We start from the raw sequence: 57,671 nt of genomic DNA on the forward strand, positions 1-57,671 counted from the left end.
AGGACCGCCCCCGTTCCGCAGGGAGCGAACGCCCGGCACGGGATGAATTCCGCCCCCGCCGCGAAGAAGGCTTCCGGCCACGCCGTGAAGACGGGTTCCGTAACCGCGAGGACCGCCCCCGTTCCGCCGCTGGTGCTCCGCGCAAACGCTACGACGCGTCCTGAACGTACGACAGAATAGCATGCAAATCATTGGCGGTCGCTTTCGTGGCAAGAAGCTCGTAGCTCCTGAAGGGACGGACGTTGTCCGTCCCACCGCCGCCCGTGCCCGTGAAGCTGTTTTCAACATCCTTCTCCATGGTCTGCACGAAGAAGGATTTACGCTGGCTGGTGCCACCGTCGCCGATCTGTTTTGTGGAACAGGTGCCTTAGGACTGGAGGCACTCTCACGCGGTGCAGAAAGTGCAACATTTGTTGACAGGGCACCACCCGCTCTGGCTGCGCTGAAACGTAATATACGGGCCCTGACCCTTGATCAGCAAACACAGGTCATCGCGGGCGATGTTCTGAGACTGCCAAGGGCTACAGCGCCTTTCTCTCTTATTCTTATGGATCCGCCTTATGCAGAAACCATTGCTGAAATGGTCCTGCAGAATCTGGCAACAAACGGGTGGATCAAGACCGGAAGCATCATTGTCGTGGAAACCGCAGCAAACACACACCATGCCTGTGTGCCGGATTTCCAGATCATTAAAGAGCGCCGTTACGGCAAGGCCATGACCCGATTTCTCCTGTACAGACCAGACTGAATAAAGCCACCTCACGCGACAACAGCGGAACCATGCAAACTGGAACGGACCAGATCAAGGAGCGTATCCGCAAGGTCGCCATCAAGGAAGGCTTTGACTGTGTTGGTTTTGCGCGCGCTGAACTGGATGAGAAAACACGCCGCAGGCTGTCGTCATGGCTGGCCCAAGGGTGCCACGGCACAATGGGCTGGATGGCCGAAACACAGTCACGCCGCGCGAATCCACGGACCCTGTGGCCAGAAGCCGCAACAGTTATCTCCCTTGGAACCAACTATGCCCCGGGCCACGATCCTCTCCGCGGCCTTATGCATCCCCGTCGGGGTTATATCAGTGTCTATGCTCGTAATCGTGACTATCATGATCTGATCAAGGGACGCCTGAAGCAGCTCGGAGCACGGATACAGCACATATGCGGCCAAGACATAAAGGTTTTTGCAGATACGGCACCCTTGATGGAAAAGCCATTGGCTGCCGCTGCGGGTCTGGGGTGGCAAGGCAAGCACACCAATATTGTATCGCGTCACTTTGGATCTTGGCTGTTCTTGGGGGAAATCCTGACCACTCTGGATCTGCCGCCTGACCCCCCTGCATCGGAACACTGTGGGCGATGTACGCGGTGCCTGGATATTTGCCCGACATCTGCATTTGACGCGGAAGGGAGGATTGATGCCCGCAAGTGCATATCGTATCTGACAATCGAGCACAAAGGCCCCATTCCTTACGCCTTGAGATCCCGCTTTGGCAATCGCATCTATGGCTGTGATGACTGTACGGCGGTATGCCCGTGGAACCGCTTCGCCCCGCCGACACCCCATGATGCCTTCAAGCCGCGCGTCGAACTGACAGCCCCCCGCTTGGCCGACCTGCTTGAACTGGATGACGTGGCTTTCCGTGCGCTATTCTCGGCGTCCCCCGTCAAACGAATCGGCCGGTCACGCTTCATTCGCAATGTTCTGATTGCAGCTGGAAACAGCGGTGATGCTGCCATAACAAAGAAAATCACGCCATACCTGAATGATCCGAATCCTGTTATTCGCGGCGCGGCCGTTTGGGCACTGTCACGCCTTCTGGACACGCGGGATTTTCACGACCTGGCAGGGACATACGGGAAGGATGAGAGTGATCCTTGCGTCAGGGAAGAATGGATGCTGGGGGAAGAATCATCCAGCACCCAGCCCTGAAAACAAAAGCCGGGAAGGTCCTGTTATGACCGCCCCGGCTTTTGTCGTTATATGCGTAAATCAAGCCCCGGAAGCTAAAGCACGTGCCAGATTGCACAGAGCTTCCTGATGACGCTCATTGTTTATAAGAGCGAAATTGCGGGCCAGTTCCAGACACATACGCTGACGCGGGTGAACTTCCTTGGACGTGCCCTGCCCCAGTTCCTCGTAGAAGTAACCCACTTCCACATCCAGAACCAAGGCAATCTCGCGCAGGCGACCAGCCGATATACGGTTAATGCCACGTTCATACTTATGAGCCTACTGATAGGTCACGCCAATCATATCAGCCATCTGTTGCTGGGAAAGCCCCAACTTGATCCTGCGGTCACGAATACGGGCACCAACGTGCCGGTCCGTATCTGTGGCACGGTTTGCAGGCTGATCACCACGGTCAGGAGAAGCGCTATAGTTCATTATTCCAGTTCCTTTCCACTCAACATGCGCTGTCGCCCGGGTTGTGGCCCCTCCAGACAGGGAAACCGGGCAGACCGGAGCAAGAACAGGTCGTCTCATGCGACCATTGCCTTTCTGCTCATCAACTTCAGGGATACGCGGTTTCCCCAATAGCCGCAAGCAATACTAGGGGATCCCCAATACCAAAACGTATAATTGCACCCACCCAATCAACGGGACGGCGAAATATTATTCGTACACATATTTATAAAATCGTCAACCTACAGGAAAGAAACAGCCTGTTTGCATGGAAAGATGCAGAACAATGCCCGGGCGCATACGACGGTAGAAAAACGATCGCCCATTACTGCCCAAAAGCGGTTTTCTCGACAGACACAGTTCATATCGGCAGTGACCGGAGAGAGAGGGGGGAAGAAATTTTCATTCCCCCACAGCACACACAACCTATTTCTTGAGAAAGGAATCAAGCTGGCTCTGCATCGCATCAAGCTTGGCTTTCAGATCCTCAATGGCTGTATCAGGACCACTGCCGTCTCCTGATTGATTCCGACTTGCTTCTTCACCATAAAAACGTCCGAACATTTTCAGGGCATTCTCAAACAAGGTCATATTCTGCTTGTTCAGCTCCTCGAACTGCTCCATCGGGAACATACCACCAAATGTATTCTTCATAATATCCCGCATGTTTTCACCATTACGGGTAAAGGACTGCATGCTTTGCTCCAGATAACGCGGCAGAATGCCTCCCAGACTGTCTCCATAGAAGCCGATGAGCTGACGCAGAAAACTGATCGGCAACAAGTTCTGTCCGCCCTTGTTTTCTTCCTCCACAATGATCTGGGTCAGAACAGAGCGGGTAATATCGTCGCCACTTTTCGCATCATAAACAACAAAATCGGTTCCTTCCTTGACCATACGTGACAGGTAATCCAGCGTTACGTAGCTTGACGTTGCTGTATTATAGAGTCTCCTGTTGGCATATTTCTTGATCGTTACGGGATCTTTCTGGGGTTCGGCCATCATGCTTTCCTTGCTTGCACAGTCCTGTCATTCTGATCATCCAGACTGCCCCCCGGACTGCTTTGCAGCAAGTAAAATGCTGCGCAGCATGCTTTGCAGCAAACCGGATAGTGTGGTGGCACAAACCAACACACATGCTATGGTTGCTCACATGACAAAAGAAAATCCTTCAAAAGACGCCGCTCCAACCTTGGCTGAATTAGCCAGCAAGACTCTTGATCTTTGGCAGGAGCAAATCTTCAGCACCAGCATGGACCCTGAAATGCTCGCCCTGACAGAACGTTTCCTGTCAGTTCTGGCTGGCCTGACACCCGAAAGACCGGACCCGGACAAACATGCCTCCACACCGCAGCATCCCGAACCAACAACCGGACCAAACGCTGCCACGTCCACCAGAACCCCGCCAAGGACCGCGCCCCCTGCTACTGCACCTGATGACGGAAGCCATGATACTGGGTGGATGTTGCAGCGTATCGCAAGCCTTGAGGAACGGGTCTCCCTATTGGAACGATCGGCTGCCCCCCGCAGCAAAACTGGATCAAAACGGATTCGCCCTAGCCCTTGAGGAAGAAGCCAGACGGCGTTACGCCACATTTCTTCAAGGCATCACACACTACCGTCAGTATCGTCTACCCAGACGACTGGCTCCTCCACCCCTGTTCTGGCAGGCCGGAACATCACGCCTGCACCAATTCTCGGAGCATGGCGTTCCGGTCCTCCTGATTCCCTCGCTTGTCAACCGGGCTGTCATTCTTGATCTGACAGGCAGTCGCAGTTTGGTTCGCTATATGGCGCGCCGCGGTATCAGACCATTCCTGATGGACTGGGATGCCCCTGGACCGGAAGAAATCCATTTCAGTCTCGCCGGTTATATTCAGCGCCGTCTGATACCCGCTGCTCAGGCAATCCACACAGAAAGCGGACAACCTCCCATCATTCTGGGCTATTGCATGGGGGGCCTGCTGGCACTAGCACTGGCCCTGTGCAGGCCGGATCTTTGTGCCGGCTACATCGGTCTGGCTACGCCATGGGACTTTCATGCCGGACTTGACAATGGAAGAGCTGCATTGCGCACCGTTGCCCCCCATCTTTCCACCTTGATTCACAAGACCGGTTTTATGGCAACAGACCTGATCCAGGCGCTGTTCTCCATGCTGGATCCAGGTACGGTTGGCAAGAAGTTCCGGGCATTTGCGAACATGCAACCACGATCCACACGGGCTAACATGTTTGTTGCTGTCGAAGACTGGCTGAACGATGGCGTACCCTTGGCCGGCCCGGTTGCGCAGGAATGTCTGATTGACTGGTACGTTCACAACAAACCGGCACGGAAACAATGGACCGTGGGGGGCACCTGTGTTGCACCTGATATGTTGAAAGCTCCTTCGCTGCTGGTCATTCCGACGCAAGACCGCATTGTCCCACCAGATTGCGCCCGCGCACTGGCCAAAGCCCTTCCAAATCCGCAAACACAGGAAGTGAACTTGGGGCATATCGGTATGGTAACAGGCCACACAGCACCTGATACCATGTATCGCCCCCTTGTGCAGTGGATTCATGGCGCAGCATCGCAAGACAGACGATAGACAGGAAATGCCCCTTAAAATAGAATAACAAGCTCACTAACGCCCAGAGATGGCGCGCATAGTTCCTGCGAGACGATAAACACATACACAAGGAAGCGTTCAATGCCCGATGTTGTGATTGTCAGCGCCACGCGTACGGCCATTGGCGCCTTTAACGGCAGCTTGTCCCCTCTGCAAGCCCCGGAACTTGGCTCTCTTGTTATTCGTGAAGCCCTGAAGCGGGTCAATCTTGAAGCCGACACGGTATCAGAAGTCATCATGGGACAGGTGCTGACAGGGGGGTCTGGACAGAACCCAGCCCGGCAATCGTCCATAAAAGCCGGCATACCCGAACATGTTCCATCCTGGACACTGAACATGGTGTGCGGGTCTGGACTGAGAGCAATTATACAGGGTGCCATGGCGATTATGGCAGATACTGCCGATATTGTAGTCGCCGGCGGTCAGGAAAGCATGAGCAACGCCCCTCATTGCGCATGGCTGAGATCGGGCATCAAGATGGGATCCACCGAGCTGGTGGACACCATGATTCGTGATGGCTTGTGGTGCGCTTTCAATAATTATCATATGGGTAACACAGCAGAAAATATTGCCAACCGCTGGGGCTTTACGCGCCAGGAGCAAGATGCGTTTGCCGTACATTCCCAACAGAAGGCCGAAGCCGCCCTGCGCAACGGGCGCTTCAAGGATGAAATTGTCCCCGTCAAAATCACAGGCAAAAAAGAAGAAAGTATTTTTGATCAGGATGAATATCCACGTGCCGGTACCACAATCGAGACACTGGCACGCCTGCGCCCTGCCTTCACAAAAGATGGGACTGTAACAGCAGGAAATGCCTCCGGCCTCAACGATGGTGCAGCCGCTGTTGTTCTTATGTCTGCGGACACCGCACACAAAAGAGGGCTAAAACCACTGGTGCGCATCAAATCTTTTGCCTCGGCTGGCGTTGATCCGGCCATCATGGGAACAGGTCCGATCCCGGCAACACGCAAAGCCCTGGAAAAGGCAGGATGGACACCGGATGACCTAGATCTGATAGAAGCCAACGAGGCCTTTGCCGCCCAGGCCATGAGCGTAAACCGGGAACTGGGCTGGAATACCGAAAAGGTCAACGTAAATGGCGGTGCCATCGCTCTTGGGCATCCCATCGGTGCATCCGGCGCCCGTGTCTTTGTCACCCTCGTACACGAAATGCAAAAACGGGAAGCGAAAAAGGGCCTGGCAACGCTCTGCATTGGCGGGGGAATGGGTGTTGCCTTGGCAGTAGAGAAAGCGTGAGCTAATCCCGTGCTTCACCTTCACCAGAGCCACCGGGTCTATTCGACAACCGGGGAAAACGGTTCGCATTGACTGAACTCTGCCAATAGCTTGGGCCTGAGAAAAGAATAATACAGGGAGGGAATATGCCATGTCCAAAAGCCGTGTCGCTGTTGTTACAGGGGGAACCCGCGGCATCGGGAGAGCCATTACGGTGGCCCTGAAAAATGCTGGCTACACAGTAGCCGCAACATATGCGGGCAATGACACGGCAGCGCATGAACTGGCCGCGGAAACCGGAATTCATGTCTACAAGTTTGATGTCGCCAACTTCCCGCTGTGCGAGCAAGCCGTAAACACAATTGTCGCAGAGCTGGGACCTATCGATATTCTGGTCAACAATGCGGGCATTACACGTGATGCCACACTGCATCGCATGACGTTCGAACAATGGAACGAGGTTATACAGGCCGATCTTGCATCATGTTTCAATATGTGCCGCTGCGTTATAGAAGGCATGCGGGAACGCAACTTTGGCCGCATCGTGAATATCGGCTCGATTAACGGGCAAGCCGGTCAGTATGGACAAGTTAACTATGCCGCGGCAAAATCAGGGATACATGGCTTCACAAAAGCCCTGGCCCAGGAAAGCGCGGCAAGAGGCATTACCGTTAATGCCATTGCCCCAGGCTATGTCGATACCGACATGGTCCGCGCCGTCCCTCCGGATGTTCTGAAGAAGATCATTGCCCGCATCCCGATCGGGCGCCTGGGACGGGCAGAAGATATTGCCCGAGGCGTTCTGTTTCTTGTTGCCGACAACGCAGACTTTATTACCGGATCAACCCTGTCCATCAATGGTGGCCAGCACATGTACTGAGCCGAGGCGCTACCTGCCAAGACTGGAATAATCAAGAGGCTGTCTTCGAGGCAGCCTCGATCCATGCGTTGAATTCCTTCTCGTGGGTGCGGATCCAGTGCTGGACATGCCGGTCGATATCCTCGGAAGACGATTCACCACTGCGCATCCGCATGTTCTGGGAAGAAATTTCAGCGGCATCAATGGCAACCTGACTGAAGAATCTCTCTGCAGCCGGGTTCTGTTCCAGCCAACGTTTATTGGCCAGAATCATCTGGGTGTTCACGGCAAACCCGGTATCAATTGCCCCGGGAGCAGGAGAAAGAGTCCGCTCGGTCGATCCACCACCAACTGTCAACCAGCGTGAGTCCTTCCCGGGCACAAGAACCGCCGAAACCCACAAAGGCGTCCATGCGTAGTACAGAATGGGCTTTCCCGCATTATACCGGGCAACAACATCCATCATCATCGTGAAGTAATCGCCTTGTTTCTGGACAATAGCGGCACCAAGGCCCTGCTCCGCTATATGACGCTTGATTTCCAAGGCGCATCCCCAGCCGACATTACAGCCGGTCAGATCGGATTTACCGTCGCCATCAATATCAAAAAGAGTAGCAATACGTGGATCCCTGAGCTGGGACAAATCCGTAATATTGTACTCTTCAGCAGTTTTACGATCGATCAGGTAACCCTGTATGGAATCTTTGACCAGATTGCCGGCACGCACAATGCTGCGCTCACCCCCGACGGCATCAAAGAAAGGCTGATGCAACGGATCCCAGTGATTGGCTGACCAATGTGCATGACCGTCGGCAACGGCCTTGTGCGCCTGCGGGTAGTTTGCCTCTGACACTGCGGGAACACGATACCCCAAGCGACGCAACCCTTCGGCAACGATACGAACCTGGAATTGCTCTTCGATCGTGGCAACGCCCGCCGGAATGGCCTCAAGCTCATGCCCCTCGGGATCAGCGGCAAAAGCCACCTGATGAACAAGGATACCTAGGACAGCAACAGCAGAACCCGACAAGCAGAACAAAGCCTTCAACATCTTTCGCCCCCCGAAAGGCACTCTGCCAAGCCAGACACCAAGCAGACAAACGACCCAGCTGCACACGAAAACCTAGCTGAATTACACCCGGCAGGAACGGGCAGCCTATACACGCCCCCGTAGAATTCCGAATAATCCATCCAAAAACGAAACCCTGCAAGATGTTCCTTCCCACCTCCAGAGGAGGATGGGGGCACAGAAACAAATCAATCAGAAAATCATGCTATCGGGCAAAGGAGTCAGGACCCCATGCTGTATAATGATAACGCGCATGAAAAGATCGACGCTAAAAAAGAGACACAAGCCATGCTTTAGCTTGACAAGCTCCCTCATTATAAAAATAAGTGATACATCATAAAGCTGTTCAAACGCAGGAATTGAGACATGGGCCGCCCAGCCCTCACAGGCACAACACCGAAGCAAGCAGGTACGGATTTCAGATCCGCGCCTATCTTTTCGGCTGTAGTGTCATCCTGTGACCTTGGGGTCAGGATGCCCGAACAGGAAGCATTCGCTGCCCTGCTGCACCTGCATTGCCCTGTTCATCGACACCCGTAGTCAACACGGGGGCCGCCCGCTTGATGCGGCCATGAACAAACAGCCTGAACCCCAAAATGGAACTCTGTACAATGCGCAAACTGGCACGTCGTGCCTTGGCTGGCCTTTCATGGGTCAACCTGGCGGTGATTTCCGGAATTGTTTCCTCCCTGTGTTTTCCAGCTTCAACCCGGGCTGACCGCCTGTCCGAAATAAGAGCCGCGGGCACAATCACGGTCGCAACCGAAATGCATTATGCCCCCTTTGACATGTTGGTTGACGGCCAGTACCAAGGCCTGTGCAAAGATCTTTTCGACGAGGTGGCCAAGGATCTTGGCGTCTCGGTACGCTATGTCGACCTCCCTTGGTCCAGCATTCTGCCCGGTCTGGATGCTGGCAAATTCGATTTTGTGAATGCCCCGGTCACAATAACGCCAGAGCGTGCGAAGCGTTATGCCTTCACCCTGCCTATCGGCGATGCGACCGTGTCTCTTTTGAAACAGGCAGGTAATGAAGCTATAAAAACACCCAACGATATTGTCGGCCTGACAGTCGGTGCCCAGAAAGGATCTGCCGAACTGGCACAGCTGAAAGCCCTGGGCACCCGCCTGGGTGGCGTCAGGATCCGGGAATATGTCAATATCGATGAGGCCTTGGCTGATCTTGGAACAGGCCGCATTCAGGCCGTTGCCAATGCTCTTCCGCTGCAGGCCTATGCCGCCAGACAACGCCCCGATCGCTTCGAAATGGTTCTGCCCCCCTTTGGCAAGCCTGGCCACTTCGCATGGCTGGGACGCCGGGACACTGATTCAGAAAGCCTGATTGAGGCGATCAACACCGCACTGCTGCGCATGCACGAAGATGGACGCCTGGATGCCATCAACACGCGCTGGCTGGGAGCGACTCCCCGCCTGCCCCGTGTCATGCCCCAGCCCTAGCGGCATAGACAGGATCTGCGATGGATACCTCTCTTCAGGTTATAAGCCGGAACATACCTTTTCTCCTCGATGCAACCGGGTACACGGCCACAGTATCAGGGGCCGGTATGATCATGGGCCTGGCGCTTGGCACGGTCCTCTGCATTGCCAAGGTTTCCGGCACCGCCACCTTGCAACGCACCGCTGGTCTTTATATCAGCCTGTTCCGGGGCATCCCTCTTCTGGTCCAAATTCTAGCCCTGTTCTATCTTCTGCCCCATATTGGCATAGATCTTCCGGCATTGGCCTGCGCTATTCTGAGCGTCGGGCTGTGTGCAGCCGCCTATAACGCCGAGATTATGCGCAGTGCCATCCAGTCCATACCGCATGGCCAAGTTGAAGCCGCCTATGCAACGGGCATGACACGCATCACCCTCTGGCGGCGTATCCTGTTGCCACAGGCTGTTCGCATCGGGTTGCCATCCCTGGTGAATGAGCTGGTTCTCCTGATCAAGGCATCATCCCTGGCATCGGTTATCGGCATCGCGGAGCTGACGCGCACAGCACAGAACATTGCCGGCCAAACATACCGCCACTTCGAGATCTATATAACGGCAGGTGCCCTGTACCTGCTTCTGAGCCTGATCATTGCAACAGCCGGGCGCCTGGCAGAAAAGCGGTTGCTGACCCCATACACCGGAAGAGGCTCCCGTGGACGCTGAACTGTTCCTTGCTTACGCCCCGGCTTTGGCATCTGGTCTTGGCGTCACGGCCCTGTGCTGGGTAATGGGATCAACAGGTGCCCTGCTCTTGGGCCTGACCGTTGCCTGTTCCGTTCAATGGGGAGGTGTCATGACCAGACGTCTCCTGACCAGCCTGATGGAAACAATCCGCGGGATCCCGCTGCTGATCCAGCTGTTCCTGCTGTACTATGGCCTGCCTGAACTCGGACTTGTTCTGGAGCCTCTGGAGGCTGGTGTGCTTGGCTTTGCCCTCTATGGCTCACCGTACTACGCCGAAGTCTTCCGTGCCGGGTTCCAGTCTGTACCCCGGGGACATATTGAAGCCGGTCGCTGCATCGCACTTTCCGAGGCAACAATCCTGCGGCGGATTATCCTGCCGCACATGCTGGTCGCGATTACTGCCCCGCTGACCAATATCACCATTATCCTGATCAAGGAAACGGCTGTTCTTTCTGTCATCACGGTGCCGGAACTGCTGTATGAAACCCAGAGCATGGCATCCGAGACCTTTCACTATGCAGAACCATTCCTGATCTTGGCCTTGTGCTATTGGGGGCTGGTGGAATTCACAGCCTGGCTGGGTCGGTGCCTCGAGAAACGTATGACCCGGCACATGGTCCGGCCAGGAGCAACAACGCGCGCATAACATTCCTGGCAACGTGGCTGCCGATTTCTACCAAGATCCGCGTCCCCTCTCACAAGCACATCACCTCCTGAGCGGTAAGGCAAAAAACTGACCACCTCGTGTTGAGACAGACGATAAAGTCTTGTTGCGCTATAATGGATAAATTTCAAAAAAACTTCAATTCCAGATTACGTTCTCTCCACTAGTATTCTCACCGTCGTGCTCAAACACTACGGGATATATTTTATGGCGCATTCATACCTTTGCTCCGATCGCACACACCCTCCTGAAGATCTTGGCGCCGATGACCGGATTTCCAATACATCAACAGGCCCCTCATTCCCGAATGTCTTGTCGGAACGCGCCGGCCAACCTGATGCAATCAGCACGGATCCCGTCAAGTTTGCAGGGGACAGAAGCCTGTTCGGAGGACCATCCCTGACCCGGCGGGCCTTGATGCAGGGAACATCCGTCATAGCCGCACTGGCTGTATCACCCGCATATGCCACGGCAACAGACCAAACAGGCCATGACAGTAGCCTAACATTCCCACCCCTGCCAAACATCCATGATGAAGACAGCCATGTGGCCAAAGGATATCACCTTCACACCCTGATCCGCTGGGGTGACCCTGTGGTGGCCGGAGCCCCCGCCTTCGATCCCGGGAACCAGTCAGCACAGGCACAGGCACTGCAATTTGGCTATAATAATGACTTTGTTGCCTTCATGCCCTTGCCAAAGGGAAGCCTGAACTCCGGGCATGGCCTGTTGTGCGTCAATCACGAATACACAATCCCACACCTTATGTTTCCCGGGATCACCAAGGAAAACGATCACACCCTGACACAGGACCAAGTCAATATCGAAATGGCCGCCCATGGGCATTCTGTGGTGGAGATAAAACGGACCGGTCACACATGGCACGTGGTACGGAACAGCCCCCTGAACCGCCGCCTGACAGCCCTAGATACCAAATTTCAGCTGACAGGCCCGGCTGCCGGGTCAGAACGCCTGAAGACCAGTACCGACCTGACAGGAACCTGTGTCATAGGCACAATCAACAACTGCGCAGGAGGGAAAACACCCTGGGGCACAATCCTTTTTGCGGAAGAAAATTTTGATGGCTATTTTGCCGGTCGCATCGAGAATACCGGAGAGGCTAGAAACTATGCCCGTCTGGGCGTAGGTAACGCAGAATATCTCTGGTCACGGTATCACAGCCGCTTTGATGTTGAGAAAGAACCCAATGAAGCCAACCGGTTTGGCTGGATTGTGGAGTTCGATCCCTATGACCCGTATTCCATTCCCAAGAAAAGGACAGCACTCGGGCGCTTCAAGCACGAAGGTGCAACAACCGTCCTGAACAAGGATGGCCGTGTTGTCGTCTATTCCGGCGATGACCAGCGATTTGAGTACATTTACCGTTTCGTGACAGCGCGTCCATACGATGCAACAGCAGCAGGCATGACAGATCTTCTTGATGAAGGCACACTCTCCGTCGCCCGATTCATGGCAGACGGCACCTTGGAATGGCTGCCCCTGGTTTTCGGGCAGGGAGCACTGATACCCGCCAATGACTTTCACAGCCAGGCCGATGTCCTGATCGAAACACGAAGGGCTGCAGATTTAGTGGGCGCAACTCCGATGGACCGTCCTGAAGATATAGAAACAAACCCCGTCACCGGCGTAGTTTATGCCGCTATGACCAACAACACAAAACGTACAGCCGATACCCTTGATGCTCCGAACCCACGCAACATGAATCGTCACGGACATATCCTGGAACTGATCCCACCGGGAACCGCGCCGGACAGAAACAAGGCCAAAGCCGATCACACAGCAAACCACTTTACATGGGATATCTTTCTTCTGGCTGGCAACCCGGACAAAGCCGAGGATCAGTCGCGCTACGGCCATGATGTGGGCAGAAGCGGATGGCTGTCGTGCCCCGATAATGTTGCCTTTGACAATCAGGGGCGCTTGTGGATCACAACAGATGGAGCGCCAAAAGCAGGAATTACAGACGGTGTATGGGCTTGCGATGTCAAGGGAGACGGCCGCGCCATAACCCGGCGTTTTTATGCCTGTCCCCGTGGAGCTGAGCTATGCGGGCCGGAGTTCACGCCTGACAATTCAAGCTACTTTGCATCTGTCCAGCACCCCGGGGATGAACCCGGAAGCACCTATGACACACCGTCAACACGCTGGCCGGATTTCCATGAATTCATGCCACCAAGACCATCCATACAAGTGATCCGCAAAATTGGCGGCGGACCCATTGGTTAACCCTGATGCCAAGATCATCCATAGAAAAGAATCCGGCACGGCTATGTGCCGCACACGGGGATACAGGCAAAGGCTACTCTCAATGGCAGTAGAGATGATTCGCGGTTTGTCCTCTCTGCAAAGAATCGAACCACTATGGAAAATATATCAACCCTTGATGATGATCATGCTTCCATAAATAGAAGATTGAGATACAATCCTCTTGTTACGTTTTGCTGATCGCGTACCCAGTGCGCCTTTTTTTGTGTTACCGGCATCACTGCCAAAATCGCTTTAGTCCTGCTGTCCTGGAACGTCATGACCCTGACACGCGAATTCTTTCTGCAACGCCGCCGATGCCCGAAGTTCTCCTTCGCGGCAGGCTTTGCTGTCAGGGTCCAGGATTTATAAAGCGTTCTTCCTGACGATCTGACCCCAACATTGAACCTCCGTCTGAAGGCTTGGAAAAGCGGCCAGACCGGGGCTGGGCGCATGTCTGAAAAGGTTGATCCACATGACCACACAACATGTCCAGATTGATAAAATCGCCTCTGTCACAAAAAATCTTGGGCTAAGGCATCAAGAGGAACTGACAAGCCAGCTTTCCTGTCGCATGGGTACAGTATTGGCAGCAGAGGTTCTGGAGGACAAAAAGCTCTACAACACGCTTGAACTACCCTCTGGCCGTATGTCTCTTCTGAAGAAAGGAGACATTATTGCCTGCGCACTGGGGCAACGTATGGCTCTCAAGGGGTTTGCCGGCCACCTGCCTGGCTCGCTCAAGGTCAATAATACCATTCACCTGCTCAACGCGGGCGGTGTAGCCGGGATCTGCACATCGGCCAATGTACAGGAAGTGGGCGAGCCCCTGAGAATCCGTGTTCTGGGCGGTATCATGCGGCACAACGCGCTGCTGAATATATCCGGCGGAACCGTGTTCACCCCCCTTGATATCATGAAAGCGGATACGCCTCTGATCATCACCACCGGCACATCGATGGACAGTGGAAAAACAACGGTCGCAGCGGAAATTATCAAAACCCTTACCCGCATCGGCATGAATCTGGCGGGAACAAAAGTAACCGGGGTGGGGTTGCAGCGTGATACCTACAAAATGCAGGACCATGGCGTAAAAGAGACAGTATCGTTCGTCGATTGCGGCATAACATCAACTGCCAACTTGGATGATACAACAGTCATCCGGATTGCCAAGGGTGCCATCGAATATCTGAGCCTCGGGAAACCCGATGCCATTGTTGTAGAATTCGGCGATGGGCTTCTGGGGCGCTATGGTGTCGCATCAATCCTGAAGGACGCGCAGATTCAGGCAAACATCCGCCTGCATATCGGCTGTGCCCGTGACCCTGCCGGAGCCATTATGCTGGCACGTGAATGTGCCGCCATGGGGGTTCCCCTTGATATCATCAGCGGCCCGGTAACAGATAACCAGGTTGGTCAGGATCTGATCCGTGAACATCTGCCCGGGATTCTGACCTACAACGCCTTCCACCCGCACAATGACTGGCTTGATCTTGTCATAAAACGCTGGTCCGCAGCAGCGTAAGAGTCAGCCATAACAGCTTGGGATTTCCAGTTATGAGCATTACAAAAATCAGGGCATCCATCGTTGGTATCACCGGCTATACAGGCGTGGAGCTTTTACGGATCTTGCTGGCACACCCCAATGTCAGGATTGCGCAGCTTGCCGCGCGCGTGGAACAAGAGACCCGTATTGGTGAGATCTTCCCTCACCTTGCACATCTGCCCCACATCATCACGCCTTGCCCAACCGATATACTGATTGCAGACAGCGACGTGGTCTTCATCTGCCTGCCACACAAGGCAGCGCAGGACATCGTGGCCGAACTGCACGGAAAGGCAAAAGTCATTGATCTTTCAGCTGATTACCGCCTGGATGATGCGGAACAGTACGAGAAATACTATGGCCCGCACAGGCATGCCCATCTGCTGAGGGAAGTCGTCTACGGCGTCCCAGAAATCAGCGGACACACGGCAATAGCCGACGCCTCGACCGTATCAAACCCCGGCTGTTTCGCTCTCCTGATGCAGCTTATGCTGCTGCCGTTCAAGGGGCACATTGCACACGCCGATCTTTTTGCCATAACCGGATCGAGTGGTGCCGGGAAAACGGCGTCAGATGCAACACATCACCCTGTCCGCAGCCATAACCTGAAGTCCTACAGCATCAATACGCACCGCCATATTGCAGAAATTGCACGCGGGGCAGGCATAACGGAAGCACAGCTGAACTTTGTGCCAAGCTCTGGCCCTTTTGTACGCGGTATTTTCGCACAAGGCTTCGTGACGTTGAACGACCGATCTACAGCCCCTGCCTCCCTCCTGCCAAACAAAGAAAAGCCCGGCCCCTACACAAAAGCACCGTTTATCCGCCTGCAAGAGACGGTAGAAGCAGCTCATGTCGTGGGATCAAATTACTGTGACCTCAGCTATCAGCTTGGCAACAAAGGACAGATCTTGATTCAGGGTGCGCTGGACAACGTTGTGAAAGGTGCCGGCGGCAACGCTGTGCAGAACATGAACATCATGTTCGGGCTGAATGAAACAACGGGGCTGGATACGCTTACGCCCATGTACCCGTAGTCACGACACACCAGCCGCACATGACATAAGGCAACGGCATGAAAAGGATGACAATGGTGACAACACTCAAGACAGGGACCGGGGACAAGACAACAGACAGGGCATTTGGCGCCGAGACTGATCTGCTGCCCGATGGACCGGACATCCGGAAATCAAATAAAACGAGGATGCCCCAGTTCTGCATCAATGCCTTCTACGAACGTAAATTCCGCGACACCCTGTTCGTTATAAAAGCCGGTGGGAGGGTTATAGAGGATGACGTCGCACGACATAACCTATTGGAAAACATACGGGATCTGACCCTGCATGGCGTCAGGGTTCTGCTGGTTTACGGTGGCGGCATTGCCATGGATACAGAGGCAGAAAAACGCGGCATCACCATAAACAAGCACCAAGGACGCCGCATCACAACGCCGGATGACCTGAAAGTCATGATCGATGTTCTGGGAGGACGCCTCTCGCTTGCAGTCTATCAGGCAATGGCCCAGGCCGGACTGGAAGGTATAAGCCTGAATGCAGTGCCACCAGACTGGATGAATGTAGAACTCCGTCCCAAGGTACCGGTTGATTTTGGTCTGGTAGGCGATATCAACACCGTATCTGCCCGTGCGCTGCAGCGCCTGTTCAAGGTAACACGTTTTGTAGCTTGCCCCTGCCTGGCCATGACAGAAGACTATCACCTTGTGAATATCAATGCCGACACAGTTGCCACGGCACTGGCGCTTGGGACACAGGCACAGAAGCTGATCTTCCTTTCTGATGTTGACGGTGTGCAGGTTCAGGGAGAAACCGCACTGATGATTATGGCAGAGGATATTCCAGGGTTGATTGCCAACGGCACAGCAACCGGCGGCATGAAAGTCAAGCTGGAGAACTGCCTGAAAGCCCTGCAGGGTGGGGTTCGCCGCATTCACCTGATTTCCGGACTGCGAAAAGACGCACTGAAAAAGGAAATCTACGAACCTGTCAGCCCCGGCACCATGCTGATCAGGGAATCCGAACGCATGCATTACCTAAATGAAATCGAGGCCCAGGCAGCCTTGGGCGGAGAGCTGATAGGGTAACAATGGCAGGCACAACACACGATATCATTGATCGCACCTTTGATCTCCTGGTCAGAACCTATGAACCCCAGCCCGTGGTGATGGATTACGGATGTGGCATCTATATCCATGATACCGAGGGAAAGAGGTATATCGACTGTGCTGCCGGCATAGCGGTCGCCTCCCTTGGACATGCGCATCCCGCTGTACTCAACGCCCTGCAAACGCAAGGCAGGCGGCTGATGGCTGTCCAGAATTCCTACGCAACACCGGAAAGACTGCAAGCAGCAGAGCTGATCGTCTCAACATCCTGCATTGATCGCGTATACTTCTGCAATTCAGGGACCGAAAGTGTGGAAGCAGCCCTGAAATGCGCCCGCAAGTGGGCCAGTGAGACAAAGGGCACCACCTGCAACGAAATCATCACATTCCGGAATTCATTCCACGGACGAACCTATGGTTCGGCCAGCGTAACGGAGAAATGCCACGCCCAACCGTTCTTTGGTCCCTATCTCCCCGGCATCAAATGGGCCACGTTCAATAATCTTGAGAGTGTAACCGCCCTGATATCGGACAAGACAGCCGCGATCCTTGTCGAACCCGTGCAGGGCGAAGGGGGGCTGACCGTGGCCGAGCCGGCATTTCTGCATGGACTGAGGGCGCTGTGCGATACGCATGATATTTGCCTGATCTTTGACGAGGTGCAGTCCGGCTTCGGAAGACTGGGTTTTCTGCATGCACATCAAGCCTTTCCCGATGAGGATGGCGTTATACCCGAACCGGATATCATCGCCTGGGCCAAGGGCATGGGTGGTGGATTCCCTGTCGGGGCCATGGGAGCAAGGGAATGGTTCGGACAAGCCCTTGCTCCCGGTACACATGGTTCCACCTATGGAGGAAATCCCCTCGCATGCGCTGTAGCCCATGCCGTCATTTCGGAAATACAAAAACCCGGTTTCCTGGAACAGGTCAGGGATGTTGGGAAAATTCTGCAGAACGGCCTGCACAGGCTACAAAGAAAAAGCGCCCTGATCAGCGATGTTCGGGGAAAGGGGCTGATGATCGGGATAGAAACCTCCATGGAGGTCAAATCACTGATCCATGCCCTGCGGTCCAACGGACTGATGACCACCCAAGCCGGAAAAAACACGGTGCGCATAACGCCACCACTGACCATGACCAACGACCAAGCACAGGATGTTCTGGAGATCATTGAGAAAACGCTGGGGGACCTTCAATGACGCCAAACACACCACGGCACTTCATAAACCTGTCAGAGATTCCGCCCGGCACACTGCGCGGTCTTATCCAGCATGCCCGTCAGCTGAAAGCTCTCAAACACCAGCCGCCTCAAATGTTTGCTGGTCTTTCTCTTGCCATGTTGTTTGACAAGCGATCAACACGCACACGCGTGTCCTTTGAAGTGGCGATGAAACAGCTTGGTGGCCACAGCGTCGTGATGAGCAAAGAGGAATCCCAGATAGGTGGTGCCGAGAGCATTGAAAGCACCGCCAAGGTCCTGTCCCGGTTTGTTGATGCCATCATGGTGCGCATGAGCAACCACGGCGCACTGGAAGAGCTGGCCCGCCATGCCACCATTCCGGTGATCAACGGCATGACAGATCGCTCACATCCCTGCCAGATTATCGCCTCTCTGATGACGATCGAGGAACATCTGGGCAGCATCAACGGGCGTAAACTTGCCTGGTTCGGGGATTACAACAACGTTGCCAGAACATATGTACTGGCAGCGCCCTTGTTCGGGTATGAGATGGTTGTCAGCGGGCCGGAAGAGGTTATGCCTCCATCTCCCGACTTTCCTTATGAGCCGGACCCGAAGAAGGCCGCCCATCATGCCGATGTCATGATCACCGATACGTGGGTGTCCATGGGACAGGAAGGTAAGGGCATTGAGCCGTTTTTGCCCTATCAGGTCAACAGCACCCTGATGTCACTGGCACGGCCCCACGCTATTTTCACGCACTGCCTGCCAATCCACGAGTGGGAAGAAGTATCCGAAGAGGTCGCAAAATCATCAGCATCTGTCATATACGATGAGGCAGAAAACCGCCTGCACGCCCAAAAAGCCGTTCTGGCATGGTGCCTGGAAGACGCAGGAGTCAAGATACCCCGACAGGAACACAGCAACATGGAGCGCAATCCATCATAACGATACCAAGAAAACGCATGAGACAAAATACATGATCTTTCCTCACAAGAAAGAATTTCATGTCAGATCATGATGTTATTGTGGTTGGGCAAGACATCAGGGAAAGGGGCTGTCCCCCTGCTTCATAGGATCGATGTCTGGATTATATGGCCACATCAGCCGCACAGATGGCATGCGCAAGAAGGCAATGCCTAGTCTTATCCCGCAGAAGTGTGGGACAACGCCGCTTCTCTTTTTGCAAGGTCTTATAAATCAATGCTTTATAGGGCGAATATGGCGGAGAGGGTGGGATTCGAACCCACGGTACCCTTGCGGGTACAACGGTTTTCGAGACCGCCCCGTTCGACCGCTCCGGCACCTCTCCACCTTGATCTGCTACCTTTGATTTATTGATAGCAGCTGCCCCGAAATTTCTAGTTTTTCTGCAAAAACCGCGGTCGTCGGAGGCGGCGGACCATATCGCGGGCAGCATCCTCTTGCAACCCCTGTTTTTATCAAGAATGACTTGAGAAGGCAGAGACAAGACCTCAAGAACTCATAACGAGAGCCCGAATCGCCGTAGAACAAGGGATCACAGCCCACAGGAAGACAAGTGTCCGCACCTGACGAGGTCCAAAACACGCGATCGGAAACCCGACGCCACCCATAATTACGGAGATATTTCAGGACCTGACAGAAAAGTCGGGGCAAACGGGGGGGTTTTTCAGCCTCCCCCATTGACAGTTGGGGTCGCGTGCGTATTATTGCGCCCTCTTTCAGCGGGTTGCCCAATGGTTTCCCGCCCCATGATTATAAAAAAGGTTGCAGCACCATGTTCGCAGTCATCAAGACCGGCGGCAAGCAGTACAAGGTCGCCAAGGATGACATCATCGCAGTTGAGAAAATCACTGCCGATGCGGGTTCATCCGTGAAGTTTGACCAGGTCCTGCTGGTCGGCGACAAGGTCGGCGCCCCCGTGGTGGACGGTGCCTCCGTCACCGCCGAGGTGCTGGAACAGTTCCGCGACGAGAAGGTGATCGTTTTCAAGAAAAAGCGTCGCCAGAACTATCGCCGCAAGAATGGTCACCGCCAGGCTCTGACCTTGGTGAAGATCACCGGCATCAGCGGCTGAGAACGCTGGTTCGGTCAGATAAGGGAGCAGAGAAATGGCTCATAAAAAGGCAGGCGGCTCTTCGCGTAACGGTCGCGATACAGAGGGCAAACGCCTTGGCGTGAAGAAGTTCGGTGGCGAGTCTGTCGTTCCGGGCAATATCATCATCCGTCAGCGCGGCACAAAATGGCACCCGGGTCAGGGTGTGGGCTTGGGTCGTGACTACACCATATTTGCCACTGTAGAAGGCAATGTGCAGTTTCGTCAGGGCTTCAAACGTCGGACCTACGTCTCTGTCGTTCCAGCTGCACAGGCTGCGGAATAAAACAGGAAACGGGAGAGATCCCTTTTCATTATCGGATACAGTCCCTGACAGACTGTAACGACCGACAGGGGAATGGAGTGTCCATTCCCCTTTTTGGCGTCCAAGCCGGGAGCCTGCATTGCAGGGGGTCAGCCCTCTGAAGCTTTTGTGCTTTTCCCGGCAGACAGGACGTTACACAGCATGAAAGACGGGCAGAAAACACATGAAGTTTCTGGACCAGGCCAAGATCTATATCAAATCCGGCGCCGGCGGAAACGGCTGTGTCAGTTTCCGGCGGGAAAAATTCATCGAATATGGCGGTCCCGACGGCGGTGATGGCGGCTGCGGGGGCGATGTCATCGTAGAGGCCGTCCAGAACCTGAATACCCTGATCGATTTTCGTTATCAGCAGCACTTCAAGGCTGAACGTGGAATTGGTGGGGCCGGGCGCAATATGACAGGTCGTGATGGGCACGATTGCGTCATCAAGGTTCCGGTCGGAACCCAGGTCCTGGATGCCGACCAGCAAACGGTTCTTGCCGACATGACAACGCCGGGACAACGCACAGTACTTCTGAGGGGCGGAAATGGTGGCTGGGGCAACGCGCGCTTCAAGTCATCAACAAACCAAGCACCCCGCCACGCCAATCCGGGGGAGCCCGCCAAAGAAGCCGAAGTGTGGCTGCGCCTGAAATTGATCGCCGATGTCGGGCTGGTTGGCCTTCCCAATGCCGGCAAGTCTACGTTCCTGGCTGCGGTTACACGGGCACGTCCCAAAATTGGCGACTATCCCTTTACAACCCTGCACCCCAATCTTGGCGTCGCCCAGATTGACGGGGATGAATACGTCATTGCCGATATTCCCGGCCTGATCGAGGGAGCCCACGAAGGTCATGGTCTGGGCGACCGTTTTCTGGGTCACGTTGAACGAACAGCAGTTCTCCTGCATCTGGTCGATGGAACCCAGGATGACCCTGCCCAAGCCTACCGTATCGTACGGACCGAACTGGAAGCTTATGGCGGGGGCCTAGCTGACAAACGTGAGATCATCGTCCTGAACAAGATTGATGCTCTGTTCCCGGAACTGGTCGAAGAGCAGAAGAAATTGGTCGAGGCAGAAGCGGGCAGAAGCGTCTACACGGTGTCAGGAGCCGCTGGACTCAATCTGTCTGATATCCTGCGCTTGCTGAACCGTTTTGTTCAGGAAGACCGGGCTGAGAATGGAAATGCTCCACGGGCAGCCCTGGACACCGGGGTCCGTCGCTATGAGAGGGGACCCATGCCACCCCTGCCCGATCGTCAAGATGAGTTTGATGAAGACGAAGGAGACTGGTACACGTCTCTTGACGAGAATGGAGAATGGAGTCCATGACGACACGGCGCGACCCTGACACGCAGCAACGGACCTTGCAGCAAGCACGGCGTATCGTTGTGAAGATTGGGTCGGCGCTTCTGGTTGATACGCGCAGTGGGACCATCCGCGGGGACTGGATGGCTTCGGTTGCGCAGGACATAAAGGCTCTGCGCGCGCATGGGGCAGAGGTCATCGTGGTGTCGTCCGGCGCTATTGCTGTCGGACGCAGCCACTTGTGCCTGACAGGTACACGGTTGAGACTGGCAGAAAAACAGGCCGCCGCCGCAACGGGGCAAATCCGCTTGGCCCATGCGTGGCAGGAAGCCATGGCTGAACACGGGATTACGGTTGCACAGATCCTGCTGACCTTGGGTGATTCCGAAGATCGCCGCCGCTATCTGAATGCACGCAATACACTGGATACCCTGATCCGGCTTGGAGCATTACCGGTTGTCAATGAAAACGATACCGTTGCCACCCAGGAAATACGCTTCGGCGACAACGACCGCCTGGCAGCCCGGGTTGCCGAAATGGTGGCAGCGGATACGCTGGTTCTCCTGTCCGATATTGATGGTCTCTATACAGCCGATCCTTCAACGAACCCCTCGGCACGCCTGATTCCCGAGGTTCGGGAATTGACACCTGATATTACGGCCGCAGCCGGGGGATCACGTCCCGGCGTCGGAACAGGTGGCATGGTCACAAAGCTTATGGCAGCCCGCATTGCCATGAATGCCGGTTGCGCCATGGTGATTGCCAGCGGCCATATCCTTCACCCATTGGCAGCGATTAATCAGCCGGGTCAGCGAACGTGGTTCCTGCCCTCAGGAACTGTACCACCGGCGCGCAAGAAATGGATTTCAGGTTCTATAGCCCCTATGGGATGCCTTGTCATTGATGCCGGGGCTGCGCAGGCCCTGCAGGACGGCGGATCACTCTTGCCGGCAGGCGTTACCCGTGTTGATGGAGAGTTCTCCCGCGGTGATACTGTTCGCATCATGGGCCCGGACGGGGCTGTTCTGGGCCATGGCCTGTCCAACTATACAACAACAGAAGCACGACAGATCATGGGTCGCCACAGCGCGGATATTGTCAATATTCTGGGCTGCCAGGGACGCAAAGAGCTGATACATCGTGATGACATGGTCATTGACCCGATACAGGGGGCACAAGGTGAACGCGACAAACAGTCTTTCCCTGGATGATATTGGACAAAAAGCGCGGCAGGCACAGTCCATTCTGGCAATAGCCCCGAGTGCTGCCCGTAACCTGGCATTAACAGAGGCTGCACAGGCCTTGCGGAGTGATCAGAACCTTATTCTGGATGCCAATGCACAAGACCGTTCGGCGGCACAGGCGGCAGGTATCACGCCATCTATGCTGGACCGCCTGAGTCTTGATGCTCATCGCATCGAGGCCATGGCCCGTAGCCTAGAAGATATTGCATCCCTGCCGGATCCTCTTGGGACTGTGCTGGCCCGCTGGGAACGCCCGAATGGCCTGCAAATTTCCCGTGTCCGTGTTCCTCTGGGAGTCATCGGGGTTATTTACGAAAGCCGCCCCAATGTAACGGCCGACGCCGGGGGGCTCTGCCTGAAGTCCGGAAATGCTGTCATTCTAAGGGGGGGATCGGAGAGCTTTCATTCATCACAGGCCATCTTGGGAAGCCTGCATACCGGACCCAAGAAAGCCGGCCTGCCGAAAGAATGTCTACAAATGATCCTGACAACGGATCGCGCTGCCGTGGGGGCGCTACTGCGCATGGATCGCTATGTGGATGTTATCATTCCACGCGGCGGACGGTCCCTGATTGAACGCATCACGGCCGAAAGCAGGATTCCTGTTCTGAAGCACCTGGACGGGATCTGCCACACGTACCTTCATGCTGCAGCCAATCCCGATATGGCCGTATCGGTCGTGCTGAATGCCAAGATGCGCCGTACCGGCATCTGCGGAGCAACAGAAACGCTTCTGGTTGATCGCACGGTTGCTCCAGCGATTTTGCCACGCGTGGCCGCAGCACTGGCAGAACGCGGATGCGTGCTGAAGGGCGATCCTGAGGCCTGTACCCTTGTGCCCTCCATGCAGCCCGCCCATGATGACGACTGGGACACGGAATACTTGGATGCGATCCTGTCAATCCGGATTGTGAGGGGGCCAGATGAGGCCATCCAGCACATCCAACGTCATTCCAGCCACCATACAGACGCCATCATCACCGAAGACGCTAGTGTTGCTGAACGCTTTCTCAACACAGTTGATTCCGCCATCGTCATGTGGAATGCATCAACCCAGTTTGCAGATGGCGGAGAATTTGGCATGGGGGCCGAAATTGGCATAGCGACCGGAAAACTGCATGCCCGGGGGCCGGTTGGGACAGAGCAACTGACAACATTCAAGTACCACGTGCGCGGTAACGGACAGTGTCGGGCATAGACCTGACATTTCCCGGCCCGGTACCCAGCCGGGGCGACCATCGCCGGCGGAAGATCGGGCTTCTGGGGGGATCTTTCAATCCAGCCCACGACGGACACCGTCATATCAGCCTGGAAGCGATTCGCCGGCTGGGCCTTGATGAGGTCTGGTGGCTGGTCTCGCCGCAAAACCCGCTGAAACCAAGGGCAGGCATGCTCCCCCTTCCGATCCGGATCGAAAAGGCACGCCACATGGCACGCCACCCGAGAATCCGGGTCAGCGGCCTTGAGAGCCATTTGCCCTCCCGCTTTACAGCCGATACCCTGCGTGCCCTGAAAACCCGATTCCCGGCCGCCCAATTTGTCTGGTTGATGGGAGCGGACAATATGCTACAGATACCGCACTGGTATCGTTGGTCTACAATCTTTTCCCTGGTCCCCGTTGCGATTCTGGACCGGGGTGAATATGCTGGAAGAGCCTTGGTTGGCACAGCCGCCCAGCGCTTCCTGCGGTTCCGTGTTGCGGCATCGCAGGTGAGTGATCTGGCAGGCAAGACACCACCGGCATGGGCTTTCCTGCGGATACGGCTCCACCCGGCCTCATCAACGGCAATACGGAGCCAGAGAAGGGAGCCTGAGGAACGGACCTGAAGGGCCGGACCCGGATATCAGAGACAAGACGGCTATGCCAGAGGAGAGAACCATTCATACGACCCCTGCACCACAGTCCCACAAAGATGGTCTTCCGGGCCTGATCGGCGACTGCCTCGACGCCAACAAGGCTGAGCACATCACGGTTATCGATATTCGCGACAAGACGTCAGCGGCCGACACCATGATCATTGCATCCGGACGTTCCCCACGTCATGTATCAGCCTTGGCGGGCCATGTTGTCGATATGCTCAGGGAACACGGCATCCGGGCAGCAACCGAAGGACGCGAAACCTGCGACTGGGTCCTGATCGATGCCGGTGATATCTTGGTCCATCTGTTCCGTCCCGAAGTCAGGGCATTCTATAATCTGGAAAGAATGTGGGGAGGCGGCAATGCACCTGTACCGGAAAGCATGGTGCATAGAAGCAGCGGAAACTGGGAAGTGACGGCGTGACCAAAGGCATCTCGCAATCGGGGGCGCAATAATGTCTTTTGTGATCGCAGCCGTAGGCCGGTCCCGCCCGGGGCCGGAACGAGCGCTGTATGACCACTACCTGTCACGCCTGCGCGAACCTGTGCTTTTAAGAGAAGTCGAAGAGAAAAGACCCCTCCCGGTGCCCGACCGCATGGCCCGGGAGGGAAAACTCCTGCTCTCCTGCGTCCCAACGGGATCAAAGGTTGTTGTTCTGGACGAGCGTGGGCACATGCAGAGCAGCAGAGACTTTGCCTCTGTATTGGAGCGGTGGCTGAGTGAAGGAACCTCAAGCATTTCCTTCCTCATCGGAGGTGCCGACGGCCACGACCCTGCCGTCAGAGACCGCGCCGACCTACTGCTGGGATTTGGCAGCATGACTTGGCCGCACATGCTGGTACGCGGTATGCTGGCCGAGCAGCTGTACCGGGCAAGGTGCATCATGGATGGCCACCCCTATCACCGGGACTAATCTCTCCTATTTCTCCTCGCGATGGTCGCAGACACGGGGCCGCTCCGCATTGTTACGCAGGACAGAGGCAAGCCCACCCCGGCTGATGCGGCCATCATGATCAAGGTCAAAAGCCTCGAGTCCATCGTCATAGGACATAAACTCATCCAACGCGAGCAGGCCGTCCTGGTTCAGGTCCATGGATCGATACATCCAGACATGATGCTTCTCACGCACAATCTCGTTCTTGGGATGGACCCACAGATGATCCAGGCTGCTCTGATATCCCTGCATCCACTCAGCTCGGTCAAGAAAACCGCTCCGATCTCCATCAAGCTGATGAAATCTTGAGTTACGCACCGCCGATCGCTCATCGCGCGTAATCACCCCGTCATGATTCTGGTCAAAGACCTGCAGGATAGCCTCCGCCCGGTCCTCATAGGGAGAGGGTAGCGCTTGGAAAGAAAGTAATGAAAAACAAGATAAAAATGATCCAATAAAAAAGGCCAGATTCCGTACCCTCATCATGGAAACTCCTTTACAGGGGTTAACAACATGAAATAGAACGTTATCATACGAACATGACACCCATATAATGGAATAATATTCGTAGACACTCCGTTATGCATAAATTATATTTCATGCGACCATGTACAAGACATCGAAAATAATAGCGCCAGCCATATGCGCTGTTCTCTTGGCTGCGCCTCCTGTCCACTCACGGTCCTATAGCCACGAGCAAGCCCGAAATGCTCTGGAGGCTGGAGAAATTGCCTCTCTCCGTGATGTTGTGACAACGTGCGAAGCTGATTTCTCCGGCCGTATTGTGCAAGCCGATCTTTCAAGGGATCTCAGTGGGTGGGTTTACACTCTTAAGATGCTTACTCCAAACGGAAGTATTTTGAAGGTGCGCTACGATGCCCTCACCAGAGTGCTGGTCAGTGCACGCGGTCACGATCTTGTCCGCTGGTATCGGGGGGAACCCGCTGCACTTGCAGAAGTGGCATCTCCCGGATCCATACGGTCACGCGTGAGAGAGGAGCCACCCTCACACCCCACGACAATGGGGCATATACCACGTGCGGTGCCATGGCATCACAAACTACTGCAATGGCTGGAACCCGACATGGACGAACCTCCACCACCGTCTTCACTGGAACCAGATCTTCCTCTTCCACCAGAGGACAGGACAAACCAGTAGCGCCGCATTAAAGAACGCCACAATATCCAGAAAGAGCTCGTTTATGCGTCTTCTTGTTATCGAAGATGAATCAGCATTGCAGTCTCAGCTGCTCCAGACCCTGCGGGGCTATGGCTATGCCGTGGATGTATCTGCGGACGGGGAAGATGGCCATTTTCTGGGGGAAAGTATCCCCTTTGATGCCATAGTCCTTGACTTGGGACTACCCGGCATTGATGGACTGAGCATCCTGAAGAAATGGCGGGAATCAGGGATCAATACACCTGTGCTGATTCTGACCGCCCGCTCCAGCTGGCAGGAAAAGGTTGATGGCATTGATGCCGGAGCCGACGACTATCTCGCAAAGCCATTTCGCATGGAAGAACTTCTGGCCCGTATCCGCGCATTGATCCGTCGCTCCAACGGCCATTCCTCCAATGAGCTGTTATGTCAGCCCGTTCAACTGGACACACGAACCGGACGCGTTATGGTCCATGATAAGCTTATCCCCCTGACAAGCCACGAATATCGGGTTCTAAGCTACCTGATGCATCATCAGGGCCGAATCATTTCGCGTAGCGAATTGACGGAGCATCTTTATGCCCAGGACTTTGACCGTGACTCCAACACAATAGAAGTGTTCATCGGGCGACTGAGACGCAAACTGGGTTGCGACATCATCCAGACTGTCCGCGGCCTTGGCTACCAAGTCTTGCCAGAGGATACAATCCAGAGAACAGGATCCTGACCTCTGTGACCAAAACACCTGCACAGAATCGAAACCCATCTTTACGGGTACGCCTTCTCGTTGGAGCCGCACTCTGGGTCAGCATGGCCTTGGCCATTGCGGGCTTCGGCCTGCAAGCCCTGTTCGAGAACTTTGTGCAGGGCCAGATGGTCAGCCGCCTGTCTGTCATTCTTGATCATATCGCCGCCAACATCGACATCGGTACCGACGGTCAGATTACCCTGCTGTCCCGGCCGGCAAATCCGCTCTTTCAACGCCCTCTTTCAGGGCTCTACTGGCAAGTAGAATACGGAAACAAGGTCATTTTGCGATCCCGTTCACTCTGGGATGAGCAAATGGACCTTCCCTACGCGGCAAGCCCCCTTGATGGGTCAATACAGGTTGAATATGCCGGTGGTCCAGGACAGTCCAAGATCCTGGCCGTCACGCGGTTTATAACACTGCCGGAAACACATCGTCTGTTTCGCATTGTTGCGGGAACAGACGAACGCAGCCTAGAGCGTCTCTTCACCAGATTCTGCCGTATTATCACGATTGCCCTTGGTCTTCTGGCCATTGGCATTATGGCTGCCGTCTGGGGACAAATAACATTCGGCCTAGCACCCTTCCGGCACCTGCGGCAATCCTTGGCCGATATCCGCAGCGGAAGAAACAATACCTTGGAAGGGCGCTGGCCAGTTGAAGTTGTACCCTTGGTCGAAGATCTGAATGCGCTTCTCCTTCACCATGACAAGATGGTAAGAAACGCACGCACCCATGCTGGCAATCTGGCCCATGCCCTGAAGACACCCTTGGCCGTCATCATGAATGAATCGGACCGGCTGGATAAACAGGAACAGCATCAGGCAGCACGTCTTCTGAAACAGCAAACAGAAGCCATGCAACGCCATATTGAACACCATCTGGCGCGGGCACGGGCCCAAACATCCACAAAGACACGGGGCCTACGCACAGCGCCAGAACCATCTATTGAACGTCTGTGCCGAACCATGCGCCACCTTCACAAGACAGACATCAAGGTTAGCCTCGACGAACACTGCCCCTCTTTTTGCGGCAACCAGGAAACGCTAGAGGAAATCATCGGCAACCTCCTTGACAATGCCTGCAAGTGGTCAAGAAGCCAGGTCATTGTACAGGTGGGATCAAATGTTGACGGTGAGTTATCGATAAGCGTGGATGATGACGGCCCCGGCATACCGGACTCACACATCGACGCAGCTCTGCACCGCGGACATCGCCTTGATGAAAGCAAACCAGGCAGTGGTCTTGGGTTGTCGATTGCGGATGACCTTGCCCGAACAGCGGGAGGATCACTGCACCTTGGGCGCTCCGCAATCCTTGGAGGCCTTATGGCACATGTGACCCTCCCCGCATCAGCGGCGACGTGTCAGCAACAAACTAAGCATGCCTACAGCGCTGCAGGACCGGTAGAGGCTGCCTCTTCTCTCTCCAGAATCAGATGACTGGACGGGCTGTACTTGTTACTGGCACCGGAAGCGGCATCAATCACCACACCAATACCACCACCAAGAATAATGTTACCGAATGTCATGGCTGCAACATCAGATTCTACTGTCATCTCAGCCGTACGATATCCCTCTTTCTCGCAACGCACCAAGATATCAAGCTTTGTTTTCTCAACCTTCACGGCCCCTGGCGTTGTCACCTGCCCGATGACACGACCATCCCGGTGCAGAGTGCACAGAGCACCCTGAGGGGTCGTTCCAAAAGAAAGATCCTGAGTTGTTCCTTCAATGATCGATGAACAGGCTGGTGCCAGCATGACAAGCATAGATGCAACAAGAAAACGCTTCACAAAAGCCCCCTGTAATTAATTACAATCAATAACAAATCTCCTATAAGGCACCAAGAATGCGTTGAGCAAGGGAAATCTTAGAAAGAAATAAATTACCGATATTCTATCAAAAATTAATATTGGCAGGGCTTGGTTGATTCTTCCCCAGCCGCTATGATGGCATGTCCAGCGCCATGCCCTTGCCAACCCGGGAGAGTTTCTGACGTGAGTTTACATACCCAAGACACAACCGTTGCCGACGGGCTTTCCGCGACAGCCTCATCCCTGCGTGCTGCCCTGAACTATGTATCGGCACGCGATGAGTTGACCTGCCCGGACAGCGTGATCAACAACGCCCGCAACGACGAACCTGTTTTTGTGCTGCGTGCCCGCGACATGGTTTCAACAACGACAATAGAGTGGTGGATCTGGTGTGCACGCAATCGTGGGGTGCCAGAAGATAAGCTGGAACGTGCCGAACGCCAGCGCCGTGCAGCTGACCTCTGGATTGAAAAACGCCTTCCTGTACAATCCGCCTCAGATGGCCGGGTCTGTGTGCGCACCGCACGCTCCGAACGGGAAGATCAGGCCTCGGTCCTGAACTCGGCCCACCCCGATGAACCCGTGTTCGTAATCGTTGCCTCAGATGCTGTTGCCGCAGAAGTTGTTGAGTTCTGGGCCTTTATGGCTGAACGCCACGGCGCTCCCGCCAGAAAGATCGAAGGGGCCATGGAAGTGGCAAAAGCCATGGCACGCTGGGCTGAAAAAAGGGTTGTTGGCTTCACCCCCAGGCGTATATCCTCCTCGGCGTCAGTTCAGGAGATACCAAGACCACGCCACAGAACCAGCATGCAGCTCGTCTGTATGGAATGCGGCCACAGGGAAACTGTGGGAACTCCGCCTTATGACGAGGAAATGCTGACAACTGTCCGCGAAATGTGCGAAGGAGCCTGTCCATCCTGTGGGGCTGAACCCAAGCAAGACAACATCGGTCGCACAACACGCGTTCTAACCACCGAAATGGCTGAAACACCCTGAAACGTGTTGTTTCGTCCTTTCTCCGCTCAACCCCGCTGTAAGGATACCTGCGGGCATGTTGCATTTATTTCGCTCTCTTGCCAATCTTTTGGGTGGTCATGCTTTATTGGCTACTGCCTACGGCTTTCTTGGCACCCTGCTGTCCGTCCGGCTGTCGCTGGAAGGCTACTCCGAGACCGTCTCCGGTAATATTCTCGCCTGCTTTTATGTCGGGCTGATTGCGGGATCCTTCTTGGCCAAGAGCTTTATCGCGTCGATCGGACATATCCGCTACCTGTATGTCATAATCATCGGGTTTGCTTTGGCAGCTGTAGCCCACAGCCTTGTTGTTGACCCCTTTGCATGGGGGGCACTGCGTATTGTGTCGGGCTTCTGCATGGCGGGGTCCTTTGTCACATTTGAAAGCTGGCTGAATGCCAAGGCCAACAACCAACAGCGCGGAACCTTCCTGGCGATCTATATGCTGACTGCCTATCTGTCTATTGGCGGTGGACAGAAGCTGATCACGGTGGCCGACATCGGGGATGATATTCTGTTCTTCCTGGCAGGGGGCATTGCGACACTGGCCCTTGTGCCGGTCATGTTGACCCGAAAAGCAGAGCGTCCCGCACGTCCGGAACCCGAGAAGATCGGTCTCTCCGCTCTTATGTCCACGCCGCGCCTTGGCATGATTGGCGCTACCGTATCGGGGATCCTGCTTGGGTCTTTTTACAGCATGATGCCCCGCTATGGGGTCGAGGTCGGCCTGGATGCAGAGGGCGTATCAACCCTGATGCTGTGCGGCTTCTTTGGTGCCATGGTTTTCCAGATACCTGTGGGTAAATTGTCGGATCGCATCAACAGGCGCCATGTCATCCTGGCTGTCAGCCTGCTTCTGACTGGTCTTTCCATTGTTCTGACAGCCATAACCGCCACCAGTCCGGACTCTTCCACCTTCTCGGGATTGACATTCCTGTCGGTGGTTTTTGTGTTCAGTGGCATGCTGTTCGTAGCGTTCCCGCTTTCGATATCCTATTCGAATGACCGGGCAGCCCCAAGCAAGCTGGCTGCCACCGCCGGTGCCATGAATCTCTTCAATGCCATTGGCTGCATGGCTGGCACACTGTTGGTGGCAAAGGCCATGGAGATAACAGGTCCCCTAGGCTTCTTCATCTTCATTGCCGCATGTGGCGTCTTCATGTCTGTTGTTTGCCTTGTGCAGAAAGATGATTGCCACAGGGCAGCAGCAGATACCCCGCATGGGGATGTAATGGCAGCCAAGCCGATTACCATGCACCGGACCGTTCCGGCCGGGCTGGAAGAAGCCGGACAAAGACGGCGCAATGTCGGGTGACATTGCCCGTCATCTGTCGGGCCATGCTCCAAGGACATGGCAAAGGATGGTTTCGGGTCGTCGACTAAACCTCGTCGACCCGTCACCTCTGGATGTGGAAATAACCGATATTGCCCTTGGCCTGTCACGCAACAGCCGCTGGAACGGCCAGACTATTGGGCCACACGCATGGTCCGTTGCGCAGCACAGCGTCTTTGTTGTGGACATTATGAAACAGTTCAGGCCACGCCCGGAACCAAACCTTTTACTTGCCGGACTCCTCCATGACGCACCGGAATATGTCACGCATGACCTGGTTACCCCCCTGAAAGCCGTTGTAGGGGATGTCTTCCGCGAGGTTGAGAACCGGCTGATGTGCGCAATCCACGTGCGATTTGGTTTGCCGCCCCGCCTTTCCACTCCGGAGAAGACCCTGATCAAGAAAGCAGACTTGATAGCGGCTGCGACCGAAGCCGTTCAACTTGCAGGGTTCTCATTGCACGAGATTCGCCCTGTCCTGTCGATCAAGGCCAAACCAGCAGCATGGGCCCGTCTGCAGCCTCTCCCGGCGACAGAGGCAGCCCGTCTCTTTCTGGACACATTTTCCGAACTTCACAAGGCCTTGCAGGCCTCCTGAGCACCCCTGGTTCCTATGGACCGGGTGTACACCGTCAGGATACCAGGGTTATCTGTATGCATTGCAATGCCTGCGCTGTGCACAGCACAACGCCGTCGTTGCTTGTGCGCAAGTTCCGGACGGATGTCTCTGGAGAAGGACGCCCCCGATGTCGCTCTCGCTGCTGCTTTTCATGGATACAGCTACAATACATGGCAGCCCCGGCCTTGCCGTCTTTGGGGTTCTCTTTCTTGCCATCTGCACGATGATGTCCTTACACCTTCTGGCAACACGATCAGAACAGGCTGGAACAAGGCGCAAGATTGACACGCTGGGGCCCGTTGTCCTGTTCAGCTTTGGGGTACTGGGTAGCTACACCACAACCTTCCTGTCTTTACCGACAGCGCTGGAACCTGGCTTCCATCCCCTCATTCTGTCGCTGGGGCTTGTTATCGGGGTACTCACCGCCTATACCGGGATGAGCCTCATCGATACAACAGAAGCCAACCTGCCACGCAGTGCGCTAGCTGGCGGGACTGTTGCCTTGGGACTGTGGGCAACATTCTACTGCATCCTGGAGTCAATGCTGATCATACCGGATCTGGAATATGACCCCGTCCTGTCTGTCAGCGCCTTGGGCATCACGGCCTTGATCTGTAGTGCCGCTTTTGTAACCTTCCCCCGAACGCACGGCCCGGAAAGAACAGTCCTGATTGCAGCACTTCTGATGATCGGTGGCATTGTGACCCTGTATGCTATAGCATTACCATCTGTTACTGTTCTGCCCCGATCACGGTCACTTGTGTACATCCACAAGCTTGATCGTGAAACCATGGGCATCCTGATCGCCATTACGGCATCCGTAATCGGTATTGCCCTGTACAGCATATGCGTACTGCTGCGATGGCTGACCCATAACAACGCCCCACACTCTTCTCCGGAACAATCCGGACAGAAGACCGAAGAGGAACAGCAGCCAACGTCTTTGGGAGGACGGGCATCCTTTGAAAGCCGACTGGAACGGGCCATCACACGTGCGCACCGATCAGGACGCCAAACAGCCGTTCTCCTTCTAAGGATTGATGGCCCGGCCTTATCGGAGACCAATAGAAACCAGACACTGCATCCATGCCTCCCTGATGCCTTGGGAGCCAGCCTGACCTTGTGCCTGCGAACCCGTGACTCCTTGTCTGATTTCGGTAACAACCGGTTTGCCATACTGGCCGAAGATTTAGTCGATGCCGCCGAAGCCGGGGCCCTGGCGGGACGTATACTTGACTGCCTGAATGACGCCGCAACCGCAAACAGCAATGACTGCGACATAACCGGGGCAATCGGTATTGCCGTATGTCCCGATGACGGCAGCACGGCACAAGAATTACTAAACCGGGCTGAAACAGCCATGCTGTCCATTACAGAATCTGGGTCGCAAAGTTATGCGTTCTTTACCCCGGAAATGAATGCCGGCAACCCGGACATGCTGTCGCTCCCCCATCTACTGCGCCTTGCTGTGCGCCATCGCCAATTCCGGCTTCTGCTTCAACCTAAATACCGGTCTGAAGACAATAGCATCGTGGGGGCCGAGGCTCTTCTGCGCTGGAATCATCCCAGCCGTGGCATGCTGGCACCCGTGCATTTTATAGGCTTGGCAGAACACCTTGGCATCATGCCCGAGATTGACAGCTGGGTCGCGCGTGAAGCCTGTCGAATCCTCAAGCGCTGGCAATCCATGGGGGCACCTTTTGACACGCTGGATCTCTCCATCAACGCCAGACCGCACCTCTTCAATGAGGAAACATACGCGGCAATGCTTGAAAAAACCCTGAAGGAAACAGGCATCAATCCTGCACGGCTGTTGATTGAGATAGCGGCCATGCACAGGGAAGACAATACACAGTCCCCCGAAGACACCGCCGCCGCTCTCCGCTCTCTTGGCGTTGGCGTTGCCCTTGAACATTTCGGGACGGGGTGGTCGTCCTTGGCTTATCTGTGCACGGTCGCTGCGCGTGAAGTCAAGGTGGACCGGGCCTTGCTGCAAAACTTGAGCCCGGGCTCAAATGCGGAGAAGGTCATGCAGTCGATCCTGTCCCTAATTCACACCCTCAACATGAAGGCGGTTGTCGAGGGTGTAGAAACGCTGGGCATGGCAGAACACCTCCGCAGCCTGGGCGTTAACGCACTTCAGGGCTATGCGTTCGGGCAACCCTGCCCGCCGAATGTATTTGAGACAACCGTGTTCGAAACAACACGGCGCCTGAAGCAAGGAAAACCATCCGAGGACAACACGTCCTCACCCGGCTCACGGTAACAGCCTGTATCAAACAGCCAACGCTTTCTTGAGGTTGATACCCCGTGCCTTCAGGCCCTTGGCAAGCTGGTCCGTATAGGTCTCAAGCACCTTGACCCGGGCATAGCGTTTGGAATTGGCCTCGACCAAGGTCCAAGGTGCGTTGCGTGTCGATGTCCGCTCGATCATGTCGTTGACAGCATCTTGGTACTGGTCCCATTTCTCACGGTTCCGCCAATCCTCGTCTGTCAGCTTCCACGCTTTCCATGGCGTATTCTGGCGTGCCGTAAAACGGGCCATCTGTTCGTCAGGGGTAATGTGCAGCCAGTATTTGCATAATACGGTTCCAAACTCGGACAACTGCTCCTCAAAGGCGTTGATCTCGGCATAGGCCCTCATCCACTCGTCCGTACGGGCGAACCCCTCTACCCTCTCGACCAAAACCCGCCCGTACCATGAACGGTCATAAATGGTTACCCGACCGGCACGGCTGATATGACGCCAGAAACGCCATAAATAATGACGGGCCTTCTCTTCATCCGTAGGCGCGGCTGTCGGTATGACCTTGTACTCACGAGCATCCAGCGCTGATACCACGCGGCGGATCGCACCACCCTTGCCACCGGCATCCCAGCCCTCAAACACCAGGACGCTGGAAACACCATAAGCACGTGCCAAACGCGACAACCCGGCAAGGCGGCTGCGACCGGCACGAATGCGCTCGGCATATTCAGCAGGCTCCAGGTCCAGACTCATGTCCAAGGCATCCAGAATGGTCGGCTGCTGAGGCAATGATACGGACAAAAGACCGGCGTCCGCCTGTGCTCCGGCACGCTTGCGTGTTTTGGCCACAGCCGGAACAGAGCGGCCGGCACGAACAGCACTCTCATCCTTTTTCACAGTCTCAAGCAGCTTGCGGCGCAGATCCCGTGCCTCAAGGTGCCGGACCAGAGCATCACGCAACGTCATCAGCAAGGTCAGGGAACGATACCGGACATCTTCGCCTTCAATGATCGTCCACGGGGCATGACCATCGCTGGTCATGCGAATGGTACGCTCTGCGGCAGCGATGAAGTTGTCGTACATCTCCCAGTGCTTCCAGTCGCGCTTGGTCACCCGCCAAGCCTCATGGGGCTTTTTCTCCAGCTTTCTGAGGCGACGCCGCTGGGCATCACGACCAAGATGCATCCAGAATTTCAGGATCAGGGCCCCATCATCAGCCAGCATTTTTTCAAAATGAGCAATCCGCGCCAGTTGCTCGTCCATCTCGGCCAGAGAAATACGCTCCCAGGCCCGATCCATCACCGGGGCAGAGTACCAGGACCCCATGAACATGCCGATACAGCCGCGTGGCGGCAAATCCCGCCAGTACCGCCAGGCAGATGGCCTCTCCCGCTCCTCATCCGAAGGGTCTCCGTAAGCGGACGTCGACATCCAGCGCGGATCAAGCCACTCGCTGAGAAGGTTTATGCTCTCACCTTTTCCTGCCCCATCCACACCGGCAAACACCAGGATGACCGGGAAATCGGCATGACGCAGTGTCTGCTGGAGGGTAATCAGCTCAGTGCGCAACGCCGGTGTTACGGCGTCAAACTCTTTCCTGGAAATCTTGCGCCCCAGTTCAGCGGTTCGAAACATCGATTCTACCCCCGGTGAGAAATCCAGCATTCGGACAGCTGTGACAACAGCCCCTCCTCTGCCCTCATATTGCCGGTTTCGGGGGCTTTTATCCACATCAAGGATGAGGTTTTTTCCATTACGTTGGCTTGGGTCTGGATTTACACAATCTTCCGTGACATACGTAGCCACCGCCAACATGAATACAGACAGAGAATTCTGTCTGGGAAATTCCCGTTGTGTGCGCCCTGTTTTTCGGCCTGCCCCTGTGTCTGGCAGACTGTGTTTGAATGGAGGATCTTTATGGCTGTTCGCGTTGCAATTAACGGTTTTGGCCGCATCGGCCGCCTGGTTCTGCGCGCCTTGGTCGAATCCGGCCGCAAGGATATCGAGGTCGTGGCCATCAACGACCTGGGCCCGGTTGCCACCAATGCCCATCTTCTGAAGTATGATTCTGTTCATGGCATCCTGTCCGCCGATGTCCGTGCAGCCGATGACAGCCTGATGATCAACGGAGCGACCATCCGCTGCTTTGCCGAACGCGATCCGAAGGCCCTGAAGTGGGGTGACCTTGGCATTGATATCGTTGCAGAATGCACCGGTATCTTTTCAGACCGCGACAAAGCTGCAGTCCACCTGGACAATGGCGCAAAGCGGGTACTGGTTTCCGCCCCGTCAAAGGGTGCGGACCTGACTGTTGTGTATGGCGTCAACCACAACAAGATTACGGCTGATCACAAGGTCATCTCGAACGCATCCTGCACCACGAACTGCCTGGCCCCGGTGGCTCACATCCTGCATCGTGACTTCGGGATCGTAAAAGGGTTCATGACCACCGTACATGCTTACACCGGCGACCAGAACACCGTGGATACCCTGCACAAGGATCTGTACCGTGCACGCGCTGCAGCCATGTCAATGATCCCGACCTCAACAGGAGCTGCCAAGGCTGTTGGTGAAGTGCTGCCGGAACTGAAGGGCAAGCTGGATGGCGTGGCCGTGCGCGTCCCGACAGCCAACGTTTCCTTGGTGGATCTGAAGGTTATGCTGGGCAAGGCCGCCAGCGTCGAGGCTGTCAACGCCGCCATGCAGACCGCCGCAGAGGGTGAGCTGAAGGGGATCCTCGGCTATTACGATCTGCCCCTTGTCTCGATTGATTTCAACCACAACCCGAACTCGTCGTCTTTTGCCGCCGGTGGCACAAAGGTCATGGACGGGGACTTCCTGCGTGTCATGTCGTGGTATGACAACGAGTGGGGCTTCTCCAACCGGATGCTGGATACAGCTGTCGCCATCGGCAAGACGCTGTGACCTGACGCTCTGAAAAGCCCTGCCCCATTTGTGCAGGGCTTTTTCTTCCTTTTTGTACCGGCCTTTTGCGGACTGCACCATGCCAACTTTCAAGACAATCGATGACCTTGACGTACAGGGAAAATATGTTCTGGTCCGTTCAGACCTGAATGTGCCCATGAAAGACGGACAGATTACGGACTCAACCCGGATCCAACGCTCTGCCAAGACCCTTACCGAACTGGCCCAAAAGGGCGCCAAGGTCGTTGTCATGTCACACTTCGGGCGCCCAAAGGGAGAGCGCGTCCCGGCCATGAGCTTGCGCCCGGTTGCCAGCGCCCTGTCCACGGCAACAGGCTGCCCGGTTACCTTTGCTGAAGACTGTATCGGCGTACCCGCCAAAACGGTTGTCAACGGCATGGGACAGGGTGACATCGTCCTGCTGGAGAATCTTCGTTACCATAGCCAGGAAGAGAAGAACGACCCTGACTTCGCAAGAGCACTTGCCGAATTGGGTGAGCTTTACGTCAATGACGCGTTCTCAACCTCGCACCGCGCCCACGCTTCAACCGAGGGACTGGCTCACTTGCTGCCGGCAGCAGCCGGGCGCCTGATGCAGGCTGAGCTGGAAGCGCTGGGACGGGCGCTGGAACGCCCCGAGCATCCGGTTGCCGCAATTGTAGGCGGGGCCAAGATCTCGACCAAGCTGGACCTGCTTGGCAACTTGGTACAACGGGTTGACCTGCTGGTTATTGGTGGCGGCATGGCCAATACCTTCCTGCATGCACAGGGCATCCAGATTGGCAAATCCCTGTGCGAGAAAGAGATGGCAGAAACAGCACGGACCATCCTGGACAAGGCAGAAAAATCCAGATGCACCGTTGTTCTGCCCACTGATGTTGTTGTAGCTGACAGCCTGAGTGAAACAGCAGGGCGGCAAGTTGTTCCGGTACAGTCTGTACCGGAAGACAAAATGATTCTGGATATCGGGCCGGATTCAGCCCGCGCTCTGTCCGATCGTCTGGCATCCTTCCGGACCCTGGTCTGGAATGGCCCCCTGGGTGCTTTCGAGATCAAGCCTTTTGATGCTGCAACCAACCTTGTGGCCCGGGCTGCGGCAGACCTGACGCGCAAAGGAAATCTGCTGACCGTTGCCGGTGGCGGGGATACGGTCGGTGCCTTGGCCAATGCCGGGGTTCAGGACCAGTTCTCCTACGTCTCCACAGCGGGGGGCGCATTCCTGGAATGGCTGGAAGGACGGGACCTGCCGGGCGTCAAAGCCTTGGAAGCCTGAAGGTGGGAAAGTCAGGGGGAAAGTGCGTCGCGGTGGCCGTCAGGTCGGGCGGGGGAGGGAATGACCCGACGGCCACCGGAAGCACGCGGCATTCCGGGCGGGAGGGATAGCCGGCTTCCCGAGCGCGGAAGGAAAACCGACATTCGCCCTTTTCAGCCACGCCTGAGCGGCACAGCTGGCTGCCTGCACGCTGCGCGGGGTAGTCCCCTCGCACAACATGGGAAGGCAGGTTCCATGCCAACAAGCCCAAGACCGGACAAAACCGGGGGCAAGCGCGGTTAGGAAGGGAAAACACCCCCCGGAAAACAGCGATTCCCGCACTTTGCAATGCATCCTGCAACGCAGTAAGAAACCCCCTGTTAGCCCTGCTCGTCCAGGCGGTCCACCAGCGCCAGAATATCCACAACGTTTGTAGCTTCCTGGCGCAAGGCATCGGCAACACACCAGAAAGACAGCCCGTTTTCAACGCTGATATCCCCGCGCAGGCGGGATACAAAGACGGGTTCCTCGCCAGAAGTCTCAGCAGGAGTGACGTATCCCTCCTCCACCCGGTGATCGACAACCGATACGCTGTCGCTCTCACGCAGGAGCTCCCTGACAGCCTGCTCGGAGACGGGGGATTCGCACTGGATATTGATGTAAGCCGCAGCACCCACAAAAGCAGCCACACGGGCACAGTTCACGTGAACGGCAGCACCCGGCAACATCCGGGCCAAGCCGGCTGCAGCTTCATCTTCGGCTTCGGTTGCTCCCATATCAGAGAAAGACCCGACCTGGGGGATCACATTAAACGCAATCTGTTTGGGGAAAATCTCCCGGCTCGAAGCTGGCGGCTCGTTGACATAAATACCACGGGTCTGGCGGAACAACTCGTCCATCCCTTCACGTCCGGCTCCGGAAGTGGATTCGTAGGTTGAGGCCACAACCCGCACAAGACCAAAGCGGTCATGCAACGGGGCAAGCACTTTTGACACCATCAGGGCCACAGGAGAGGGAACCGCAAGGACACCCTTCTTTTCCGCACGGTCAACATTGGCCGGATTCACTCCGGCCACCACCAATGGGACAGACGGATCGCGCCGGAAGTGCCCGCTGAGATCAATAACCATGGCACCAACCCGCATAGCGCGAGATGCAACGGCAGATGCCTCACGTGGCTCCGTTGCCAGAACGACACGGTCCGAGGCCCGGAAATCGAAGGTCTCATGACCGGATATCTTCAGCACATCATCGTCACCATAGGAGACTTCACGCCCGATACGGGCCTGACTGTCCAAGGCTACCAGACGGATGACAGGAATATCCCGCTCGGCAAGGGTATCCAGGATTTCACGGGCCAGATGGCCCGATGCGCCAACCAGAACAATACGGGCAACAGCAGGGGTATGGGAACTCATCAGACTATCCTTCTCTGACAGCAGTCCTTGATCCGGGTACGGGACAGGCCCGGCAGACTCGCCTGGGTCCGCAAGGTATGTCTGTACGGACAACGGATCAAGCCTTGCCGTACAAGGGCCCCGGACGTACCTTGTAAGTATCTGGGCAAGAGGGGACCAACAGGCGTGCGTAGTGGTGAACAGGATCCGTCGCGGGCATTTCTAGACCGGCTTCTGGGATCCATCCGGCACGGCCACAAGCTTGACGACCCCCGCAGCCCGGAGGTTCTGCAACGTTGGGCCATCATATGTCGTGACCTGCCTGATACGGCCCTGCCCCTGATTATCCCGGCCACCCTGCGGGGCCTGCTGCGTCAGGCTGATATAGGCGAGCGCCTGCGCGATGTGTGCGGTATATCCGAACGATACCATCTTCAGCACGAAACCATTGCTCCATACCTGATCAGCTATCGCCGCTACATGGCGGCACGGGTGAAAAACAAGGAGCCCGGCAGCGATGAAGCACGGCTGACGATTGCCAAGCTTCGCGGCGAACTCAATGCCCTGAGGGAGGAGTTCAATTCGGTCTTTGACCAGGCTGCTTCTGCCGAAATGGAGCGGGAACGCCTGGCCGGGGAGCACGACAGCCTCCAGCAGCAGCTTCTGGCCGAGCAAGTCCGGCGGGAAGAAGCAGAGCGGCGCCTGGAGGGCGTACGGGATCAGGCCTTCCGCCAGTTCCGCCTGTACCTCTTTTTGCTCAAGGAAGAACGAGACCGCCTGTCCAATGATCCGGATCGGGAACGCCTTCTGGCGGCCGAAATGGCAGTTGAAACCCATGCCCTGACCCTGGAGGCGCTGGGTGCGCGCGAGGACGCCGATATCCAGGCCCGGGAGATTCTGGGAGAAACCCTGTTTGCCGACTATTTCCAGAACCCAAACCGGGAGTCAGTTCTTCCAACCACGCCGAATACATCACAGGCCCCGGATCACGATCAGGTAACACCCGATAACCCGGATGATACAGCCCTGAATACAGAACAAGAACAAACCGGGAGCTGATAAAAACAACCCCGACAAACACCGAAAAAGACCCCCGGAAACGGTATCCGGGGGCAAGAGACGGAAGTTTCACCGGGATTGGTGCGCAGGGGGACAAGAAAAACCCGATGCCGGTTTGCGACAGGCGCAAGACCTCTTCCGGTTACGGAGTGCTAGGCGCCATCTACCGGCGCTATCACACATGCGGCCAGATCGTGGTGCAGCAACCCTGCCCTATCAAGAGAGTACCGGACTTATTTCACCAACGAGCCACATTCGACATAAGGAAAGCAGAACGGGACTCAGGCTTCGCGGGTTAATGCCTCATGAAACTTGGAAGCCACCGCTGCTGACACGTCCCCGCTGACAAGGGAAGGCAGTCGGATCTGAACCCGTGTTCCGCGGCCGGAAACAGAGAAGACAGACAACCTGCCCCCATTACGGCGGATACCACTCCTTGCAAGAGCCAGAACGGCCGAACAGACGTCATGACCAAGCACAGCCCCATCATCCGAAACAGTCACCACCACACCCGGCAGAACCGCACCAGACAGGGAAACAACCGGCTCGTCACGCACCTCAAGACGAATCCTCCCGTGGTTATAAGCTGCGGCAAGGGCAGAGGCAAACACCAGGACAAGACTCTGGCGCAAGGAAGAACCATCCGCAGAAATCCTGTTACAGGACGCATCATAGCGATAGTCAAGGACTACATCCCGATGAGTTGCAGCAGCCTGGACATCAGCCAGCACAACAGACATCAGGTCGCGCAAATTTACGACACCCGATACAGGGTCCTCTGACTGCGCCTGCAACCAGTCCAAGTCAAGAACGGCGTCGTTGATAACGGACAGAAAATGCAGAAGCGCCATCACTCGCCCGGCGTACTCCTGCCGGGACGGATCCAGACCTCCCATGTGGCCAGTCAACAAGACTTCACACAGACTGCCAACCGTTCCAAGAGGAGCCCGTATCAGCTCGGCCAGCGATGACAATACATAAGCCGGATTGGCCGTTATGGGCAGGCATGCTCCCTCTGCAACATCTGGCTGAACAAGGAGAACACAACCATCAGGCAGAGCAACAACCATAACTCCTGCAGGTAACGATCCGGAAAAGGAAGGAAAGACACCACGATCACCGGGAGGTGCGGACAGGAATGTCTGGACAGACGTCCAGATCGGATCGGCCCGGATAACATCTGGCTGTCGGGCCAGAAGCATCGCGAATGCAGGATGCTGCGCCAGAGTCTCCGCATCTACTTTCCACAAGGTCCGGAAAGCTGTATTTGCCTGGCACAGATGCCCGTCAGCATCAAAAACAGCAACAGCCTGGGGCAACGCGTCCATAATCTGGTCCTGGACCGCCAGAACTTGCCGCAGGCGTGCCTCCAGGGTCAACCGGTCGGTCACATCTTCGTACGTCGCCAGAAGCCCCCCCAAAGGATGAGGGGCCAGAACCCGCCGCAACGTCTTTCCATCCGGAAGATGAAGGAGATCCTCCATCGGCTCGAGCAGAGCCTTGAAACGGGCCAGTTCACGCTGCCGGAAAGCCGGATAATCGGCAACTTCGGGAAGAAGACGATTCAGCCGCTGTTGTTCCAGAACTTCGGCATAGTCTGGATTTGATGTCGCCAACCATAATGGATCAAGCTTCCATAACCGAGCAAACGCAGGATTATGAAAACGCAGTCGCGTATCAGAACCAAAAATGGCAACAGCCGTGCCCAAACGCTCCAGGACAGCGACATGACTGCCCATTTGCTGCTCTGTCGCCTGACGCAACACCTCAAGACGGGTAATATCCTGGGCAACCCCCACGGTGTGGAGGCCATCATCCGAACCTTGGCCAGGAATAACAGGACTCTCTGTAATTTCCATCAACCGGCGACTGCCACCAACAACCGTATGCCACGTTCCGGAGCGAGCCCGGCCAGAAGCCCGGACTGCCGACGCCATAGACCGCAAATCCCGGACAGCAGATCCGGCAACAAGCTCCTGCACGCTGGATCCACACTGCCCAGACGAGGAATCAACCGCATCCAGGAACGTCCGATTTGCCAGAATAATATCCAGACCATCATCACGAACCCAGACCGGAACCGGAATGGTATCCAGAACACGCCTCAAACGGAACGCCTCGCTGGCAGCACAGTGAAAACGTGCCAACAACTCGCGACGGTCTTCCTCACCGGACGATACATCACGGGCCCAGAGCACATCGGCAAGACAGCGGCCATCATCAGCCAAGGCCCGTACCCCTGATACCTCGACACGACGCAATACGTCTTCCTGCCCCTCCGCAGGCTGTAGACCAAGAATGATCGAGAATCCCTCTCCTTCACTGCGCAAGCGATGCACAAGGGAAGACAGACGTGCACCATCACCTGGCAGAAAGACTGAAACAACATCACCAAAAGAGGCCGAATGACCGGAAAACAACGACAGCATGACAGCAAGCCGCCGCGAGCACTGCCCTCCCCCCAGCAGATCTCCGTCCTTGACAGGATCGTCCGATGCGGACCACAGATACCACCCATCCGGACTGACCGCCATGACATGGGACAGCATCTCGGCCTCTATCCCCGCAGTTTGCCACGATGCACGGTCACGATACCAACGCCACCAGAACCACCACAGAGCCAACAGCAATGGCGGGAAAAGAGCTGCTGGCTCTATTCCATAGTGAGAAAGAAAAGTGATGGTCTGCTGAAGATACCCCATACGCGCAACAGTGCAGGGTAGAGAAAAAAAACTCAAGCAACCACAGAAGAAGAGCGTGATATATTTGGTGCCAGATCCGGGCCTCTGTCCTGAATGTTTATCTGCCTCCGTTACAGGAATGATAAAGTGAAGAAACTCGTCTTGTGTGCCTGCCTTGTCATGGCACTCTCCTGCCCGGCCCATGCGCATGAAGCAGACCATCACGCACAACACTCACACGAACATGCCTCCCAGCCCGTGCAGCAGGAATGGGGTATTGCAGGCGTACCTGAGGCCGTGACCCGAACGATTGTCTTGAGCACGAGTGATACCATGCGCTTTACACCCGATACCCTTACAGTCCGCGTGGGCGAAACCGTTCGTTTCAAGGTCGATAATCATGGGAACACCTTGCATGAGTTCGTTCTTGGCACACCCGACAAGCTTGCAGAACACGCAGACATCATGCGGCACAACCCGGACATGAGTCATGCCGAGCCTCATATGGCACATGTCCAACCAAACGCATCCAACGATGTCGTATGGCTGTTCAACCGCGTTGGAACGTTTGGTTTTGCCTGCCTGATTCCCGGGCACTACGAAGCCGGAATGACCGGAACCATCCACGTCACCCGCTGATTACAGGGGGAAATACCCCTATACAGGTCCAATTGCGGATTCCAGATCATCAGGGTTACAGGCATCCAGAATTTGGCGAATGACATCCGTAGCAAACCCACGACGGGCCAAGGCGGCCATGTCCCTGTAACGCCGGGCACTACGGCTTTCCGGGTCACCCCATGGCCCGATACGGCGCCGTCGGGCAAAAATAACAGCAGCCGTCAAATCCGGATCGATCTCACTATCACCAGCCCTGTCAGCAGCCAGACCACACAGGGCCTGTTCAACCAGTTCTGGAGATACACCCTTCTGACGCAAACGGGACCGTACACCCCGCGCAGAAACACCCCGCGCCACCAAGGAACGGGCACGAGATTCCGCAAAGGAAGCATCATCGAGATAACCAAGATCCGTCAAACGATCCAGAACAGCCGTAATCGCAGAAGACACAGCTTCAGCATCCATATTCCCGGCAGGATCCGAACGGGCAACGCGCCGTTCCAGAACGCGACGCACACCATCACGACTGGCCGCAAACCGCTCCAGGTAATGAAGGGCAGCCTTCATCAAGCTCTCTACCCCCAGAGGAACCGGATCCGCTTTCTTCTCGTACATGCAATGTGTTTCCCGTACAGGCAAAATGATCGGAACCCTGACATCAAGATGCAAGACATCTTGACCTTCGCACGTGTTGGCCGTTTCCTTCTGCAGTCCTGCAAAACCAGAAACTGAAAGCTGTCACCATGACCGAGGCCCCCGCATTCCCGCCCCCTGCGCCCCGTGCGATGGGCCCCGTAAACTGGCTTGGCCTGTGGGAGCTATATCTGCGCGAAGTCCGACGTTTTATCAAGGTCTGGCAACAAACAATCGCAGCACCAATGGTTGTATCACTCCTGTTCCTGGCAATCTTTGCCCTTGCCCTTGGATCCAGCGCACAGCAAACCGTGGGACAGGTCAGCTTCATGGAGTTTCTGGCACCCGGGTTGATCATGATGGGCATGGTGCAGAATGCTTTTGCCAACACATCCAGTTCGCTCATTATCTCCAAGATCCAGGGGAATATCATCGATGTCCTGATGCCTCCCCTCTCGCCCTGGGAACTGACGCTTGGATTTGCCCTTGGCGGCATGACACGGGGCATGGTTGTCGGAGTGGCGATCGGGGTTGGCATGTTACCTTTCGTGACCCTGCATATCCATAATTGGGGCTACATCCTGTTCCATGCCGTCGGTGCCAGCATGATTCTCAGCCTGCTGGGCATTCTGGCCGGTGTATGGTCAGAGAAGTTTGACCACATGGCCGGAATCACAAACTTTATCATCACGCCACTGTCATTCCTGTCCGGCACGTTCTATTCCATCGACCGCCTGCCGGATAACTTTCTGTTCATTGCCCATCTGAATCCCTTCTTCTACATGGTTGACGGCTTCCGGTACGGCTTTATTGGTCATGAAGCAGCCCTGCCTGAAACCGGTCTCTGGGTTGTTGCGCTAACAAACGTGGTGCTGATGCTTACATGCCATGTCCTGATCAGGTCAGGATATCGCCTGAAAAGTTGAAGCCTTTAACATAACCACGCAGGCTAAAGCAGAAAAATGACCCCAAGCTCCAGAAAGACGGTTTGGTCTTTCTTGGCGGGGGTATAAACTGCACCCATAACCTGTTAACAACCAAGATCCGTTGACAGATCCTCTTTCGCCCTTTTGTCGTGTGTTGCCGAGATTGTTCATGACTGACCAGAGTGCCCCCCAGACCCCGGATTTTGCCCTGCCCTTTTTATTGCACGGCGGCTTGTTGAGGGGACGCTTGGCCCGCACGTGCGCAACCTCGGATGCCATTCTGGAGCGACACAAGTACCCGGCGGCCATTTCACGGCTGGTAGCAGAAGCTGCGGCTCTGGCCTCGGTATTGGCCAATGCCCTGAAATTCAATGGTGTCTTTACCCTGCAGGCCCAAGGCAGCGGGCCGGTACGGCAGCTGGTGGCTGATGTAACATCGGATGGACAGGTCCGTGCCTGCGCCACCTTCGATGAAACAGCGGATGGATTGGATGACCCCGGCACTGCCGAAGAAGCAAGCGTACAAAAGCTGTTGGGAACAGGGCACTTGGCCTTTACGGTTGACCAAGGGAATGTTCCTGAACGCTATCAGGGGCTGGTGGAACTGACAGGCCGAACCCTTTCAGAGTGCCTCCATGCCTATTTCCGTCAGTCCGAGCAGCTGGAAACAGCTATCAAGGTTGCATCCGAAGCCCCATGCCCGAACCACAACGGATGGCGGGCTGCTGCCCTGATGATCCAGAGAATGCCGGTCGATGGTGGCAAAATCCTCTCCATATCCAAGGACGATGCAGACGAGGCCTGGCGCACGGCCGTCATCCTTCTTGGGAGCCTGACAACGGCTGAACTCCTTGATCCCGGCCTTGAGGCCGGCACTGTTCTGCACCGCCTGTTCCACGATGAGGATCTGTCTGTATTGCCACCCCGCCCCTTGGTATTCGGGTGCCGTTGCTCACGGCAAAGGGTGGAAGAAACGCTGGCAACCTTCAGCCCCAGCAGCTTGGGCGAGATGCAGCTTGATGATGGATCGGTCAGCGTCCAGTGCCAGTTCTGTTCCACGGAATACATCTTCAGCGCATCGGATATCGAAGTCCTCTCCCAAGGTACAACATCACCATGACATACGCTTTCCCGTTTTCGCGGTTTCTGCCCGCTCTGGGCACAGTCTGCCTTTTTGCCATGCTGTCACTTGCTGCCGGGTGTTCGGACCAAGGGCCACCCGTTTCCAAACAACCAGAGTTACGCTTCCTGACAAAGGCTCCCTTTCGGTTTGCAGCACAAGGTCCGGATATTGTGACAAGCTATATCCCACCACTGCGCAGCCCACATGTCGAACATCGTATGCCTCTGTCACCGGAACAGGCCATGCGGACATGGGCACAGGACCGGATTACAACAACCCACACTCATCAAAGACATATCCGGGTTGATATACGCGAGGCATCCGTAACAGAAACCAAGCTTCCAACCAAGAAGGGAATCACCGGCTTCTTTACCAACGAGCCAGAGGCACGCTATGCCGCAAAAGCCAATATCGCGGTCCAGATTGTTGATGGCGCCGGCGTTGTGCGTCACGAAGCATCGGCCACAGCGTGGAGGACCATAACAATTCCCGAGAAAGCATCTCTGGCTGAACGTGACCAGATCTGGTTTGAACTGGTAGAGCACCTGATGCAGGATATGGATGCCCAGCTTGGGGCAGCCATACGCCAGCACCTGGGGTCAGCTCTCCTTGACCGGAGCACGTCCTGACAGCAAGGCCACACTGGGATTTGGTGTCGTGCACAACCGGAAGGGTTCGTCATGTCAGATGATAAGTCCTCGGGCACACATGCTGCTGTTCCGGAAGGGCTGGTTGTTTACGCCATAGGCGATATCCACGGGCGCCTTGATCTTCTGGACGCCCTTCTGGAACAGATTGGCCACGATATAGCCCAGCGACGCCAAGCAAAAGAGCGGGTGCTTTTGATTACCTTGGGTGATTACGTTGACCGGGGACCTGATACGCCCGGCGTTCTGGAACGCTTGCGGACTCTCTCCCTGGAAAACGGAGAAACACGCTGCCTGCTGGGTAATCACGAAGACTCCCTTCTGAGCTTCCTTGAACACCCTGCCGACGGGTTGAACTGGCTGAAATACGGTGGCCTAGAAACACTGCACAGCTATGGTGTGGATACGCCGGACAAGGAACCGGAGACGCTGGATCGTTTCAAACTGTCACGTGCCTTCAGGGCTGCCTTCCCCGGGGAACACCGCCAGTTTCTGCAAAACATGCCCCTATGGACGACATGCGGAGACTACCTTTTCGTACACGCTGGGATACGCCCCGGAATTTCACTGGGCCGTCAAAGCCGACGGGACATGTTGTGGATCCGGGAACCCTTCCTGTCGTGCACCGATACGCGGGAGCACACCGTGGTACATGGTCACACCATACACCCGACACCAGAAAACAGGGCAAACCGAATCGGGATTGATACCGGGGCCTGGCGCAGTAACGTGCTCACCGCAGTTGTTCTTCAGGGAACCCATCGCAGCTTTATCCAGACGCACTGAGATGACATCCCTATTCCGGTCGCGACGACCGGGATGGAGATATATCCGCTGACCAAGCGGGATCATCGTCCCCCACGGTGCGACGACAACCCCAGGACAAAAGCACGGTATTGAGTTGCCCGCAAACTATGGCACGCGCCGCATCACGACTGTAGCCATCCTCAAGCAGAGCATCATAGTCTGTAAAATGATGACGGGCCAAAGCCACCAAAGACAACCAGGCCGCGGCCTGAACCGACCCCCGCCGCAAACCGGGTGAATCCTGGGCATGATCCAGCGCAGCCTGTTTCTCCCACTGTGGAAGAGTGGGAGCCAAAAGGGACAAAGCCTGTTCAAGCTGGTGGCGACGAGTCATCGGACACCTCACCTCTCCACAAGATGGGCCACAGTACGTGCCAAACCTTGCCGGAGCGTAAGGGGTGGCTTCCATCCCAGCACAGAGCGAACTTTGGAGATGTCAACTGTCAGGGACTGGCATAATCGGTCAACAGCCGGCCCCATACCTGCACAAAGGCCAAGACACCGCAGCCAGGAAACAGGAACAGGAAAGAGACGCGCGCGCGTACCCATAGCTTCGGCAAGAGATCGTAGAAGATCCGCCGTCGAGACATCATCCCCGTCTGCCGCCAGAAACAACTGGTTCGCTGCGCCCGGATGAACCAAGCACAGAGCAATCAGATCCACAAGGTTATCAACGGCAATCATGGAGCGTCTGTTGCAGGATACAGAGGCAAGAGGCAAGGGAGTCCCCCTCTGCAACCACGTCATCATAGTGGCAAAATTGCCTTTGACCCCGGGCCCATAGACCAACGACGGGCGGATCACAACCCATTCCATACCACTACCAAGAGCCAAACGACGTAGCCCTTGCTCCGCTTCCCATTTGGACAAGGCATAAGCATCAGAAGGAGCCGATTGATCATCTTCCCGATAGGGTTTTTCTGCCTCGCGGCCCTCCCCGGAAACCTTGATGGTGCTTATGTAAATGAAACGCTTGATGCCAGCCTGTATGGCCTGCTGCACCAAAGCTAGGGTTCCCTGCGTATTCACGTCCCTGAAAGCAGACAAAGGATCAGGATGATTCTCCCGCATAACATGAACGCGGGCCGCCAGATGCACAACCGCGTCGCACCCGGCCAAAGCCGGGGACCAATCGGTACCGGCATCAATAGACCCGACAGGAACAGCCGGTATGCCGGCAATCGACTGCCCGTCCAGACGAACAGCTGGAACGGGTACAAAATGATCCGATGCGGCAAGCGCCACACACAGTGCATGCCCGACAAAACCATTTGCCCCTGTGACCAAAACCCTCACGGCAGCGACGCCAGGCAGAAACGACACAGGTCTTCGGCGCGACCGGGGGTTCCGGACTCGGTATAACACCGTAGCTCGGGCGCATTACCCGAAGGGCGCAAATGCACGATATCACCCGAGGAGAACGTCACACGCAACCCATCCGTTTGATCAACCAAGACAATGGTTCCACAATCGGGGGGCAGATAACGCAACAAACCATTCGCATCCTTCCGCAACTCATCCAGCAGAGCCAAACTCCGGGCTGGATCTATATCCTGCAAGCGATCACTGGCCGTAAAACGCTGTGGCAGATCAGCCATCAAGGCAGACAGGGAACACCCGCACATACGTGCCGCAGCAAGAAGCGTCACGATCGGCAGAACAGAATCACGGGTTACTAATGGCTCAAGAACACGATCCTCATGAACAATACGGCTTCCCAGGAGAAAACCGCCATTGGCCTCATATCCCACGCATATATTGTGTCCCGTTACATCATCCTGCATGGCTGCAATAACATGGGGCGACCCAATCCGCGTACGCGTTACCGCCCTGAACCAACCTGAGTGCTCCAAGGCCGTATTGCTGCTGACCGGCGTCACAACATGATCCGCACCAAGAAACCGGGAACACAAAAGGCCAACGGTATCCCCCCGTAGCCAGTTCCCCCCCTCATCCCCAACAAGGGGCCGGTCACCGTCACCGTCTGTTGAAACAACGGCATCAAAATCCAAGCTCTGCGCCCATTCACGGGCGGCGCGCACATCTGCAGGACTGACAGCCTCGGTATCGATGGCCACAAAACGGTCTGTTCTGCCGATGGAAAGAACACGGGCTCCCAACGCCTCCAGAATGACCCGCAAGATATCACGCGCCGCACTGGAATGTTCGAAGACGGCAACACGCATCCCTTCCAAGGCGCCTGCCCCGAAGAAATCCACATACCGACGCACATAAGCATCTGCGACCACTGTTTCCAGAGTGGGCAGCGCAGCTGGTATTACCGTTACCACCTTAGCCACAGTCATCTGCATCATGGCCACCTCATCGTCCTTGGACAGTTCCCCGTCCGGACGATAAAACTTGATGCCATTACGATCGAAAGGAATATGGCTGCCGGTCACCACAAGAACGGGAGCCTCGATCATCTGCCCATACCAAGCCAAAGCAGGTGTCGGCAGAACGCCGGCATAGCGAACCCGGAAGCCAGCCTCCTGAGCTATAGCGGCACAGACTGACGCAATGCGGGGACTACTGGGACGAAGATCGTGACCAACAACTAGGTCAGAAGACCTGCCTTTCCTTTTCACGAGCATCAGGAAGGCCTGCGTATAGGCTTGGCAGACCTCATCGGTCATCGCATCAACCAAGCCACGCACGCCACTGGTCCCAAAGCGAACCTCGGACTGCTCTGCTATATCAGAAAGAGTAACGTTCATAAGACAACCCGCATCGCCAGACGATAGCTGAACGGGTACCACAACCTCAAGCCAATGACCACCCGCACAAGAACTGTTCGAGGCCCCTCACAACAAGGAACCTTGCTTCCAGAACTGTTTTCCGCGGATAAAAAAAGCGCCGGAGCCGGACACAAATGTTCCGGCACCCACGGCGATGCGGCTCAAGCGCAACTAAACTTTTATAAGACCCAGGAACAAGGCCCTCCCACAGGCCTGCATGGTTGTCTGGCAACGCAACTTCCTACGGGCATCTTTCAGGTGCCACGAGATACCGTGGGCCGTCATGCCAAGAGATGTCGCGATAGAGCTGCAGTCAAACCCCAGCAAACACATACGCAAAATCTTGAGAGTCTTTTCACTGAAGGCAGGCGACGGCTCCTGCTGTGGGCAGGCACGCAACCAGTTCTGGACGAACATGAACGCCAGCCCCTCCAGCTCGGACCGGACGGGAATACTGATCGCTTCCTCCCTTGCCGTGGCAAAGTTCAACAGATACGTCCGCAATGGCAGCTGCACAGGGATAGAAAGACCAGTTCGCAAGCCATGCGAAGACGCCTCCCGGAAAAAATCCAGCTTTGCGCCATCCAGATCATCCCAGCTCATCGTCCCCATGGCAACGGGGGCAAGCAAAAGGGCCGGATCAACCTTGTGATAGGCGCGTTCCTTGTAAAGATCCACCCACCCGGGCGGACAGGATGCCGCAATAAAGGGATACCCGATGTCTCTTGACGCCTCGTCATCACCAGCCACGCCCATGAATGTGACGCATTCAAAACCCAAGTCCTTAGCCCTGGAACAGAGAGCTGTAAACAGCTCGCCTCCATCACGACCAACTGGCGCTTTTACGCCTGACACTTTTCTTGCTTCGTTCATTACTCAATCCCCCGCCATCAGCCGGAGCGACATACTATCGCAACGCCGCACACCCTTACGATGCGGCGATAGCACTGTATCAACCATAATTGACGTTTTCCAGACAAATTTTCACCCTGACTACATGGGATTTAAAACCGTAACGAGAACAGCAAAATCGACCAACAGGGGGACAACCCCTTGCAATCAAGGCAACTTCGTATGCGTACACGCTATGTGTGTATTTGGAAAATTTTTCTGGAATTCGTTCGGTTGCGTGGTATCTTCCCTGTTGAATATATGCGCGGCACGACAACCAAGAATGTGGGTCTTGTCGGGGTCGCTGGGGAAGAAAGGGCCTGTCGTTATGGAAAATATCAAGCGGTTCGAGATTGTGGACTCCCACAAGGATATAGCGCCCCTTTTCAACACACTCTTGGCCAACAGCGCCGCCATGGGGTTTGAGTTTGTTTCCTTCTGGGGAATGGAAGGGGAGGAAGATGTTATAAAAGACAGCAGCTTCCCATGTATCGCAGCATCATGGTCAGCGGACTTCGTCCACCGCTACGCGGAACGGGGCTACTATGAAATCGACCCGTTCACTCATATGCTTCCCGTCAGCGACTCCTCGCTGACATTTAACATGCTCAGAAACATGAACAGTGATTATTTCAATGAAATAGCCACGTTCGGCCTGAGGGATGGCGCTGGCGTGCCGGTGCGCATAGGCAATCGTCTTTATACCGTTGGATTTTGCACCAGCCGCGATGCTGGCATCCGGCCGGATGAACAGGGCACCCTGGAAAGCATGGCGTTCCGCTTTGTCCAAGATTACATGAGGGCTGAAACGCGGCCCGCAGCCAACAACCGCAACGAAACAGAAGAAAAAATTCTTGCGATGGCGCTGTCTGGATTTTCTGATGATGCCATTGCTGAATTCCTTGGTCTGACAGAGAGTTATGTCTCGACTTGCCGCTGGGGCGCTATGGAGAAATTAGGGTATCGCGCCCCACACGGGAAGTCAGTGCGCTCATCCAGGATGATCAGCGTCCCGCTGCACGGCACATCTACGGCGCTGAGGCAATAACGATAACTCCCGTCTCTTTGTCCACACCAGCGGACAACAGAAGTACACACATCAAGGGGGGATTGGAGCGCGCACGATGGCTTGTATGCTCCAATTTTTTTGGCGCGTTAATTCAGGGGCAAGCAGAAGGATTTGGTTGTTATGGAAGATATCAAGCGATTCGAAATTGTGGACTCCCACAAGGATATTGCCCCCCTGTTCAAGAACCTTCTGGCAAACAGCACTGCGATAGGGTTTGAATTTGCGGCATTCTTTGGATGGGAAGACGATGTCATAGAAGACCTCGGCTGCCCGTGCATTGCGGCGTCGACGCCCGGCAACTATGTCCAGCGGTATGTAGATCATGGCTATCATGATGTTGATCCGTTCACTTATGTGATTCCGGCCAGCGACACGACCGTCAAATATGATGCCGTCCGGAACATGAACAACGAGTTCTTCAATGAACTGTTCGCGTTCGGGCTGCGGGAAGGCATGGTTGTTCCCATACATGTAGGAAACCGGCTTTATTCCGTCAGCTTTATAACCAGTCGCGATGTCAAAATTCGCGAAGACGAACAGTCAACCATGGAAGGCATGGCGTTCCGTTTTCTGCAGGACTACATGCGGGCTGAACGACGCCCCGGCGCCAACGGCCGGGAAGAAACCGAAACCAGAATTCTACAGATGGCACTCTCCGGCTTGGGTAACGATATCATCGCGAGAACCCTTGGCGTAACAGAACGGTACGTTGCCGCCTGCCGTCAAGATGCCATGGGAAAACTAGGCACCAGCGTACCGTATGAAGTACACGGGCCATCATCGAAAATGGTTGGAATTTCGACGGATATCACATCGGTATCATCGAAGCAGTAAAGTTTACTGGAACCCCGGCTGCTTTACCGCATGGACGTATGCTGCGCGTATATTCAGCGGAATCTCCGGGTAAATTGTTCAGGGGAATGAGGGAGGAGACCCATCGTTATGGAAGAGATCAAGCGGTTTGAAATTGTGGATTCCTACAAGGATATAGCTCCTCTTTTCAAGAATCTTGTTGCAAACAGCACCGCGATGGGGTTCGAATTTGCGGCATTCTGTGGATGGGGAGACGATGAAGACACCGCAAAGGATAGTGGCATATCTATCATCGCCTCCTCTGAACCCGCTAATTTCGTTCATCGATATGTAGATCAAAATTATTATGAAATTGACCCTTTTAATTATGTTCTGCCAGCCAGCGATACGACGTTGACGTTTGATGCAGTCAGGAACGTAAATAAGGATTTCTTCGACGAAATAGCCACCTTGGGCCTGCGCAATGGGGTTGGAATTCCAGTTCACATGGGCAACCAACTCTACATGATGTTCTTTTCAACCAATCGTGACATCAAAATTCGCGACGACCAACAATCTGACTTGGAAGGCATGGCTTTTCGTTTCCTCCAGGACTACATGCGGGCTGAACGACGCCCCGGGGCCAATGGCCGGGAAGAGACCGAAACCAGGATTTTGCAAATGGCCCTGTCAGGCTTTGCTGATGATGCTATCGCCAGCTACCTTGGGGTCACAGAGCGATACGTTGCCGCCTGCCGCCGCGATGTGATGGACAGACTGGGGTCCCATGTCCCGTGCAAGATATCCGAACCCTCATCAAAAATGATTGGAATTTCTATGGATATCACGTCTGTACCATCAAAATAAGAACGGGGGATGGAGCCACTCCGGGGGGAGTGTCATCATGCAAGAGAGCAGTCGGCTCTAGCTTGTTGATTCCTAAAAAGACATGGCACCGCTGTTCAAAAAGCTTCTGGCCAGCGGTGCCGCGATGGGGCTCAAGCGTGCCTTTTTCTGGGTGATGGCTCAGGTATGATCACTTTCCAGTGGCAGCTACGCTCAGGGCGGCGGGAGGCGCTCGGGAGGGAGATGCGGAGGGAACAGGACAGGGCGAAAAGGGGCGGCGGAGCGCCTCCACAAAAGCAGACCCAAAGAAGGTGCGCCGATTCTTATCGCGCAGAAGTGTGGGACAACGCCGCTTCTCTTTTTGCAAGGTCTTATAAATCAATGCGTTAGAGAACGAATATGGCGGAGAGAGAGGGATTCGAACCCTCGATACGGTTTCCCGTATACACACTTTCCAGGCGTGCGCCTTCAACCACTCGGCCACCTCTCCCCTGGCGCAGGGCTTTTGCCCCGCTTCACCGGCTCTTACCAAGCACGGCGAGGCGGATTTCTAGCCGACGACAACGCAAAATGCAATGACTGTTTGGAGAAAAAATAATTTTTGTCCATGTGGCGCAGTCTTGAAGACCCTGATTGCACAGCCAAACACTTGTGGCATGCTTCCCATGTGGGGCCAGGCGCCTTATCTCCGGATAGGAGAAACGCCTCTTTGGGATCTACCGTACCATGACCGGGAAAATTATAGGGTGGCTCTTTCTAGGATTTGCGCTGATTTCCGCCTCGGCGGAAGGTGTCATGGCGCTTGGAACCAGTTCAGAAAGTGGACTTGCAACCGGCGAGCTTCTGGCTCTCCTTGCCGGCCATACAGCACCAGCACCAAACACAGCCCTTGACCGCATATTTGCTGATCTTCTGGCCCTGCCGGCATGGGCTGTAAGCGGCCCACTGGGCATTCTGCTGATCTTGATCGCCCGAGGAAAGAGAGAACCTGTAGCACAGGGAACCAGGCGCCTGATGAGACGGCGGCATTAACAAGAATTAAATAAAATTTTTGCAAAGAACTGGGGAATGCGATTTCAATCTAACCATCATCATGATCCTGGGGAAGATAGACGCCATTACCCTAATACATTAATCATAAATCTATAATATATCGTTCTTTCTGTATTCAGGCATAATCAATGCCTGAATACAGTTCCATCAAATCAATCACTTTTCATACTTATTAATGTAATGCATGCGTATTTATAGCATATAATTCTATGCCTTGAATGTAACCACCTTGAAGCTGACCCTGTGGAAAGAGAAGCGGCAGATGCTTTACTGCGCCACCCACTCCACCTATCTTATTGCCAGCGGGGAGAGCACCAGCAAGATCGACGACCTGCTCTGAGCTTCGACTCTGTCAGGCCCGCCACAAGGCTGCCCCCTCTCCTCCCGCACCACTACGCGCCCGCAAGGCTTCGTACAGACCCGCATGCTCGAACAGGATGTCCCGCAGTCCGTTCAGAACCTTTTCCGATCCCAATGCCTGCTTGCTCATGCTGGTATGGGCAGCCAGGGCATCCATGACAGCATTGGTCAGCTCTCGGGTCAGGTCGGGCGAGGCATACAGTTGCGCCTTGGTGTTGTTGGCGGCCTGTTCGACCAAAACCTCGGATTCCAGCAACTTCCCCTTGATGACGTTGTTCACATAGATCAGCTTGTCGTCATCGGTCAGGCCGCCCTCGAACAGGTCATTGACCTTCTCGATGATCTCGGCCAACAGCGCCCTTTGCTTGTCCTGCACCTCGCCAGTACCGGGTTCGGACATGGGCTTCAGCTTCTCGCCTTCGCCCTGCTTCAGGGACAGGTCGCGCCTACCCCGGTTGCGTAGGCTGTGGTGGGTGAGCTGGATGCCCGACAGATCCACACCTTCCCGCTCCCGCCCAAAATCCAGCAACGGCAGCAGACGACGAAAGAAGATCGCCCGCTTTTCAATGTCGGTGTTGCCGTAATCGAAAATCTGCGACAGGAACGCATAGACCCGTTGAAACACGCCCAAATCACGCTTGAAGAGGACCAGGGCGGCCATTTCGTTCTTGGCGTCTTTCTCGGCCTTGCTGTCCTCTGCCGCTTTGGCCGCTTCGATGAGGGCTTGCAGGGCCTTGTAGCGTTTCAGCAGCCGGTCGGCCACCGGGGCAATGGCGGCGCCAAGTTGATTCTGGGATGCCTTGGGGTCCATATCGACCGCCACCACACGATCCACCTCGGCATCATCATAATGGCCGGAGGCATCCAGCTTGGCGCGAAGGTCGTAGACAAGATTGGGGTCGGTGACGCCCTCCAGCTCCGCCGTCTCGTAATAGGTCTTGAAGGCGGTCAGCACGTTCCCGGGTTCGTTGATGAAGTCAAGGATGTAGGTAGTGTCCTTGCCGGGATAGGCGCGATTGAGCCGTGACAGGGTCTGCACGGCCTGGATACCGG

The 57,671-nt window shown here is 55.4% G+C and carries 55 protein-coding genes, 2 tRNA genes and 1 pseudogene (1 of these 58 running past the window's edge); 42 read left to right on the forward strand and 16 right to left on the reverse strand.

The genetic code is table 11. The annotated features are described in order from the left end of the window. Window positions 1-160: 160 nt before the first annotated feature. Window positions 161-748, forward strand: a complete 588-nt coding sequence (rsmD, locus tag HEQ60_RS06865; protein WP_280842056.1) for a 16S rRNA (guanine(966)-N(2))-methyltransferase RsmD — start codon at window positions 161-163, stop codon at window positions 746-748. A gap of 32 nt (window positions 749-780) precedes the next feature. Then, window positions 781-1,929: a tRNA epoxyqueuosine(34) reductase QueG gene (gene queG, locus HEQ60_RS06870; protein WP_168070897.1), complete on the forward strand. Its 1,149-nt coding sequence runs from the start codon at window positions 781-783 to the stop codon at window positions 1,927-1,929. Window positions 1,930-1,989: 60 nt separating this feature from the next. Here queG and HEQ60_RS06875 read toward each other — a convergent pair. Continuing rightward, window positions 1,990-2,385 (reverse strand): annotated as a pseudogene (locus HEQ60_RS06875) (helix-turn-helix domain-containing protein). A 444-nt stretch (window positions 2,386-2,829) separates the two neighbouring features. Next, window positions 2,830-3,405 carry a polyhydroxyalkanoate synthesis repressor PhaR gene (phaR, locus tag HEQ60_RS06880; protein ID WP_168071105.1) on the reverse strand — a complete coding sequence of 192 codons (576 nt, stop codon included), beginning with the start codon at window positions 3,403-3,405 and terminating at the stop codon, window positions 2,830-2,832. A gap of 1 nt (window position 3,406) precedes the next feature. Between phaR and HEQ60_RS06885 the strand changes: the two genes are divergently transcribed. From HEQ60_RS06885 to phbB, 4 genes are all read left to right on the forward strand, one after another. Further along, window positions 3,407-3,970: a hypothetical protein gene (locus HEQ60_RS06885; protein WP_168070899.1), complete on the forward strand. Its 564-nt coding sequence runs from the start codon at window positions 3,407-3,409 to the stop codon at window positions 3,968-3,970. Next, entirely contained in the window at window positions 3,888-4,991 is a 1,104-nt protein-coding gene (locus HEQ60_RS06890; protein WP_168070901.1) for an alpha/beta fold hydrolase, read from the forward strand. The genes HEQ60_RS06885 and HEQ60_RS06890 overlap by 83 nt, the downstream gene beginning before the upstream one ends. A gap of 102 nt (window positions 4,992-5,093) precedes the next feature. Beyond that, the gene (locus HEQ60_RS06895; protein ID WP_168070903.1) at window positions 5,094-6,269 is read left to right on the forward strand and encodes an acetyl-CoA C-acetyltransferase; all 1,176 of its coding nucleotides are present in this window, start codon (window positions 5,094-5,096) and stop codon (window positions 6,267-6,269) included. A 130-nt stretch (window positions 6,270-6,399) separates the two neighbouring features. Further along, window positions 6,400-7,128, forward strand: a complete 729-nt coding sequence (phbB, locus tag HEQ60_RS06900; protein ID WP_168070905.1) for an acetoacetyl-CoA reductase — start codon at window positions 6,400-6,402, stop codon at window positions 7,126-7,128. 31 nt (window positions 7,129-7,159) lie between these two features. Here the strand turns inward: phbB and proX are convergent, their stop codons facing one another. After that, complete coding sequence (proX, locus tag HEQ60_RS06905; protein WP_168070907.1) at window positions 7,160-8,158, reverse strand: glycine betaine/L-proline ABC transporter substrate-binding protein ProX; 999 nt, start codon at window positions 8,156-8,158, stop codon at window positions 7,160-7,162. A gap of 629 nt (window positions 8,159-8,787) precedes the next feature. On the opposite strand from proX, the gene HEQ60_RS06910 reads away from it, so the two are divergent. From HEQ60_RS06910 to argF, 9 genes are all read left to right on the forward strand, one after another. Beyond that, window positions 8,788-9,633: a transporter substrate-binding domain-containing protein gene (locus HEQ60_RS06910; RefSeq protein WP_209315460.1), complete on the forward strand. Its 846-nt coding sequence runs from the start codon at window positions 8,788-8,790 to the stop codon at window positions 9,631-9,633. 20 nt (window positions 9,634-9,653) lie between these two features. After that, the gene (locus HEQ60_RS06915; protein ID WP_168070909.1) at window positions 9,654-10,334 is read left to right on the forward strand and encodes an amino acid ABC transporter permease; all 681 of its coding nucleotides are present in this window, start codon (window positions 9,654-9,656) and stop codon (window positions 10,332-10,334) included. Continuing rightward, entirely contained in the window at window positions 10,324-11,001 is a 678-nt protein-coding gene (locus HEQ60_RS06920) for an amino acid ABC transporter permease (protein WP_322099307.1), read from the forward strand. The genes HEQ60_RS06915 and HEQ60_RS06920 overlap by 11 nt, the downstream gene beginning before the upstream one ends. Window positions 11,002-11,226: 225 nt before the next feature. Continuing rightward, window positions 11,227-13,266, forward strand: a complete 2,040-nt coding sequence (locus HEQ60_RS06925) for a PhoX family protein (protein WP_168070911.1) — start codon at window positions 11,227-11,229, stop codon at window positions 13,264-13,266. A gap of 493 nt (window positions 13,267-13,759) precedes the next feature. Further along, the gene (locus HEQ60_RS06930; RefSeq protein ID WP_168070913.1) at window positions 13,760-14,809 is read left to right on the forward strand and encodes a hypothetical protein; all 1,050 of its coding nucleotides are present in this window, start codon (window positions 13,760-13,762) and stop codon (window positions 14,807-14,809) included. Between the two features lie 32 nt (window positions 14,810-14,841). Further along, window positions 14,842-15,867 carry an N-acetyl-gamma-glutamyl-phosphate reductase gene (argC, locus tag HEQ60_RS06935; RefSeq protein ID WP_168070915.1) on the forward strand — a complete coding sequence of 342 codons (1,026 nt, stop codon included), beginning with the start codon at window positions 14,842-14,844 and terminating at the stop codon, window positions 15,865-15,867. 38 nt (window positions 15,868-15,905) lie between these two features. Beyond that, window positions 15,906-16,931 (forward strand): hypothetical protein, encoded by a 1,026-nt coding sequence (locus HEQ60_RS06940; protein WP_168070917.1) that lies wholly within the window; start codon window positions 15,906-15,908, stop codon window positions 16,929-16,931. A gap of 2 nt (window positions 16,932-16,933) precedes the next feature. Continuing rightward, the gene (locus HEQ60_RS06945; RefSeq protein WP_168070919.1) at window positions 16,934-18,151 is read left to right on the forward strand and encodes an aspartate aminotransferase family protein; all 1,218 of its coding nucleotides are present in this window, start codon (window positions 16,934-16,936) and stop codon (window positions 18,149-18,151) included. Further along, entirely contained in the window at window positions 18,148-19,080 is a 933-nt protein-coding gene (gene argF, locus HEQ60_RS06950; protein ID WP_168070921.1) for an ornithine carbamoyltransferase, read from the forward strand. Before HEQ60_RS06945 ends, argF begins: the two co-directional genes overlap by 4 nt. A gap of 274 nt (window positions 19,081-19,354) precedes the next feature. Here argF and HEQ60_RS06955 read toward each other — a convergent pair. Further along, window positions 19,355-19,444 (reverse strand) — tRNA-Ser (locus HEQ60_RS06955). Between the two features lie 447 nt (window positions 19,445-19,891). Between HEQ60_RS06955 and rplU the strand changes: the two genes are divergently transcribed. From rplU to rlmH, 8 genes are all read left to right on the forward strand, one after another. After that, window positions 19,892-20,191 carry a 50S ribosomal protein L21 gene (gene rplU / locus HEQ60_RS06960; protein WP_066132738.1) on the forward strand — a complete coding sequence of 100 codons (300 nt, stop codon included), beginning with the start codon at window positions 19,892-19,894 and terminating at the stop codon, window positions 20,189-20,191. Window positions 20,192-20,225: 34 nt separating this feature from the next. Continuing rightward, a complete protein-coding gene (gene rpmA / locus HEQ60_RS06965; RefSeq protein WP_168070923.1) occupies window positions 20,226-20,495 on the forward strand; it encodes a 50S ribosomal protein L27 in 270 nt (89 codons plus the stop codon). Window positions 20,496-20,697: 202 nt separating this feature from the next. Next, window positions 20,698-21,846 carry a GTPase ObgE gene (gene obgE / locus HEQ60_RS06970; protein WP_168070925.1) on the forward strand — a complete coding sequence of 383 codons (1,149 nt, stop codon included), beginning with the start codon at window positions 20,698-20,700 and terminating at the stop codon, window positions 21,844-21,846. Continuing rightward, window positions 21,834-23,033 (forward strand): glutamate 5-kinase, encoded by a 1,200-nt coding sequence (gene proB, locus HEQ60_RS06975; protein ID WP_168070927.1) that lies wholly within the window; start codon window positions 21,834-21,836, stop codon window positions 23,031-23,033. Before obgE ends, proB begins: the two co-directional genes overlap by 13 nt. Further along, complete coding sequence (locus HEQ60_RS06980; RefSeq protein ID WP_322099308.1) at window positions 23,002-24,264, forward strand: glutamate-5-semialdehyde dehydrogenase; 1,263 nt, start codon at window positions 23,002-23,004, stop codon at window positions 24,262-24,264. The genes proB and HEQ60_RS06980 overlap by 32 nt, the downstream gene beginning before the upstream one ends. After that, entirely contained in the window at window positions 24,252-24,893 is a 642-nt protein-coding gene (locus HEQ60_RS06985) for a nicotinate-nucleotide adenylyltransferase (RefSeq protein ID WP_322099178.1), read from the forward strand. Before HEQ60_RS06980 ends, HEQ60_RS06985 begins: the two co-directional genes overlap by 13 nt. A gap of 34 nt (window positions 24,894-24,927) precedes the next feature. Further along, the gene (gene rsfS, locus HEQ60_RS06990; RefSeq protein WP_168070929.1) at window positions 24,928-25,350 is read left to right on the forward strand and encodes a ribosome silencing factor; all 423 of its coding nucleotides are present in this window, start codon (window positions 24,928-24,930) and stop codon (window positions 25,348-25,350) included. 31 nt (window positions 25,351-25,381) lie between these two features. After that, window positions 25,382-25,840, forward strand: coding sequence for a 23S rRNA (pseudouridine(1915)-N(3))-methyltransferase RlmH (gene rlmH, locus HEQ60_RS06995; protein ID WP_168070931.1), 459 nt, complete (start codon window positions 25,382-25,384; stop codon window positions 25,838-25,840). Between the two features lie 6 nt (window positions 25,841-25,846). On the opposite strand, the gene HEQ60_RS07000 is transcribed toward rlmH, so the two are convergent. Then, the gene (locus tag HEQ60_RS07000) at window positions 25,847-26,347 is read right to left on the reverse strand and encodes an EF-hand domain-containing protein (protein WP_168070933.1); all 501 of its coding nucleotides are present in this window, start codon (window positions 26,345-26,347) and stop codon (window positions 25,847-25,849) included. Window positions 26,348-26,468: 121 nt separating this feature from the next. On the opposite strand from HEQ60_RS07000, the gene HEQ60_RS07005 reads away from it, so the two are divergent. From HEQ60_RS07005 to HEQ60_RS10875, 3 genes are read left to right on the forward strand one after another with little or no spacing between them, the layout of a single operon-like run. Beyond that, window positions 26,469-27,020: a PepSY domain-containing protein gene (locus HEQ60_RS07005; RefSeq protein ID WP_168070935.1), complete on the forward strand. Its 552-nt coding sequence runs from the start codon at window positions 26,469-26,471 to the stop codon at window positions 27,018-27,020. Window positions 27,021-27,063: 43 nt separating this feature from the next. Next, window positions 27,064-27,747, forward strand: coding sequence for a response regulator transcription factor (locus HEQ60_RS07010; protein ID WP_168070937.1), 684 nt, complete (start codon window positions 27,064-27,066; stop codon window positions 27,745-27,747). A gap of 5 nt (window positions 27,748-27,752) precedes the next feature. Beyond that, entirely contained in the window at window positions 27,753-29,210 is a 1,458-nt protein-coding gene (locus tag HEQ60_RS10875) for a sensor histidine kinase (RefSeq protein WP_168070939.1), read from the forward strand. On the opposite strand, the gene HEQ60_RS07020 is transcribed toward HEQ60_RS10875, so the two are convergent. Then, entirely contained in the window at window positions 29,156-29,563 is a 408-nt protein-coding gene (locus tag HEQ60_RS07020) for a hypothetical protein (protein ID WP_168070941.1), read from the reverse strand. The two genes, HEQ60_RS10875 and HEQ60_RS07020, sit on opposite strands and share 55 nt — an antisense overlap. Window positions 29,564-29,767: 204 nt before the next feature. Here HEQ60_RS07020 and HEQ60_RS07025 point away from each other — a divergent pair, with 204 nt between their 5' ends. The 4 genes from HEQ60_RS07025 (at window position 29,768) to HEQ60_RS07040 (ending at window position 34,816) form a co-directional block, all read left to right on the forward strand. Continuing rightward, window positions 29,768-30,580: a hypothetical protein gene (locus HEQ60_RS07025; RefSeq protein ID WP_168070943.1), complete on the forward strand. Its 813-nt coding sequence runs from the start codon at window positions 29,768-29,770 to the stop codon at window positions 30,578-30,580. A 55-nt stretch (window positions 30,581-30,635) separates the two neighbouring features. Then, entirely contained in the window at window positions 30,636-31,913 is a 1,278-nt protein-coding gene (locus HEQ60_RS07030) for an MFS transporter (protein ID WP_168070945.1), read from the forward strand. Continuing rightward, on the forward strand, window positions 31,903-32,529 hold the full coding sequence (locus HEQ60_RS07035; RefSeq protein WP_168070947.1) for an HD family hydrolase: 627 nt from the start codon (window positions 31,903-31,905) through the stop codon (window positions 32,527-32,529). The genes HEQ60_RS07030 and HEQ60_RS07035 overlap by 11 nt, the downstream gene beginning before the upstream one ends. Before the next feature lie 148 nt (window positions 32,530-32,677). Beyond that, window positions 32,678-34,816: an EAL domain-containing protein gene (locus HEQ60_RS07040; RefSeq protein WP_168070949.1), complete on the forward strand. Its 2,139-nt coding sequence runs from the start codon at window positions 32,678-32,680 to the stop codon at window positions 34,814-34,816. A 9-nt stretch (window positions 34,817-34,825) separates the two neighbouring features. Here HEQ60_RS07040 and HEQ60_RS07045 read toward each other — a convergent pair whose 3' ends face one another. Then, window positions 34,826-36,433 carry a polyphosphate kinase gene (locus tag HEQ60_RS07045; protein WP_168070951.1) on the reverse strand — a complete coding sequence of 536 codons (1,608 nt, stop codon included), beginning with the start codon at window positions 36,431-36,433 and terminating at the stop codon, window positions 34,826-34,828. Between the two features lie 282 nt (window positions 36,434-36,715). Here HEQ60_RS07045 and gap point away from each other — a divergent pair, with 282 nt between their 5' ends. Both gap and HEQ60_RS07055 read left to right on the forward strand, forming a co-directional pair. After that, window positions 36,716-37,723, forward strand: a complete 1,008-nt coding sequence (gene gap, locus HEQ60_RS07050; protein WP_168070953.1) for a type I glyceraldehyde-3-phosphate dehydrogenase — start codon at window positions 36,716-36,718, stop codon at window positions 37,721-37,723. A 79-nt stretch (window positions 37,724-37,802) separates the two neighbouring features. Next, window positions 37,803-38,996 (forward strand): phosphoglycerate kinase, encoded by a 1,194-nt coding sequence (locus HEQ60_RS07055; RefSeq protein ID WP_168070955.1) that lies wholly within the window; start codon window positions 37,803-37,805, stop codon window positions 38,994-38,996. A 359-nt stretch (window positions 38,997-39,355) separates the two neighbouring features. On the opposite strand, the gene HEQ60_RS07060 is transcribed toward HEQ60_RS07055, so the two are convergent. Then, window positions 39,356-40,393 (reverse strand): aspartate-semialdehyde dehydrogenase, encoded by a 1,038-nt coding sequence (locus HEQ60_RS07060; protein WP_209315461.1) that lies wholly within the window; start codon window positions 40,391-40,393, stop codon window positions 39,356-39,358. Between the two features lie 165 nt (window positions 40,394-40,558). Here HEQ60_RS07060 and HEQ60_RS07065 point away from each other — a divergent pair, with 165 nt between their 5' ends. Then, the gene (locus tag HEQ60_RS07065) at window positions 40,559-41,431 is read left to right on the forward strand and encodes a hypothetical protein (protein WP_168070957.1); all 873 of its coding nucleotides are present in this window, start codon (window positions 40,559-40,561) and stop codon (window positions 41,429-41,431) included. A gap of 281 nt (window positions 41,432-41,712) precedes the next feature. Here HEQ60_RS07065 and HEQ60_RS07070 read toward each other — a convergent pair whose 3' ends face one another. Continuing rightward, window positions 41,713-44,133 (reverse strand): PAS domain-containing protein, encoded by a 2,421-nt coding sequence (locus tag HEQ60_RS07070; RefSeq protein WP_168070959.1) that lies wholly within the window; start codon window positions 44,131-44,133, stop codon window positions 41,713-41,715. A gap of 126 nt (window positions 44,134-44,259) precedes the next feature. On the opposite strand from HEQ60_RS07070, the gene HEQ60_RS10880 reads away from it, so the two are divergent. Next, on the forward strand, window positions 44,260-44,751 hold the full coding sequence (locus HEQ60_RS10880; protein ID WP_209315462.1) for a plastocyanin/azurin family copper-binding protein: 492 nt from the start codon (window positions 44,260-44,262) through the stop codon (window positions 44,749-44,751). 18 nt (window positions 44,752-44,769) lie between these two features. Here HEQ60_RS10880 and HEQ60_RS07080 read toward each other — a convergent pair whose 3' ends face one another. Further along, window positions 44,770-45,348: a regulatory protein RecX gene (locus tag HEQ60_RS07080; RefSeq protein WP_168070961.1), complete on the reverse strand. Its 579-nt coding sequence runs from the start codon at window positions 45,346-45,348 to the stop codon at window positions 44,770-44,772. 128 nt (window positions 45,349-45,476) lie between these two features. Between HEQ60_RS07080 and HEQ60_RS07085 the strand changes: the two genes are divergently transcribed. From HEQ60_RS07085 to HEQ60_RS07100, 4 genes are all read left to right on the forward strand, one after another. Next, complete coding sequence (locus tag HEQ60_RS07085) at window positions 45,477-46,292, forward strand: ABC transporter permease (RefSeq protein ID WP_168070963.1); 816 nt, start codon at window positions 45,477-45,479, stop codon at window positions 46,290-46,292. Window positions 46,293-46,461: 169 nt separating this feature from the next. After that, window positions 46,462-47,412 carry an Hsp33 family molecular chaperone HslO gene (locus tag HEQ60_RS07090; RefSeq protein WP_168070965.1) on the forward strand — a complete coding sequence of 317 codons (951 nt, stop codon included), beginning with the start codon at window positions 46,462-46,464 and terminating at the stop codon, window positions 47,410-47,412. Next, window positions 47,409-48,044 (forward strand): hypothetical protein, encoded by a 636-nt coding sequence (locus HEQ60_RS07095; protein ID WP_168070967.1) that lies wholly within the window; start codon window positions 47,409-47,411, stop codon window positions 48,042-48,044. Before HEQ60_RS07090 ends, HEQ60_RS07095 begins: the two co-directional genes overlap by 4 nt. Window positions 48,045-48,095: 51 nt before the next feature. Continuing rightward, complete coding sequence (locus tag HEQ60_RS07100; protein WP_168070970.1) at window positions 48,096-48,848, forward strand: metallophosphoesterase family protein; 753 nt, start codon at window positions 48,096-48,098, stop codon at window positions 48,846-48,848. Window positions 48,849-48,858: 10 nt separating this feature from the next. Here HEQ60_RS07100 and HEQ60_RS07105 read toward each other — a convergent pair whose 3' ends face one another. From HEQ60_RS07105 to HEQ60_RS07120, 4 genes are all read right to left on the reverse strand, one after another. Then, window positions 48,859-49,203: a DUF2293 domain-containing protein gene (locus HEQ60_RS07105; protein ID WP_168070972.1), complete on the reverse strand. Its 345-nt coding sequence runs from the start codon at window positions 49,201-49,203 to the stop codon at window positions 48,859-48,861. An 8-nt stretch (window positions 49,204-49,211) separates the two neighbouring features. Then, the gene (locus HEQ60_RS07110) at window positions 49,212-50,165 is read right to left on the reverse strand and encodes a UDP-glucose 4-epimerase family protein (protein WP_209315463.1); all 954 of its coding nucleotides are present in this window, start codon (window positions 50,163-50,165) and stop codon (window positions 49,212-49,214) included. After that, window positions 50,162-51,586, reverse strand: coding sequence for a phosphomannomutase (locus HEQ60_RS07115; RefSeq protein ID WP_168070974.1), 1,425 nt, complete (start codon window positions 51,584-51,586; stop codon window positions 50,162-50,164). The genes HEQ60_RS07110 and HEQ60_RS07115 overlap by 4 nt, the downstream gene beginning before the upstream one ends. 192 nt (window positions 51,587-51,778) lie before the next feature. Then, window positions 51,779-52,480: a helix-turn-helix transcriptional regulator gene (locus tag HEQ60_RS07120; protein WP_168070976.1), complete on the reverse strand. Its 702-nt coding sequence runs from the start codon at window positions 52,478-52,480 to the stop codon at window positions 51,779-51,781. A 346-nt stretch (window positions 52,481-52,826) separates the two neighbouring features. Between HEQ60_RS07120 and HEQ60_RS07125 the strand changes: the two genes are divergently transcribed. From HEQ60_RS07125 to HEQ60_RS07135, 3 genes are all read left to right on the forward strand, one after another. Next, window positions 52,827-53,546, forward strand: coding sequence for an autoinducer binding domain-containing protein (locus HEQ60_RS07125; protein WP_168070978.1), 720 nt, complete (start codon window positions 52,827-52,829; stop codon window positions 53,544-53,546). A 141-nt stretch (window positions 53,547-53,687) separates the two neighbouring features. After that, the gene (locus HEQ60_RS07130; protein ID WP_168070980.1) at window positions 53,688-54,401 is read left to right on the forward strand and encodes an autoinducer binding domain-containing protein; all 714 of its coding nucleotides are present in this window, start codon (window positions 53,688-53,690) and stop codon (window positions 54,399-54,401) included. 108 nt (window positions 54,402-54,509) lie between these two features. Further along, complete coding sequence (locus tag HEQ60_RS07135) at window positions 54,510-55,226, forward strand: helix-turn-helix transcriptional regulator (protein WP_168070982.1); 717 nt, start codon at window positions 54,510-54,512, stop codon at window positions 55,224-55,226. A 379-nt stretch (window positions 55,227-55,605) separates the two neighbouring features. Here HEQ60_RS07135 and HEQ60_RS07140 read toward each other — a convergent pair. Continuing rightward, window positions 55,606-55,695 (reverse strand) — tRNA-Ser (locus HEQ60_RS07140). 236 nt (window positions 55,696-55,931) lie between these two features. Here HEQ60_RS07140 and HEQ60_RS07145 point away from each other — a divergent pair. Further along, window positions 55,932-56,237, forward strand: coding sequence for a hypothetical protein (locus tag HEQ60_RS07145; RefSeq protein WP_168070984.1), 306 nt, complete (start codon window positions 55,932-55,934; stop codon window positions 56,235-56,237). 373 nt (window positions 56,238-56,610) lie between these two features. On the opposite strand, the gene HEQ60_RS07150 is transcribed toward HEQ60_RS07145, so the two are convergent. Continuing rightward, window positions 56,611-57,671, reverse strand: the 3' end of a protein-coding gene (locus HEQ60_RS07150; protein ID WP_168070986.1) for a type I restriction endonuclease subunit R. Its footprint extends 2,086 nt past the window's final position; the window shows 1,061 of its 3,147 coding nt (coding positions 2,087-3,147); its start codon lies off the right edge, out of view; it ends in the stop codon at window positions 56,611-56,613.

The organism is Haematospirillum sp. H1815 (assembly GCF_012102705.1).
Taxonomy (GTDB): domain Bacteria; phylum Pseudomonadota; class Alphaproteobacteria; order Rhodospirillales; family Rhodospirillaceae; genus Haematospirillum.

What these genes read in the sequence shown, in the direction of transcription:
- HEQ60_RS07095 (WP_168070967.1), top strand. Translation starts at nt 47,409, where the DNA reads ATGACATACGCTTTCCCGTTTTCGCGGTTTCTGCCCGCTCTGGGCACA.
- HEQ60_RS07115 (WP_168070974.1), bottom strand. Translation starts at nt 51,586, where the DNA reads ATGAACGTTACTCTTTCTGATATAGCAGAGCAGTCCGAGGTTCGCTTT.
- argC (WP_168070915.1), top strand. Translation starts at nt 14,842, where the DNA reads ATGAGCATTACAAAAATCAGGGCATCCATCGTTGGTATCACCGGCTAT.
- HEQ60_RS07105 (WP_168070972.1), bottom strand. Translation starts at nt 49,203, where the DNA reads ATGACTCGTCGCCACCAGCTTGAACAGGCTTTGTCCCTTTTGGCTCCC.
- obgE (WP_168070925.1), top strand. Translation starts at nt 20,698, where the DNA reads ATGAAGTTTCTGGACCAGGCCAAGATCTATATCAAATCCGGCGCCGGC.
- queG (WP_168070897.1), top strand. Translation starts at nt 781, where the DNA reads ATGCAAACTGGAACGGACCAGATCAAGGAGCGTATCCGCAAGGTCGCC.
- HEQ60_RS06915 (WP_168070909.1), top strand. Translation starts at nt 9,654, where the DNA reads ATGGATACCTCTCTTCAGGTTATAAGCCGGAACATACCTTTTCTCCTC.
- HEQ60_RS07070 (WP_168070959.1), bottom strand. Translation starts at nt 44,133, where the DNA reads ATGGGGTATCTTCAGCAGACCATCACTTTTCTTTCTCACTATGGAATA.
- HEQ60_RS06925 (WP_168070911.1), top strand. Translation starts at nt 11,227, where the DNA reads ATGGCGCATTCATACCTTTGCTCCGATCGCACACACCCTCCTGAAGAT.
- HEQ60_RS07035 (WP_168070947.1), top strand. Translation starts at nt 31,903, where the DNA reads ATGTCGGGTGACATTGCCCGTCATCTGTCGGGCCATGCTCCAAGGACA.
- HEQ60_RS06945 (WP_168070919.1), top strand. Translation starts at nt 16,934, where the DNA reads ATGGCAGGCACAACACACGATATCATTGATCGCACCTTTGATCTCCTG.
- HEQ60_RS07055 (WP_168070955.1), top strand. Translation starts at nt 37,803, where the DNA reads ATGCCAACTTTCAAGACAATCGATGACCTTGACGTACAGGGAAAATAT.
- HEQ60_RS07045 (WP_168070951.1), bottom strand. Translation starts at nt 36,433, where the DNA reads ATGTTTCGAACCGCTGAACTGGGGCGCAAGATTTCCAGGAAAGAGTTT.
- phbB (WP_168070905.1), top strand. Translation starts at nt 6,400, where the DNA reads ATGTCCAAAAGCCGTGTCGCTGTTGTTACAGGGGGAACCCGCGGCATC.
- rsfS (WP_168070929.1), top strand. Translation starts at nt 24,928, where the DNA reads ATGCCAGAGGAGAGAACCATTCATACGACCCCTGCACCACAGTCCCAC.
- HEQ60_RS07010 (WP_168070937.1), top strand. Translation starts at nt 27,064, where the DNA reads ATGCGTCTTCTTGTTATCGAAGATGAATCAGCATTGCAGTCTCAGCTG.
- HEQ60_RS07060 (WP_209315461.1), bottom strand. Translation starts at nt 40,393, where the DNA reads ATGAGTTCCCATACCCCTGCTGTTGCCCGTATTGTTCTGGTTGGCGCA.
- gap (WP_168070953.1), top strand. Translation starts at nt 36,716, where the DNA reads ATGGCTGTTCGCGTTGCAATTAACGGTTTTGGCCGCATCGGCCGCCTG.
- proX (WP_168070907.1), bottom strand. Translation starts at nt 8,158, where the DNA reads ATGTTGAAGGCTTTGTTCTGCTTGTCGGGTTCTGCTGTTGCTGTCCTA.
- HEQ60_RS07100 (WP_168070970.1), top strand. Translation starts at nt 48,096, where the DNA reads ATGTCAGATGATAAGTCCTCGGGCACACATGCTGCTGTTCCGGAAGGG.
- rpmA (WP_168070923.1), top strand. Translation starts at nt 20,226, where the DNA reads ATGGCTCATAAAAAGGCAGGCGGCTCTTCGCGTAACGGTCGCGATACA.
- HEQ60_RS06910 (WP_209315460.1), top strand. Translation starts at nt 8,788, where the DNA reads ATGCGCAAACTGGCACGTCGTGCCTTGGCTGGCCTTTCATGGGTCAAC.
- HEQ60_RS07125 (WP_168070978.1), top strand. Translation starts at nt 52,827, where the DNA reads ATGGAAAATATCAAGCGGTTCGAGATTGTGGACTCCCACAAGGATATA.
- HEQ60_RS07120 (WP_168070976.1), bottom strand. Translation starts at nt 52,480, where the DNA reads ATGAACGAAGCAAGAAAAGTGTCAGGCGTAAAAGCGCCAGTTGGTCGT.
- HEQ60_RS07085 (WP_168070963.1), top strand. Translation starts at nt 45,477, where the DNA reads ATGACCGAGGCCCCCGCATTCCCGCCCCCTGCGCCCCGTGCGATGGGC.
- HEQ60_RS06930 (WP_168070913.1), top strand. Translation starts at nt 13,760, where the DNA reads ATGACCACACAACATGTCCAGATTGATAAAATCGCCTCTGTCACAAAA.
- HEQ60_RS07000 (WP_168070933.1), bottom strand. Translation starts at nt 26,347, where the DNA reads ATGATGAGGGTACGGAATCTGGCCTTTTTTATTGGATCATTTTTATCT.
- HEQ60_RS07005 (WP_168070935.1), top strand. Translation starts at nt 26,469, where the DNA reads ATGTACAAGACATCGAAAATAATAGCGCCAGCCATATGCGCTGTTCTC.
- HEQ60_RS07080 (WP_168070961.1), bottom strand. Translation starts at nt 45,348, where the DNA reads ATGTACGAGAAGAAAGCGGATCCGGTTCCTCTGGGGGTAGAGAGCTTG.
- HEQ60_RS07040 (WP_168070949.1), top strand. Translation starts at nt 32,678, where the DNA reads ATGTCGCTCTCGCTGCTGCTTTTCATGGATACAGCTACAATACATGGC.
- argF (WP_168070921.1), top strand. Translation starts at nt 18,148, where the DNA reads ATGACGCCAAACACACCACGGCACTTCATAAACCTGTCAGAGATTCCG.
- HEQ60_RS06885 (WP_168070899.1), top strand. Translation starts at nt 3,407, where the DNA reads ATGCTTTCCTTGCTTGCACAGTCCTGTCATTCTGATCATCCAGACTGC.
- phaR (WP_168071105.1), bottom strand. Translation starts at nt 3,405, where the DNA reads ATGGCCGAACCCCAGAAAGATCCCGTAACGATCAAGAAATATGCCAAC.
- HEQ60_RS07135 (WP_168070982.1), top strand. Translation starts at nt 54,510, where the DNA reads ATGGAAGAGATCAAGCGGTTTGAAATTGTGGATTCCTACAAGGATATA.
- HEQ60_RS06940 (WP_168070917.1), top strand. Translation starts at nt 15,906, where the DNA reads ATGAAAAGGATGACAATGGTGACAACACTCAAGACAGGGACCGGGGAC.
- rlmH (WP_168070931.1), top strand. Translation starts at nt 25,382, where the DNA reads ATGTCTTTTGTGATCGCAGCCGTAGGCCGGTCCCGCCCGGGGCCGGAA.
- HEQ60_RS07030 (WP_168070945.1), top strand. Translation starts at nt 30,636, where the DNA reads ATGTTGCATTTATTTCGCTCTCTTGCCAATCTTTTGGGTGGTCATGCT.
- HEQ60_RS07090 (WP_168070965.1), top strand. Translation starts at nt 46,462, where the DNA reads ATGACTGACCAGAGTGCCCCCCAGACCCCGGATTTTGCCCTGCCCTTT.
- HEQ60_RS06895 (WP_168070903.1), top strand. Translation starts at nt 5,094, where the DNA reads ATGCCCGATGTTGTGATTGTCAGCGCCACGCGTACGGCCATTGGCGCC.
- HEQ60_RS07130 (WP_168070980.1), top strand. Translation starts at nt 53,688, where the DNA reads ATGGAAGATATCAAGCGATTCGAAATTGTGGACTCCCACAAGGATATT.
- rplU (WP_066132738.1), top strand. Translation starts at nt 19,892, where the DNA reads ATGTTCGCAGTCATCAAGACCGGCGGCAAGCAGTACAAGGTCGCCAAG.
- proB (WP_168070927.1), top strand. Translation starts at nt 21,834, where the DNA reads ATGGAGTCCATGACGACACGGCGCGACCCTGACACGCAGCAACGGACC.
- HEQ60_RS07145 (WP_168070984.1), top strand. Translation starts at nt 55,932, where the DNA reads ATGACCGGGAAAATTATAGGGTGGCTCTTTCTAGGATTTGCGCTGATT.